Origin of the sequence: Pseudoxanthomonas yeongjuensis (genome assembly GCF_010093345.1) — a bacterium.
Classification (GTDB): Bacteria; Pseudomonadota; Gammaproteobacteria; order Xanthomonadales; family Xanthomonadaceae; genus Pseudoxanthomonas_A; species Pseudoxanthomonas_A yeongjuensis.
Genome location: NZ_PDWT01000012.1, coordinates 1 through 55892, shown reverse-complemented (window position 1 = coordinate 55892; position 55892 = coordinate 1). Strand labels below are relative to the sequence as shown.

Annotated in this window: 52 protein-coding genes and 1 pseudogene (1 of these 53 running past the window's edge); 29 read left to right on the top strand and 24 right to left on the bottom strand. The window is 65.6% G+C overall.

Translation table 11 applies throughout. The features are described 5' to 3' along the window. Nucleotides 1-139: the 3' portion of a sensor histidine kinase gene (locus CSC74_RS17235; protein WP_425501480.1), read on the top strand. It extends 1004 nt beyond the left edge of the window; 139 of the gene's 1143 nt are visible here — the last part of the coding sequence; its start codon lies off the left edge, out of view; it ends in the stop codon at nucleotides 137-139. Then, the gene (locus tag CSC74_RS17230; protein WP_162315738.1) at nucleotides 136-774 is read left to right on the top strand and encodes a response regulator transcription factor; all 639 of its coding nucleotides are present in this window, start codon (nucleotides 136-138) and stop codon (nucleotides 772-774) included. Before CSC74_RS17235 ends, CSC74_RS17230 begins: the two co-directional genes overlap by 4 nt. An 84-nt stretch (nucleotides 775-858) precedes the next feature. Here CSC74_RS17230 and CSC74_RS17225 read toward each other — a convergent pair whose 3' ends face one another. Then, nucleotides 859-2097 carry an MgtC/SapB family protein gene (locus CSC74_RS17225; RefSeq protein ID WP_162315737.1) on the bottom strand — a complete coding sequence of 413 codons (1239 nt, stop codon included), beginning with the start codon at nucleotides 2095-2097 and terminating at the stop codon, nucleotides 859-861. 96 nt (nucleotides 2098-2193) lie between these two features. Between CSC74_RS17225 and CSC74_RS17220 the strand changes: the two genes are divergently transcribed. The 3 genes from CSC74_RS17220 (at nucleotide 2194) to CSC74_RS17210 (ending at nucleotide 4817) form a co-directional block, all read left to right on the top strand. Next, the gene (locus CSC74_RS17220) at nucleotides 2194-3222 is read left to right on the top strand and encodes a class 1 fructose-bisphosphatase (protein WP_162315736.1); all 1029 of its coding nucleotides are present in this window, start codon (nucleotides 2194-2196) and stop codon (nucleotides 3220-3222) included. Further along, on the top strand, nucleotides 3222-3920 hold the full coding sequence (locus CSC74_RS17215; protein WP_162315735.1) for a 2OG-Fe(II) oxygenase: 699 nt from the start codon (nucleotides 3222-3224) through the stop codon (nucleotides 3918-3920). Before CSC74_RS17220 ends, CSC74_RS17215 begins: the two co-directional genes overlap by 1 nt. A 192-nt stretch (nucleotides 3921-4112) precedes the next feature. After that, a complete protein-coding gene (locus CSC74_RS17210) occupies nucleotides 4113-4817 on the top strand; it encodes a 2OG-Fe(II) oxygenase (protein ID WP_162315734.1) in 705 nt (234 codons plus the stop codon). 129 nt (nucleotides 4818-4946) lie between these two features. Here CSC74_RS17210 and CSC74_RS17205 read toward each other — a convergent pair whose 3' ends face one another. Further along, the gene (locus CSC74_RS17205) at nucleotides 4947-5465 is read right to left on the bottom strand and encodes a tetratricopeptide repeat protein (protein WP_162315733.1); all 519 of its coding nucleotides are present in this window, start codon (nucleotides 5463-5465) and stop codon (nucleotides 4947-4949) included. 173 nt (nucleotides 5466-5638) lie between these two features. Then, nucleotides 5639-6730, bottom strand: coding sequence for a PA0069 family radical SAM protein (locus CSC74_RS17200; RefSeq protein WP_162315732.1), 1092 nt, complete (start codon nucleotides 6728-6730; stop codon nucleotides 5639-5641). Nucleotides 6731-6787: 57 nt separating this feature from the next. Here CSC74_RS17200 and cls point away from each other — a divergent pair, with 57 nt between their 5' ends. From cls to CSC74_RS17185, 3 genes are all read left to right on the top strand, one after another. Beyond that, nucleotides 6788-8242 carry a cardiolipin synthase gene (cls, locus tag CSC74_RS17195; RefSeq protein WP_162315731.1) on the top strand — a complete coding sequence of 485 codons (1455 nt, stop codon included), beginning with the start codon at nucleotides 6788-6790 and terminating at the stop codon, nucleotides 8240-8242. Between the two features lie 74 nt (nucleotides 8243-8316). Further along, entirely contained in the window at nucleotides 8317-8583 is a 267-nt protein-coding gene (locus CSC74_RS17190) for a hypothetical protein (protein ID WP_162315730.1), read from the top strand. Nucleotides 8584-8614: 31 nt separating this feature from the next. Further along, on the top strand, nucleotides 8615-9370 hold the full coding sequence (locus tag CSC74_RS17185; protein WP_162315729.1) for a pyridoxine 5'-phosphate synthase: 756 nt from the start codon (nucleotides 8615-8617) through the stop codon (nucleotides 9368-9370). A 27-nt stretch (nucleotides 9371-9397) separates the two neighbouring features. Here CSC74_RS17185 and CSC74_RS17180 read toward each other — a convergent pair whose 3' ends face one another. The 12 genes from CSC74_RS17180 to dnaA all read right to left on the bottom strand — a co-directional run bounded on the left by CSC74_RS17180 (nucleotide 9398) and on the right by dnaA (nucleotide 21927). Then, nucleotides 9398-9796, bottom strand: a complete 399-nt coding sequence (locus tag CSC74_RS17180) for an ExbD/TolR family protein (protein WP_162315728.1) — start codon at nucleotides 9794-9796, stop codon at nucleotides 9398-9400. 146 nt (nucleotides 9797-9942) lie between these two features. After that, nucleotides 9943-10362, bottom strand: a complete 420-nt coding sequence (locus CSC74_RS17175; RefSeq protein ID WP_162315727.1) for an ExbD/TolR family protein — start codon at nucleotides 10360-10362, stop codon at nucleotides 9943-9945. Between the two features lie 3 nt (nucleotides 10363-10365). Continuing rightward, nucleotides 10366-10794: an ExbD/TolR family protein gene (locus CSC74_RS17170; protein WP_162315726.1), complete on the bottom strand. Its 429-nt coding sequence runs from the start codon at nucleotides 10792-10794 to the stop codon at nucleotides 10366-10368. A 44-nt stretch (nucleotides 10795-10838) separates the two neighbouring features. Continuing rightward, nucleotides 10839-11591, bottom strand: a complete 753-nt coding sequence (locus CSC74_RS17165; protein ID WP_162315725.1) for a MotA/TolQ/ExbB proton channel family protein — start codon at nucleotides 11589-11591, stop codon at nucleotides 10839-10841. Nucleotides 11592-11673: 82 nt separating this feature from the next. Next, the gene (locus CSC74_RS17160) at nucleotides 11674-12342 is read right to left on the bottom strand and encodes an energy transducer TonB (RefSeq protein WP_162315724.1); all 669 of its coding nucleotides are present in this window, start codon (nucleotides 12340-12342) and stop codon (nucleotides 11674-11676) included. Between the two features lie 157 nt (nucleotides 12343-12499). Then, nucleotides 12500-13687, bottom strand: a complete 1188-nt coding sequence (locus CSC74_RS17155) for a heme biosynthesis protein HemY (protein ID WP_162315723.1) — start codon at nucleotides 13685-13687, stop codon at nucleotides 12500-12502. Nucleotides 13688-13832: 145 nt separating this feature from the next. Beyond that, nucleotides 13833-14639, bottom strand: a complete 807-nt coding sequence (locus CSC74_RS17150; protein WP_162315722.1) for a M48 family metallopeptidase — start codon at nucleotides 14637-14639, stop codon at nucleotides 13833-13835. 68 nt (nucleotides 14640-14707) lie between these two features. After that, the gene (locus CSC74_RS17145; protein WP_246193367.1) at nucleotides 14708-15526 is read right to left on the bottom strand and encodes a CPBP family intramembrane glutamic endopeptidase; all 819 of its coding nucleotides are present in this window, start codon (nucleotides 15524-15526) and stop codon (nucleotides 14708-14710) included. A 16-nt stretch (nucleotides 15527-15542) separates the two neighbouring features. Next, nucleotides 15543-17984 carry a DNA topoisomerase (ATP-hydrolyzing) subunit B gene (gene gyrB / locus CSC74_RS17140; RefSeq protein ID WP_162315721.1) on the bottom strand — a complete coding sequence of 814 codons (2442 nt, stop codon included), beginning with the start codon at nucleotides 17982-17984 and terminating at the stop codon, nucleotides 15543-15545. 138 nt (nucleotides 17985-18122) lie between these two features. Next, nucleotides 18123-19208 carry a DNA replication/repair protein RecF gene (gene recF / locus CSC74_RS17135; RefSeq protein ID WP_162315720.1) on the bottom strand — a complete coding sequence of 362 codons (1086 nt, stop codon included), beginning with the start codon at nucleotides 19206-19208 and terminating at the stop codon, nucleotides 18123-18125. A 73-nt stretch (nucleotides 19209-19281) separates the two neighbouring features. Further along, complete coding sequence (gene dnaN, locus CSC74_RS17130; protein WP_162315719.1) at nucleotides 19282-20382, bottom strand: DNA polymerase III subunit beta; 1101 nt, start codon at nucleotides 20380-20382, stop codon at nucleotides 19282-19284. A 225-nt stretch (nucleotides 20383-20607) separates the two neighbouring features. Further along, nucleotides 20608-21927 carry a chromosomal replication initiator protein DnaA gene (gene dnaA, locus CSC74_RS17125; protein WP_162315718.1) on the bottom strand — a complete coding sequence of 440 codons (1320 nt, stop codon included), beginning with the start codon at nucleotides 21925-21927 and terminating at the stop codon, nucleotides 20608-20610. 263 nt (nucleotides 21928-22190) lie between these two features. Between dnaA and rpmH the strand changes: the two genes are divergently transcribed. The 5 genes from rpmH to CSC74_RS17100 all read left to right on the top strand — a co-directional run bounded on the left by rpmH (nucleotide 22191) and on the right by CSC74_RS17100 (nucleotide 27196). Continuing rightward, nucleotides 22191-22331, top strand: a complete 141-nt coding sequence (gene rpmH, locus CSC74_RS17120) for a 50S ribosomal protein L34 (RefSeq protein WP_162315717.1) — start codon at nucleotides 22191-22193, stop codon at nucleotides 22329-22331. Between the two features lie 100 nt (nucleotides 22332-22431). Further along, nucleotides 22432-22899 carry a ribonuclease P protein component gene (gene rnpA, locus CSC74_RS17115; RefSeq protein WP_246193365.1) on the top strand — a complete coding sequence of 156 codons (468 nt, stop codon included), beginning with the start codon at nucleotides 22432-22434 and terminating at the stop codon, nucleotides 22897-22899. 13 nt (nucleotides 22900-22912) lie between these two features. After that, nucleotides 22913-24661, top strand: a complete 1749-nt coding sequence (gene yidC / locus CSC74_RS17110; protein WP_162315716.1) for a membrane protein insertase YidC — start codon at nucleotides 22913-22915, stop codon at nucleotides 24659-24661. Between the two features lie 73 nt (nucleotides 24662-24734). Beyond that, nucleotides 24735-26111, top strand: a complete 1377-nt coding sequence (mnmE, locus tag CSC74_RS17105; protein ID WP_162315715.1) for a tRNA uridine-5-carboxymethylaminomethyl(34) synthesis GTPase MnmE — start codon at nucleotides 24735-24737, stop codon at nucleotides 26109-26111. A 95-nt stretch (nucleotides 26112-26206) separates the two neighbouring features. Beyond that, nucleotides 26207-27196, top strand: coding sequence for an energy transducer TonB (locus CSC74_RS17100; RefSeq protein ID WP_162315714.1), 990 nt, complete (start codon nucleotides 26207-26209; stop codon nucleotides 27194-27196). A 205-nt stretch (nucleotides 27197-27401) separates the two neighbouring features. Here the strand turns inward: CSC74_RS17100 and CSC74_RS17095 are convergent, their stop codons facing one another. The 4 genes and pseudogenes from CSC74_RS17095 to CSC74_RS17080 form a co-directional block, all read right to left on the bottom strand. Next, nucleotides 27402-28583, bottom strand: coding sequence for an ABC transporter permease (locus CSC74_RS17095; protein ID WP_162315713.1), 1182 nt, complete (start codon nucleotides 28581-28583; stop codon nucleotides 27402-27404). After that, nucleotides 28580-29326 (bottom strand): ABC transporter ATP-binding protein, encoded by a 747-nt coding sequence (locus CSC74_RS17090; RefSeq protein ID WP_162315712.1) that lies wholly within the window; start codon nucleotides 29324-29326, stop codon nucleotides 28580-28582. The genes CSC74_RS17095 and CSC74_RS17090 overlap by 4 nt, the downstream gene beginning before the upstream one ends. Before the next feature lie 138 nt (nucleotides 29327-29464). Continuing rightward, complete coding sequence (locus tag CSC74_RS17085; RefSeq protein ID WP_162315711.1) at nucleotides 29465-30925, bottom strand: alpha/beta hydrolase; 1461 nt, start codon at nucleotides 30923-30925, stop codon at nucleotides 29465-29467. 117 nt (nucleotides 30926-31042) lie between these two features. Continuing rightward, a pseudogene (locus tag CSC74_RS17080) lies at nucleotides 31043-31862 on the bottom strand (ferredoxin--NADP reductase). Nucleotides 31863-31897: 35 nt separating this feature from the next. Between CSC74_RS17080 and CSC74_RS17075 the strand changes: the two are divergent. The 4 genes from CSC74_RS17075 to CSC74_RS17060 all read left to right on the top strand — a co-directional run bounded on the left by CSC74_RS17075 (nucleotide 31898) and on the right by CSC74_RS17060 (nucleotide 35472). Then, a complete protein-coding gene (locus CSC74_RS17075; protein ID WP_162315709.1) occupies nucleotides 31898-32872 on the top strand; it encodes an ABC transporter ATP-binding protein in 975 nt (324 codons plus the stop codon). 173 nt (nucleotides 32873-33045) lie between these two features. Further along, nucleotides 33046-33840 (top strand): ABC transporter permease, encoded by a 795-nt coding sequence (locus tag CSC74_RS17070; protein WP_162315708.1) that lies wholly within the window; start codon nucleotides 33046-33048, stop codon nucleotides 33838-33840. Nucleotides 33841-33945: 105 nt separating this feature from the next. Beyond that, the gene (gene panE, locus CSC74_RS17065) at nucleotides 33946-34887 is read left to right on the top strand and encodes a 2-dehydropantoate 2-reductase (protein WP_162315707.1); all 942 of its coding nucleotides are present in this window, start codon (nucleotides 33946-33948) and stop codon (nucleotides 34885-34887) included. Between the two features lie 72 nt (nucleotides 34888-34959). Next, entirely contained in the window at nucleotides 34960-35472 is a 513-nt protein-coding gene (locus CSC74_RS17060; protein ID WP_162315706.1) for a hypothetical protein, read from the top strand. 36 nt (nucleotides 35473-35508) lie between these two features. Here the strand turns inward: CSC74_RS17060 and CSC74_RS17055 are convergent, their stop codons facing one another. Then, the gene (locus CSC74_RS17055) at nucleotides 35509-36306 is read right to left on the bottom strand and encodes a TatD family hydrolase (protein WP_162315751.1); all 798 of its coding nucleotides are present in this window, start codon (nucleotides 36304-36306) and stop codon (nucleotides 35509-35511) included. A gap of 127 nt (nucleotides 36307-36433) precedes the next feature. On the opposite strand from CSC74_RS17055, the gene hrpB reads away from it, so the two are divergent. After that, entirely contained in the window at nucleotides 36434-38929 is a 2496-nt protein-coding gene (gene hrpB, locus CSC74_RS17050) for an ATP-dependent helicase HrpB (RefSeq protein ID WP_162315705.1), read from the top strand. 259 nt (nucleotides 38930-39188) lie between these two features. Further along, entirely contained in the window at nucleotides 39189-39584 is a 396-nt protein-coding gene (locus tag CSC74_RS17045; protein ID WP_162315704.1) for a hypothetical protein, read from the top strand. A gap of 135 nt (nucleotides 39585-39719) precedes the next feature. Here CSC74_RS17045 and CSC74_RS17040 read toward each other — a convergent pair whose 3' ends face one another. Next, nucleotides 39720-40286 carry a pseudouridine synthase gene (locus CSC74_RS17040; RefSeq protein ID WP_162315703.1) on the bottom strand — a complete coding sequence of 189 codons (567 nt, stop codon included), beginning with the start codon at nucleotides 40284-40286 and terminating at the stop codon, nucleotides 39720-39722. 73 nt (nucleotides 40287-40359) lie between these two features. Next, complete coding sequence (locus CSC74_RS17035) at nucleotides 40360-41211, bottom strand: class I SAM-dependent methyltransferase (RefSeq protein WP_162315702.1); 852 nt, start codon at nucleotides 41209-41211, stop codon at nucleotides 40360-40362. 176 nt (nucleotides 41212-41387) lie between these two features. Here CSC74_RS17035 and CSC74_RS17030 point away from each other — a divergent pair, with 176 nt between their 5' ends. Beyond that, the gene (locus CSC74_RS17030; protein ID WP_162315701.1) at nucleotides 41388-42353 is read left to right on the top strand and encodes an aldo/keto reductase; all 966 of its coding nucleotides are present in this window, start codon (nucleotides 41388-41390) and stop codon (nucleotides 42351-42353) included. Nucleotides 42354-42360: 7 nt separating this feature from the next. Here the strand turns inward: CSC74_RS17030 and aceK are convergent, their stop codons facing one another. Further along, nucleotides 42361-44067 (bottom strand): bifunctional isocitrate dehydrogenase kinase/phosphatase, encoded by a 1707-nt coding sequence (gene aceK, locus CSC74_RS17025; RefSeq protein ID WP_162315700.1) that lies wholly within the window; start codon nucleotides 44065-44067, stop codon nucleotides 42361-42363. Between the two features lie 368 nt (nucleotides 44068-44435). Here aceK and CSC74_RS17020 point away from each other — a divergent pair, with 368 nt between their 5' ends. From CSC74_RS17020 to CSC74_RS16995, 6 genes are all read left to right on the top strand, one after another. Continuing rightward, nucleotides 44436-45077 carry an RNA polymerase sigma factor gene (locus CSC74_RS17020; RefSeq protein WP_211369683.1) on the top strand — a complete coding sequence of 214 codons (642 nt, stop codon included), beginning with the start codon at nucleotides 44436-44438 and terminating at the stop codon, nucleotides 45075-45077. After that, nucleotides 45046-46020 (top strand): FecR family protein, encoded by a 975-nt coding sequence (locus CSC74_RS17015; protein WP_162315699.1) that lies wholly within the window; start codon nucleotides 45046-45048, stop codon nucleotides 46018-46020. Before CSC74_RS17020 ends, CSC74_RS17015 begins: the two co-directional genes overlap by 32 nt. An 88-nt stretch (nucleotides 46021-46108) precedes the next feature. After that, nucleotides 46109-49489 carry a TonB-dependent receptor domain-containing protein gene (locus CSC74_RS17010; RefSeq protein ID WP_162315698.1) on the top strand — a complete coding sequence of 1127 codons (3381 nt, stop codon included), beginning with the start codon at nucleotides 46109-46111 and terminating at the stop codon, nucleotides 49487-49489. A 69-nt stretch (nucleotides 49490-49558) separates the two neighbouring features. Further along, nucleotides 49559-51148 carry an alkaline phosphatase D family protein gene (locus CSC74_RS17005; protein ID WP_162315697.1) on the top strand — a complete coding sequence of 530 codons (1590 nt, stop codon included), beginning with the start codon at nucleotides 49559-49561 and terminating at the stop codon, nucleotides 51146-51148. A gap of 2 nt (nucleotides 51149-51150) precedes the next feature. Further along, on the top strand, nucleotides 51151-52467 hold the full coding sequence (locus CSC74_RS17000; protein ID WP_162315696.1) for a metallophosphoesterase family protein: 1317 nt from the start codon (nucleotides 51151-51153) through the stop codon (nucleotides 52465-52467). A gap of 9 nt (nucleotides 52468-52476) precedes the next feature. Next, on the top strand, nucleotides 52477-53697 hold the full coding sequence (locus CSC74_RS16995; RefSeq protein WP_162315695.1) for a ComEC/Rec2 family competence protein: 1221 nt from the start codon (nucleotides 52477-52479) through the stop codon (nucleotides 53695-53697). 71 nt (nucleotides 53698-53768) lie between these two features. Here the strand turns inward: CSC74_RS16995 and CSC74_RS16990 are convergent, their stop codons facing one another. Further along, nucleotides 53769-54644, bottom strand: coding sequence for a LysR substrate-binding domain-containing protein (locus CSC74_RS16990; RefSeq protein WP_162315694.1), 876 nt, complete (start codon nucleotides 54642-54644; stop codon nucleotides 53769-53771). A 107-nt stretch (nucleotides 54645-54751) separates the two neighbouring features. Here CSC74_RS16990 and CSC74_RS16985 point away from each other — a divergent pair, with 107 nt between their 5' ends. From CSC74_RS16985 to CSC74_RS16975, 3 genes are read left to right on the top strand one after another with little or no spacing between them, the layout of a single operon-like run. Continuing rightward, on the top strand, nucleotides 54752-55123 hold the full coding sequence (locus tag CSC74_RS16985; protein ID WP_162315693.1) for a hypothetical protein: 372 nt from the start codon (nucleotides 54752-54754) through the stop codon (nucleotides 55121-55123). 43 nt (nucleotides 55124-55166) lie between these two features. Further along, entirely contained in the window at nucleotides 55167-55451 is a 285-nt protein-coding gene (locus CSC74_RS16980) for a hypothetical protein (RefSeq protein WP_162315692.1), read from the top strand. A gap of 13 nt (nucleotides 55452-55464) precedes the next feature. Further along, nucleotides 55465-55761 carry an antibiotic biosynthesis monooxygenase family protein gene (locus CSC74_RS16975; protein WP_162315691.1) on the top strand — a complete coding sequence of 99 codons (297 nt, stop codon included), beginning with the start codon at nucleotides 55465-55467 and terminating at the stop codon, nucleotides 55759-55761. Nucleotides 55762-55892 lie beyond the last annotated feature (131 nt).

The following is a 55892-nucleotide window of genomic DNA, read 5'->3' as shown; positions in this document are numbered from 1 at the left end:
CGGCCGCATCAAGGGCGCGATCCGCGAAGGCAACGGCATCGCCGGCATGCGCGAACGGATCGCGGCCTTGCGCGGCCGTCTCGACCTGGGCACCACCCCGCGCGGCGGACTGCGCATCGATGCGAGGCTGCCGGCATGAATCAGGCTGCGATCCGCGTGGCCCTGGCCGACGACCAGGCCCTGGTCCGCGCCGGACTGCGGGCGCTGCTGCAACAACAGGGCATCGAGGTCGCGCTGGAGGCGGAAGACGGCGCCGATCTGCTGGAGAAGTTGCAGGCGCATCCCGTAGACGTGGTCCTCAGCGACATCCGCATGCCCGGTACCGACGGCATCGAAGCCCTGCTGCAACTGCGCGAACGCGGCGACGCCACGCCGGTACTGCTGCTGACCACCTTCGACGACAGCGACCTGCTGCTGCGCGCGACCGATGCCGGCGCGCAGGGATTCCTGTTGAAGGACGCCGCGCCGGAAGACCTGCGCGAGGCGATCGCGCGCGTGGCCGCGGGCGAGACCTTGCTGCAACCGGTCAGCACCGATCCGGTGCGCGCGCGCTTCCGTTTCCGCGACGAATCGACGCCGACGGAGACTTTCAGCCCGCGCGAAGTGGCGATCCTGCGCCTGCTGGCCGGCGGTTATTCCAACAAGGAGATCGCACGCAGCCTGTTCCTGGCCGAAGGCACGGTGAAGAACTACGTGTCCACCATCCTCGACAAGCTCGGCACCCGCGATCGCACCCGCGCGGTGCTGAAAGCGATCACCTTGCGCATCATCTGATTCACGCCATCGTTGTGGGGGCGACGTCAGTCGCGACTGATGTTGCTCCCGCGAGGAAATCCGCTCCGGGCCGGGACGCGGATCTCAGCTCAACCACACCAGTAATGCACCCGCTGCCAGCGCTGCCAGCAGGCCGGCAGCGACCCGTATCCCATAGGCGCGCCCACCACTGACCCAGGCCATCACCGATTTCGCGCCGAGGCTGGCGGTCAGCAATCCCAGCATCAGCCAGCGCGCCTGCACCGCGTCCACGCTGCCTTGCGTCGACAGGTTGCCCAGAGTGGCCACGGCGGCATGCAGCTCGCCCGCCGCCGACAGGATCGCCGCCGCCATCGCACCCTGCGGCCCGATCCACGCCGACAGCGTCGCCGACAGCAGCAGCAGCGCCGCCACCAATGCGGCGAAGCCCAGGGCGTGGGCGAAGCGGAACATCCGGCTCTGCGCGGTGGGCGGCGGAACCCGCTCGCCGCTGCCGGCGCGCAACCCGAGCAAGCCGCCGGCGAGCAGCACCGCGCCGGTGGCCAGCAGTTCCGGCAACATCTGCATCACCAGCGGCGGCGACATCGCCCACAGGATCGGCACGCACAGGCTCAGCGAAGCCAGGTTGGCCAGCAGCGCCGCGGCCACCGCCGAACGCAGCAGGGCCGGGGTTTCGCGCGCACGCTGGCCGAAGCCGATCACCGCGGCGGTCGACGACACATAACCGGCGAAGAAGCCAGCCACCGCCAAGCCCCAACGGTTGCCGACAATACGCAGCACCACGTGGCCTAGTGCGCTCACCCCCATCACCAGCACCACCAGCTTCCACAACGTGGCCAGGTTGATCGCGCCGTAAGGGCCGAGGCTGCGGTCCGGCAGGACCGGCAACACCACCAGCGCCGCCGCCAGCAGCATCAAGCCATCCGACACCTCGCGCTCGCTCAGGAGATCGCGACTGAGTCGATGCAGCGACTCCTTCGCGTACAGCAGCACCGCGACCAGCACCGCCAGGCCGGTCGCCAATGCCGCCGAACGCATCGCCAGCCCGCCGAGCAGGAAAGTCAGCACCAGCGCGATCTCGCTGGTCAGGCCCGGATCGTCCGCGTGCGTGGCCCGGTAGGCCAGCGCCGCCAGCAGCCCGACCACGCCGAGCACGAGCAGGAACACCGGCGGCCCGAGCCATGCCGACACCGCCGCCGCCAGCGCCGCCAGCGCATGCGTGCGCAATCCGGCGATGGCGTGCGCGTTGACGCTATGACCGCGCTCGCGCACCAGCCCGATCAGCAGGCCCAGGCCCAGCGCCGAGGAGAACCCGAGCAACACGGTCGTGGTGATTTCAGGCACTGCTTAGCTCCGCTGGCATCTTCCGGATTCTGCCACGCGCTTGCATCCCCCGCCCAAGACCGGACAATGCCCGCGTCTTCTTCAAGCCCGGACGCCATGTCGAACCACCCTGCCGCTTCCATCTCCCTGACCCGCTACCTGATCGAGGAACAACGCGCCGGCCGCATCAATGCTGAATTGCGCCAGCTCATCGCCGTGGTGGCGCGTGCCTGCACCAGCATTTCCATCGCCGTCAGCAAGGGCGCGCTGGGCGGCGTGCTCGGCGATGCCGGCACCGGCAACGTGCAGGGCGAGGCGCAGAAGAAGCTCGACGTGCTCAGCAACGACATCCTGCTGGAGGCCAACGCCTGGGGCGGGCACCTGGCCGCGTGCGCGTCGGAGGAAATGGACCATTGCCAGCCGATTCCCGACGCCTACCCGCGCGGCAACTTCCTGTTGCTGTTCGATCCGCTGGACGGCAGCTCCAACATCGACGTCAACGTCTCGGTCGGCACCATCTTCTCGGTGCTGCGTTGCCCGGACGGCGTGACCACGCCCACCGACGAACACTTCCTGCAGCCCGGCACCGCGCAGGTCGCGGCGGGCTACTGCATCTACGGGCCGAGCACGATGCTGGTGCTGAGCGTCGGCCACGGCACCCACGCCTTCACCCTGGATCGCGAACAGGGCGCTTTCGTGCTGACCCAGGGCGACATGCGTATTCCCGATGAGACCGCGGAGTTCGCCATCAACGTCTCCAACCAGCGCCATTGGGAACCGGCGATGCAGCAGTACGTGGAAGACCTGCTGGCCGGCAAGCAAGGACCGCGCGGCAAGGACTTCAACATGCGCTGGATCGCCAGCATGGTCGCCGACGTGCACCGCATCCTCACCCGCGGCGGAATCTTCATCTATCCGTGGGACAGGAAGGATCCGTCCAAACCCGGCAAGCTGCGCCTGATGTACGAGGCCAACCCGATGGGCATGCTGGTGGAACAGGCCGGCGGCGCGGCCAGCACCGGGCGCGGACGCATCCTCGATATCGCCCCGACCCAGTTGCACCAGCGGGTGCCGGTGTTCCTGGGCTCGCGCAATGAAGTCGCCGCGGTCGAGCGCTATCACGCGACGGCGGTCGCCTCGGCCTGATGGAGCCGGCGATCGATTTCATCGAGGTCATCGAAGACGCGATCGATCGCGACACCTGCGCCGCGATCGTGACCCGGTTGCGTGGCAGCGACACGCTGCAACCCGGTCGCGTCGGTGGCGGTGTCCATCCGGAGCTCAAGCGCAGCCGTGACCTGCGCATCAGCGGCGATGCGAGCTGGGCGGACGTGGACCGGCGGCTGCAGGAAGCCGTGTTCGTCGGTGTCCTCGGCTACCTGCGCAAGTATCCGCAGGTGTTGATCTCGCCGTTGATGCTGCAACGACACGATGCCGGCGGCGGATTGCGAAGACTGCAGGCCGATGATTTCGCGACGATGGACGACCCTTCCCTGGCCGAACTCGCGCGTACCTGCCTGCGTCCGGGCGCGATCAACCTGCAATGGTATTCCGCAGGCGAAGGCGGTTATCCGTATTGGCATTGCGAGTTGTACCCGCGCGATCCGGGCGCCGAAACGTTGCACCGGCACCTGCTGTGGACGCTGTACCTCAACGAGGATTTCGCCGAGGGCGAAACCGAATTCCTGTTCCAGCAGCGCAAGATCAAGCCGCGCGCCGGCAGCCTGCTGATCGCGCCGACCGCGTTCACCCACACCCATCGCGGCAACCGTCCGCAGGGCGGCGACAAGTTCATCGCCACCAGCTGGATCCTGTTCCAGCCGGCGGACAAGCTCTACGGCTGAAGCCGGACGGAGGACGCAGCCGGGTCGGCAGAGGCGTTCGTTATCGGCTTGCCCGCCTTGCGCTGCCATGGCGTGGAATCGCGTCCGTGGCACGGAAAAAGATTGTACTCGGGGTTACTCTCCAGACCCGTTTTTTTATGCTGAAATTTTCCACGACAACCGCACTGGAACTTAGTGGCGTTGAGTCGCTGGATGAGCGTAAACGGGGATTTCATCGAGATCTATGATGGCGTGCTGGACCAGCAGGTCTGCCGTTCGCTGTTGCAGCGCTTCGAGGCCAGCGGCCAGGAGCGCCCCGGACTGGTGGGCGGAGGTTGCTACCCGGAACTGAAGCACAGCCGCGATATCTGCATCAGCGGACGGCCGGACTGGCGCGATGTGGAACAGACCTTGAACCAGGCGGTGTTCCTGCGCTTGCTGGATTATCTGCGCCGCTACAACCATGCCCTCATCGCTCCGCTGATGGTGCAACGGAATGCCGGCAACGGCGCATTCGAGCGCCTTGAACAGCGGCACATGACCACGATGGACGATGCCGAGCTGTCGCGCATCGCGTCCAGCGTATTCAGGCCCGGCCGCATCAATCTGCAGCACTATCGCGCGGATGAGGGCGGCTATCCTTACTGGCATTGCGAACTCTATCCGCGCGCGGCGAATGCGGAAACGCTGCACCGCCATCTGCTGTGGACGCTGTACCTCAACGACGATTTCGCCGAGGGTGAAACCGAATTCCTCTACCAGGCCCGGCGCGTCAAGCCGCGCACCGGCAGCCTGCTGATCGCGCCGACCGCGTTCACCCACACCCATCGCGGCAACCGTCCGCAGGGCGGCGACAAGTTCATCGCCACCAGCTGGATCCTGTTCCAGCCGGCGGAGAAGCTCTACGCAGGAAGCTGACGCCCCATAGAGCCGAGCTTGCTCGGCTGCTTGTCCGCATGAGCCTGCAAAGCAGCCGAGCAAGCTCGGCTCTACAGGACTCAACCGCGCGCGCTCCTGCCTGCGCCTGTGCGCGCTTTCCAAATCGCCCTATTCCTGCGGTGCCACACCAAGGTAGGCGCCTGCCGCCGCCACGGTCGACCATAGCTCGTCGTCGCGTTTGAACGAGCGGTCGAACCATGCTTCCGCGGAAGCGCGATCGCCGGCCAGTAGATAGTAAGCGCCGACCTCTGCCATTCCCTTGCTGTCCTTCAGGTTCTCGCGCAGGGAACGTTCGAACAGCGCCTTGGCCTGTTCCCAATCTCCCGCCTCCCGGTACACCCGCGCTATCCGGAAAAGATCGCTTGCTTCGGGATCATCCTTGAGCACGCTGTCGAAGATGGCCTGGCCCTCTGGCTTGGAACCGCCCAGGAAATAGATACGGCCGATCGCGATCCGCTCCCAGCTGCCGTCGCCGGCCTGGATCCTGGCCACTTCAAGCAAGGCGCGCGCCGCCTCCTGCTTGTCCTTGTCGCGGTACTGCGAGGGCACTGCCTTCTGCGCGACGTAGCCACCCGCGATACCGGTAGCGAACAGAACGGCCGTAGCCGCAATGGAACGGAGTTTCATTCGTTTCCCCTTCATGGATGAATCGGACGGGCACGCGTAACCGTGATCGGCCCGGCTGGATTGTCTTGCTTCCCCAAGCCAATGACACTGAAGCCTACGCTTGCACGCGCATTCCCCTGCTCCGTGCGCATTGGTTTCACCGAGCTTGGCGTTTCCAGCAATGTACGTCTCTTTCATCCCCGGAGGGGTCGGAACAGCTCGCCCTGCGGCGACGGTTTGCGCGGGGCGATGAAGCGGCTGCAATCCAGTCCGCGCGGATTCCTGGCTTTGAAGCCGATGCGCTTCATCGCCAGCGCGAACCGTCGTTGCAGCAGATCGGCATACACGCCTTCCCCGTGCATGCGCTTGCCGAAGGTCGAGTCGTAATCCTTGCCGCCGCGCAGTTGCTGGATGGTGCTCATCACGTGCGCGGCGCGATCGGGCACGTGGGTCTGCAGCCAGTCGCGGAACAACGGCGCGACTTCGTGCGGCAGGCGCAGCAATACATAGCCGGCCGATTCCGCACCTGCTTCGTGCACCGCTTCCAGCACGCCTTCGAGTTCGTGGTCGTTCACCCACGGAATGACCGGCGCGACCATCACCCCGACCGGGACGCCGGCCTCGCGCATTGCGCGGATCGCCCGCAAGCGCGAATGCGGCGCCGAGGCGCGCGGCTCGAGTACCGCGGACAGGCGGTTGTCCAGCGAAGTCACCGAGAAATGCACACGCACGAGGTTTTCGCGCGCCAGCGGCTGCAGCAGGTCGAGGTCGCGGGTGACCAGTGCGTTCTTGGTGATCAGCGAAAACGGATGTCTGGTTTCCGCCAGCACTTCGATGATGCGCCGGGTCAGTTGCAGCTTGCGTTCGATCGGCTGGTAGGCGTCGGTGTTGATACCCAGCGCGATCGGACTGACCTGGTAGCCGGGCTTGGCCAGCTCGCGGCGCAGCAGCTCCGGCGCATTGGTCTTGGCGAATATTCTGGTCTCGAAATCCAACCCGGGTGAGAGGCCGAGGTAGGCGTGCGACGGGCGCGCGAAGCAATACGAACAACCGTGTTCGCAACCGCGGTACGGATTGAGCGATTGCGAGAAGGGAATATCCGGCGACTGGTTGCGGGTGATGATGCTGCGCGCGATTTCCTCGCGGACCTGGGTCCGGGGCAGGACCGGGGCGAATTCAGCCTCTCCTTCGCCATGCCAACCGTCGTCGACGGCTTCGCTGACCGTCACTTCGAAGCGGCCCGGCAGGTAACCGGTGGAACCGCGGCCCTTGATCAACTCGCCCATGGCAAAAGCCTAGCTCCGCCGCGTCTCAAACCCGGCGACACCGGCTAGTATCGGCGCATGTCCGAAACCCTCCAGAACCTGTGGATCGCCTTGTGGGCGATCCCGCACCTGAAGTTGTACCTGACCCTGGCGTGGCTGCTCTACATCGTGCTGCTGTGCGGCTGGATCGTGCTGCAGAAGCGCGAACCGGTGGCCACGCTGAGCTGGGTGCTGTCGCTGGCCATGCTGCCGTACCTGGGCTACCTGATCTATTTCCTGCTGGGCCCGCAGAAGATCACCCGCCAGCGCCTGCGCCGTCATCACTCGCGCAAGGGACTGGATTCGCATGATGCGATCTGTCCGGTCGATGGCAACTGCTCGGAGCTGGCCTTGCTGGGCCAGGCGACGACCGGGTTGCCGCCCTCCTCCGCCACTTCGGTACGGCTGCTGGTTGATGGCGCCGCGACCTACGATGCCCTGATCGAAGCGGTGGCGGCGGCGACCAACCATATCCACCTCGAGTACTACATCTACATGCCCGACCGCACTGGCACGCGCCTGCGCGATGCGCTGGTCGAACGCGCGCGCGCCGGGGTCAAGGTGCGGTTGCTGATGGATGCGGTGGGTTCTTCGAAAGTCAGTCGGCGTTTCCTGCAGCCGTTGCTCGATGCCGGGGGCGAATTCGCCTGGTTCCACCCCACCAGGTTCCGCCCGTTCACCCGCCCCTGGCTCAACCTGCGCACCCATCGCAAGATCATGGTGGTGGATGGCCGCATCGCCTTCACCGGCGGCATCAACATCACCGACGAGGAGAACGAAAGACTGCGCGCCGATGCCTACCGCGACCTGCACCTGCGCCTGGAAGGCGACGTGGTGCGCAGCATGCAGGTGGTGTTCGTGGAAGACTGGGCTTACGCCACCGGGCAGCAGCGCAAAGATTTCGAGGGTACCTTGCTGTGGAATGCGACCGAGCCCGGGAGTGGCGGCACGATTTCTTCCCAGGTGCTGATCTCCGGGCCGGATTCCTCGTGGGAAGCGATCCATCGCCTGCACGTCGCCGCCATCCACGAGGCCAGGACGCGGGTCTGGCTGGTGACCCCCTACTTCGTCCCCGGCGAGGCCGCGCGCATGGCCCTGACCTCGGCCGCCCTCGGCGGGCTGGACGTGCGCCTGATGGTGCCGAAGCTGAGCGATTCGCGGCTGGTGACCTACGCCGCGCGGTCCTACTTCGACGAACTGCTGGCGGCCGGGATCAGGATCTACGAGTACGGCCCGCGCCTGCTGCACACCAAGGCCCTGCTCTGCGACGACGGCCTGGCGATCATCGGCAGCGCCAACTTCGACAACCGCAGCTTCCGCCTGAATTTCGAGATCTCCATGCTGTTCCGCGACCGTGGGATCGCCGCGGATCTGGCCCGGCTTTGCGAGGAGGAAATGGCCGCGTCGGAGCCGGTCCAGGACCTGCGCAGCCGCTCGTTCTGGCGCAACCGGCTGCCTGAAGCACTGGCCCGCCTGCTGTCGCCGTTGCTGTGAATGTTGTGAAAGGGTTGGCGTTTCGGCCGGATCAAAATAGTAAACTTCCGCCATCCATCGGAGGGGGATTGAACATGCACTGGTTATTCCTGCTGATAGCTATCGGCGCGTTGATCGGCGCCTTCGTGTCCGGCCCGACCTGGTTGATGGTGCTTTGCCTGCTGGTGTCGTTGGTGCTTTTCGTCGCTTGGGCGATGGGCCTGTATGCCGCCCGCATCGGCGACAGCAGCCGCGACGAAAGTCAGATGATCGACCCGGTGGAATTGCGCCGCCTGCGCGAGATAGCCGAGGCGCGCAAGGCCGGATTGCAGTCGCCGGCCGAACCTCCGCACGGCTCGTGAAACCAGCGCTGCCAGCGAGGGTTGCGATGCGATGACCGCGCTCAGCGTCAACGTCAACAAGATCGCGGTGTTGCGCAATTCGCGCGGCGGCGGCGAACCCGACGTGGTCCGCGCCGCACGCACCTGCCTGTACGCCGGCGCCCACGGCATCACCGTGCATCCGCGGCCGGACCAGCGCCACATCCGTCACGCCGATGTGCTGGCACTGGCCGGACTGACCCAGGAGCACGGGGTCGAGCTGAACGTGGAAGGCAATCCGTTCGCGCCCGCCCGCGCGGGCTATCCCGGGTTCCTGGCGCTCTGCCGACAGGTGCGGCCTGCCCAGGCCACCCTCGTGCCCGACAACGATGGGCAACTCACTTCCGATCACGGCTTCGATTTCGAGCAGGATGCCGAACGCCTGCGCCCATTGATCGCCGAGCTCAAGGCCTGCGGTTGCCGGGTCAGCCTGTTCGTCGATGCGGGAGGAGCCGGTCTGGACCGCGCCCGCGAAGTCGGCGCCGACCGGATCGAAATCTATACCGGTCCTTACGCCGAAGCACAGGCGTCGGGCGATGCCCGGGACGCATTGGATGCCTGCGTGGCAACCGCCCACCAGGCCCACACGCTGGGCTTGGGCGTCAATGCCGGCCACGACCTCAGCCAGGCCAACCTGGTGGATTTCCTCGAGGCCGTCCCGGACGTGCTGGAAGTATCCATCGGCCATGCCCTGATCAGCGAGGCCCTGTACGCCGGGCTGGAGCGCACGATCCACCGCTACCTCGATCTCCTTTCCGGGCAGCGTTGAAGCAACTTTCCGCCGTGGTGGGCCTCTCTAGGGTTGTTGCACGGCGATATCGGCGATCCCGCGCTGGCGCGCTTCAGCCAACGCGGTCACCACGCGCTGGTAGTCCGCATTGGAAGTGGCGCTGACCTGCAGCGTGGTCCGGGGATCGGAGAGCACCGCATCGTCAAGCCGCTGCCACAACTCCGTGGTCGTCAACATGCGGTCGTCCAGTCGATACGAGCCATCGTCGCCGACCGTCAACCGCAGGTTTTGCGGCCTGGTGGTGTCTATCGGAGGAGTCGATTGCGGCAGGCTTGCCTGGATAGGCTGCGAAACCAGCGGCGCGGACACCATGAAGATCACCAACAACACCAGCATCACGTCCACCAGCGGGGTGATGTTCATTTCGGCGACCATCGAATCACGGGCGGAAGCGGAGAAAGCCATGGCGGACTCCTGGCGTCGGTGGTGGCCCCACGCTACGCCCGCCATCGTCCTGCTGCAAGCGGGGCAGCGGTTGTCGGGCGGCTCTTCAAACAAACACGCCACCCGAAGGTGGCGTGGAGAAACGGCGGTCCCGCGCAGGCGACGATTTATTGCTGCTGCACGAATCCGATCTTCTGCATCCGCGCGTTCTTGGCGGCGGCCAGCACCTTGGCCATCACGTCGTACTGCGCGTCCGGGTTCGCGTCGATGCGCAGCTCCGGCTGGTTGGTCGGATCCCGCTGCACTTCGTTTTCCATCTTCGCCTGCAGCTCCGTGGTCGCGACCGGGCTGTTGTTCCAGTTCACCTGGCCGGAAGCGTCGATGCGCAGATCGATCGGCGGCGGCGGCTCCCTCAACTGCGGCGGCGGGTTGATCACGCGTTGCGGCAGATCGACTTCGATCGGATAGGTCACGATGGGCGCGGTGACGATGAAGATGATCAGCAGCACCAGCATCACGTCCACCAGGGGCGTGACGTTGATATCGGCCATCGGCTTGCCCTTGCCGGAACCGGTTGCGAATGCCATGGCTCAGTTACCCCTGTCTTTGGTGGCGACGAAGCCGATGTCCAGCATGCCCTGGTCCTGCGCGATCTTGGTCACCTCGTTGATCGTGCGCATCTTGGTGGTGCGGTCGCCACGCAGGTTCAGCGAAGGCTGCGGGGTCAGCTGCGCCGCGCTGGAAAGACGCGATTCCAAGATTTCCTTGGTCACCGGTTCGTCGTTCCAGTACAGCGATCCGTCTTCGGTGACCGCCAAGGTGATCGGCGGCGTCTTCGGACCGGAAGGATTTTCCTTCTGGTCCAGGTTGGCCTTGGGCAGCTCGACCTTCACTTTATGCTGCATCAGCGGCGCGGTGATGATGAAGATGATGAGCAATACCAACATCACGTCCACGAGGGGCGTGACGTTGATTTCGGCCATCGGGCCGCCGCTGTCGTTACCACTACTGAAGGCCATGCTTCGGCTCCGTTATTGATCTGTATGCGCTTGGACGTACCGGCTCAGCGAACGCGCGAGCCGGTGGCGAAGAAGTCGTGCAGATCATGCGCGAAGGTATCGAACCTGGCGTTGGTGGCGCTGTTGGTGCGGTTGAAGAAGTTGTACGCCAGCACCGCCGGGATGGCCACGAACAGGCCGAGCGCGGTCATGATCAGCGCCTCGCCGACCGGACCGGCCACGGCACCGATCGAGGCTTCGCCGGACTGGCCGATGCGGATCAGGGCGCCGTAGATGCCCCAGACCGTACCCAGCAGACCCACGAACGGAGCAGTCGCGCCGACCGTCGCCAGCACGGTCATGCCGGCCTGCAGCTTGGAGCTTTCACGGGTTACCGCCTGGCGCAGCGCGCGATCGACGAACTCGGAACGGTTCAGCGATTCGGCCAGGCCCGAAGCGCCTTCGCTGCGCTGGTGATGCGCGGCGGCCTGGGCGGCATCCAGCGCGATCTTGGAGAACGGCTCGTTGCGCGGCTGTTCTTCCATCAGGCGGATCGCGTCCTGCGCGTTGGACGTGTCCCAGAACGTCGCGGTGACGCGATCGGCATGGCTCTTCAGGCGCATGTTCCTGATGAAGTTGATCACCGTCCAGTACCAGGACAGCGCGGACATGACGACCAGGGTGATCAGCACGACCCAGGAAACAACGTAACCGCCCGGGGTGGAGGTCATTTCCTGAATCAGATGCTCGAAGCCCATGTTGTTCAGGGCCTGGGCGGCGTTGGTGCCTCCAGCAGCGGCGGTGGTTTCCTGCAGCATGACGCTTACCTTTTATTTGTGATGATGAGGGTGTGGCGGTTTGGGTTGAAGCTGTGTTTCCGGACCTAAGCTTGTCCGCGTTTTACATCTTGAAGTCAACCGGGACACGCACGCGCCCCGCCGACTTCTGGCCGTTGCTCTGGCCGGGATTGAAGCGCCACTTGCGCGCGGCATCCATCGCGGCACGATCCAGGTCGCGATTGCGGCTCGATTTCTCGACCGAGACATTGGTGACATTGCCGTTGGCGTCCACGTCGATGATCAGGATCACCGTGCCCTGGATACCGGCGCGCGCGGCGGCCGGCGGATACTTGGGCGGATTCATGTTCTTGGACGAGATGTCGACGCTGGCGCCGATGTCCGGCGTGGGCGCGGGCGGCGCGGGCGGCGACGGCGGAGTGTAGACGTCGGTCGGGCGCGGTTCGGCGACATCGATCGGCGGCGCTTCCGGCGGCGGCGGCAACGGCGTCTGCTTCGGCGGCGCCAGGTTCTTCACCGGCGGCGGCGGCGTGTCGGTCTTCGGCGGCGGCGGCGGCGGCGGCGGCGGCGGCGGCGGTGCGTCGACGATGGTGACGGTCGTCTTTACTTCCTGATCCTTGTCCGCCGGCGGAGCCACCGCCGGGATCAGCAGCAGCAGGAACGCGGCCGCATGCAGGGCGATGACGAAAGCCATGCCGATGATGCGCGGCCAGTTCAGCCCGGTTTGTGGCTCGTCTTCCCGATATCTGTTTATGACCAGTTGTTCAGCCATGCGCCTAATGAACTCACATTTCTTGGGCCGACGAGTCGGCGTCAGTAGAATTTGGGGACCGCTGACTTTCACGTCAGCGGATGAGCCAGCTTATACCAATCCCCCACGCCAGTACCATCTTTTCGGCGTGCGGAAACTCTAATTCCCGCTTGCCCGCTCAAGGCAGGGCGATGATCTTCTTTGCCTCTTCCGGCTTTTTGATGCCTTTTTCAAGCGCGGACTTCGCCGCCTGCTTGGCTTCGGGAATCCGGTCTTCCTGCCAGAGCACCTTGGCCAGGTTGAGGTAGGTCTCGCCATCCTTGGACAGGGGCGCGGCCTTGTTCCATGCCTCGATCGCCGGCGGGATCTGGTCCGAATAGTAATAGGACTGGGCCAGGGCCAGGTAGGTCTGCTGGTCGGGCTTGAGGATGCCTTTCTGCATGCCGTCGTTGATCACGGCGATGACTTCCTTTTCCTTGCCGTCCATGTTGGCGTAGGTGGTGTAGAGCTGGCGATAGTCTTTCTCGTCGGTCATCAGCCCAGCGGCGCGGAGTTTTTCCAGGACCGCGGCGGCCTGGTCGAACTTGTCGGCCTGCAGGTAGACCGTCGCCAGGTTCATCTGCGCCTTCTTGTCGGTGGGGGCCTTGGCCGCGATCTTTTCCGCCATCTGGATGGCGTCGCCGGACTGCCCGGTTTCCGCGTAGGAGGCCATCAGCAATTGCTGCCAGTTGTCCTTGGGCTCGGGCGAGGTCTCGATGGCCTGCTTGAGGGCCGGGATCGCCTCGGCATAGCGTTCGGCCTGGTACAGGCCCTGACCCTTCAGCGCCAGGTCTTCCGGCTTCTTGGACTTGGTCTCGGTGAGATAGCGATCGAGCGTGGCCAGACCTTCGGTGTACTGGTCTTCCTGCAGCTGCACCTGCGCCAGCATGTACATCAGCTGGTAGTGGTTGTTGTTGTCCAGCGCATTCAGCTGTACCGCCTGTTTCAGGTAGGCGATCGTGGCGGGGGTATCGTCGAGGTTGTAGGCGGCCTGCGACGCCAGCTGCGCGGCCACCGCCTTGTCGTAATCGTTAGCCGCGGGATTGGCCAGCAGTTCGTCGGCCTGGGTGCGGGTCGCGGCGAAATCGTCCTTGTTGTAAGCGCCCACCAATTTCTGCAGCTTGGCTTGCACCTTCGCCGCGCCCTTGGTCTTGGGCTCTTCGCGGGTGGCGTCGGGATACAGGACCTCCTGCTTCTCCGAGCCTTTCTTCTGGTTGCGCTCGGCGCGGTCGGAAGGACGCTCGACCGCGCTACTTGCCGCCGCGGCACCCAACACGCCGATGATGGTCAGGGAGAGCAAGGCATGTTTGAAATTGCGGAACTGCATGGGGATCACCTCGTTGGGACTGCAAGAGCCGGTGCGGTTGCCGACGACGCTTGCGCGGGGGCGGCAACGCTACCAGAAACAGACACGGGTCGGAAAGATGCGGGTTGCGAACCGGGTTGTGTGCTGCGAAGCAGCAAACCCGGGCTCATCCACACTTCGGCACGCGCCCTGCGGCGCGCGCCTGCTGGTAACTCGGCGCCAGGGTTCCCGCACGGCTGCGCAATTCCTGGATGCGGGACTGGGGATCGGGATGGGTGGACAGCCATTGCGGTGGACGACTGCCACCGGCGGCGATCATGTTCTGCCACAGGTTGACCGCCTGCGCGGGATCGAAGCCGGCCTGGGCCATCAACCGTTGGCCAACCACATCGGCTTCGCTTTCCTGAGTGCGCGAACCCGGCAACAGGAACAGCCCTTGCGCGGCCAAACCTCCGAACTGGCTGGTCGCATCGGCCGCGCCTTGGCCGTAACGGGCGCCGAGCACGGCGCCGGCAATGCCGAGGCCGGCCTGCGCGCCCATCTGCCGGGTGATGCGTTCGTCGTGGTGATGCTCGACCACGTGACCGATCTCGTGCGCCAGCACCGCCGCGAGCTGATCCTGGTTCCTGGCCACGGTGAAGATGCCGGTATTCACCCCGACCTTTCCACCCGGCAAGGCGAAGGCATTGGGTTCCTTGTCGGCGAAGATCGCGGTTTCCCACGCCACCGACCGGTTCTGCGCCGGCAACTGCCGGACCAGCGCATTGACCACGCAGCGCACGTAGGCGTTCTGCTTCGCATCGTTGCTCAGCGGGCCCTTGCTCTTGGCCTCGGTGAAAGCCTGCACGCCCAACTGGTTGAGTTGTTCCTGGGACACGCCACCGACGAGTTGCGTGCGACCCGTGGAAGAAGTGGTGGTGGCGCAACCCGCCAATGCGGCGATGATTGCGGCCGAAAGAAACCAACGTTTCATCTCGATACCCCTGATTCGGGCGGCAAGTGTGCTGGTTTCTGCCTTAACTTTTCGTCAAACCCACGGGTTCAGCCGCCGCCATACAACCTGACCAGGGCCAGGGCCACGGCGTTGTTCAGGGCATGCGCGGCGATCGAAGCCCACAGCGTGCGGGTTCGCCAGTACACCAGGGCGAAGGCCGCGCCCATGAATCCGTAGGTCAGCCACAGCACGCCCGTCGCCTGCCAGCTGTTGCCGGTGGTGCCCGGGATTTCATGCATCAGGGCGAAGGCAGCGCTGCTCAGCGCCACGCCCAGCCAGGGGCGTCCGGCGGCCCACAGGCGGCCGAACAGCACCCTGCGGAACAGCAGTTCCTCGTAGGCAGGCGCGATCAATACGCCGAACAGGGCAAGGAACACCGGGTTGGTGAGGAACGCCGCTTCGATGATCGCCAGGTTGGTCGGTTCCGGTTTCACGCCCAGCGACTGCGACAGGCTGGTGATCGCGGTGCTGAACAGGAACGTGGCCGCAGCGGTGGCGAGCACCCAGCCCCAGGTGGAGAGTTTCCGCGCTGCCTGGATCGAAGCCGTGCGTTCGGCGCGCGTGGCCCGGCGACGCCACAAATACACCACCAGGGCCGCGCCGCCGGTGCTGACCAGAGTCATCCAGATCATGGCGAGGGCGCCTGGCTGGCCAATCGAGCGCATGAGCGACGCCGGATCCGGTGCAGCACCGCCCTGCAGCGCGAACCGCACGCCTTCGAACATGGCCCAGGCCATTCCGCAGGCCACGGACAGGAACAGCATCGCGCCGATGGCGATCGCCAGGTCCAGAAAGAATCCCGCGAGCGGCCGAACCGGGCGCGGGACCGGCGCCGGAAGCGGCGGTGGCCCCCGCCCTTCGATCACTGCCGCTTCGCTGGATTCAGACGTCGAGATTGGAAACCTTCAGCGCGTTGGCGTCGATGAACTCGCGGCGCGGTTCGACCACGTCGCCCATCAGCGTGCTGAAGATCTGGTCGGCGGCGACCGCATCCTCGATGCGTACCTGCAGCAGGCGGCGCGTGTCCGGATTCACCGTGGTATCCCACAACTGTTCCGGGTTCATTTCGCCCAGGCCCTTGAAGCGCTGGATGCTGCGGCCCTTCTTGGCTTCCTCCAGCAACCAGGCCTGCGCTTCGGCGAAACTCGATATCGGCTGGGTCTTGTTGCCGCGTACGATCTGCGCGCCTTCGCGGATCAGGCCATGCAGCATCGACGCGGCTTCGCGCAGCGGTCGCAGTTCGCCGGATTCGAAGACCGTCACCGGCAGCACCTGGATCAGTTCCTCGCCCATATGCTTGCGCGTGGCGAGCAATGCCGCCGGACGCTGTTCGGTAGCGGACTGCAGCTTCAAGGCATAGCGCGCGCTGCCGATGCCGCCGCGGTTGAGCTTGGATTCCAGCGCATCGAGTTCGCGTCGCTCGTCGATGTTCCGGCTCAGGTGCTCCATGTCCAGCGGGGTGAAATCGATCAGCGATTCGAGCAGGACCGGATCGTAACGGTGCGCGTTGCGGGCGATCGCCTCGCGGGCGCCGACGAAGGACAGCAGCAATTTCTCCAGCGCTTCGCCACTGATCGGCGGCTCGCCCTCGGCGGGGATCAGGCCGGCGTTCTCGACCGCGCTGTTGGCCAGGTAGAGGTTGAGCGCCGCGTCGTCCTTCATGTACATCTCCTGCTTGCCCTGCTTCAGCTTGTACAGGGGCGGCAGGCCGATATAGATGTGGCCGCGCTCGATCAACTCCGGCATCTGCCGGTAGAAGAAGGTCAGCAACAGGGTGCGGATGTGCGAACCGTCGACGTCGGCGTCGGTCATGATGATGATGTGGTGGTAGCGCAGCTTGTCCGGGTTGTATTCGTCGCGGCCGATGCCGGTGCCCAGCGCGGTGATCAGGGTGCCGATCTCGGCCGAGGCCAGCATGCGGTCGAAGCGCGCGCGTTCGACATTGAGGATCTTGCCGCGCAACGGCAGCACCGCCTGGTTCTTGCGGTTGCGGCCCTGCTTGGCGGAACCGCCGGCGGAGTCGCCCTCGACGATGAACAGTTCCGACAGCGCCGGATCCTTCTCCTGGCAATCGGCCAGCTTGCCGGGCAGGCCTGCGATGTCCAGCGCGCCCTTGCGGCGGGTCAGGTCGCGGGCCTTGCGCGCGGCTTCGCGGGCGCGGGCGGCGTCGATGATCTTGCCGGTGATGGCGCGGGCCTCATTGGGGTGTTCCTGCAGGAACTCCTCCAAACGTGCACCGAACGTGTGCTCAACTACCGGCCTGACCTCGGAACTGACCAGCTTCTCCTTGGTCTGCGAGGAGAAGCTGGGATCCGGCACCTTGACCGACAATACCGCAATCATTCCTTCGCGCATGTCGTCGCCGGACAGGGTGATCTTGGCCTGCTTGGCGATGCCGCTCTGCTCGATGTAATTGGTCAGCGTGCGTGTCAGCGCGGCGCGGAAACCGATCAGGTGGGTACCGCCATCCTTCTGCGGGATGTTGTTGGTATAGCAGAACATCGTTTCCTGGTAGGAATCGGTCCACTGCAGCGCCACGTCGACAGTGATGCCGTTTTCTTCGCCGGTCACCGAGATGACATTGGGATGCAGCGGGGTCTTCAGCTTGGCCAGGTGTTCGACGAACGAGCGGATGCCGCCTTCGTACTGGAACAGGTCCTGGCGGCCTTCGCCGCGCTCGTCGCTCAGGGTGATCTTGACCCCGGAATTGAGGAACGACAGCTCACGCAGGCGCTTGGCCAGGATGTCGTAATGGAACTCGACGTCGCTGAAGATTTCGCTGGCCGGCTTGAACCGCAACAGGGTGCCGCGCTTGTCGGAAGCTTCGAGTTGCTTGAGCGGATACAGCGGCTCGCCCAGCGAATATTCCTGCTGGTAATGGAAACCGTCGCGCCAGACATCCAGCCAGAGGTGCTCGGACAAGGCGTTGACCACCGACACGCCGACACCATGCAGGCCACCGGATACCTTGTAGCTGTTGTCGTCGAACTTACCGCCGGCATGCAGCACGGTCATGATGACTTCCGCCGCCGAGACGCCCTCTTCCTTGTGGATGTCGACCGGGATGCCGCGACCGTTGTCGTAGACCGCGACCGAACCGTCACCCAGGATCTTCACCACCACGTCGTCGGCGTGGCCGGCCAGCGCCTCGTCGATGGCGTTGTCCACCACCTCGAACACCATGTGATGCAGACCGGTGCCGTCGTGCACGTCGCCGATGTACATGCCCGGTCGCTTGCGGACCGCTTCCAGTCCGCGCAGGACGGTGATCTTGCTGGAATCGTAATTGCCGTTGGGGACAGGTGTCGTCGTTTCTTCGGTCATTCGCTTCGGGGTCGGCTGCTGGCCTCTGTGCAGGCCGGATTCGCGGGTCGACGCGAAGGGAGGCGCTACACATTAGCTATAGGGAGTGAGGCAGGAATTATAGCATTTCGACTACCGGCCACTCCAGACACCCGCCACTCAGCGAAGCTGGATCAAGCCGTGTTCCACGTGAAACCAGGTGGGCGCCACTTCCAGCTCAGTCAAGGCTGAAGGCGACTCGGTGCCAGTAACGAAGACCTGGGCCCCGCTGCCCACGAGTCGTTGCAGGACCCGACGCTGGTGGTTGCGGTCCAGTTCGGAAGCCAGGTCATCCAGGGCCACGATCGGCCATTCGCCACGACGCTGGGCATAGTCCTCCGCCTGCGCCAGCAAGGCGGAGAGTGCGGAGAGCTTGGCTTGCCCGCGCGAAAGGGATTCCCGGTGGGGATGGCCTGCATAGTCGATCCGCCAATCCGCGCGGTGCGGACCGACAGTCGTATAGCCCACCCCACGGTCGCGGTCGCGCGCCAGCAGGAGCGCGTCGGCCAGGGACAATTCGCTGCTGCGCCAACCTGGTTGGAATTCGATACTGCTCGCGCCCAGGGCCGGCACCAGGTCCCCGGCGACCGCCAACAGGCGGGTCTGCAATTGCTCCAGGTAATGCTGGCGGTGGCGGGTCATCGGCTCGCCAGTCTCGACCAGTTCATGGTCCCAGGCATCCAGCTGCGGGCCGCCGGCGCCCGACTTCAGCAAGGCATTGCGCTGCTTGAGCGCACGGGCATAGCGACGCCATAACGGCAGGAACCCGGGTTCCACGTGGAACAAGCCCCAATCAACGAAGCGCCGGCGAGGTTCGCCGCCGCCGGTCACCAGTGCATGACTGCCTGGCTCGAAACTGACCACCGCAAGCGCCGCGCAGAGCTCGCCCAGCTGGCTTACGTTCTGGCCGTCCAGGCGCCCCACCCAGGTCTGACCGGTGTGACGCAATCCAGCGCGACGGTGCCGGGCCTCGGCTCCTTCCCGCCATTCGACGAAGACTTCCACGGCCTCGGCGCCCGTGCGCACCAGTCCGTCGCGCACCCGCCCACGAAAACTCCTGCCATAGGCCATCAGGTGCAGGGCCTCGAGCAGGCTGGTCTTGCCGGCGCCGTTATCGCCGGTGATCAGGTTCAGGCCAGGGGCAGGATCGATCGACGCCGAATCGAAACGACGCAGGCCGGAAGCGGTCAGCCGGATTACATGCATTGCGTGGCCCCAAAACGACTTCGCCCGGAGAATCCCGGGCGAGGCAGTGCGTGTTCCACGTGGAACAGCTCGATCACAGGCGCAGCGGCATCACCACGTGCCGCGATTTCTCGCTGCTGGCCTCGCGCACCAGAGCCGAGGAATTGGCATCGCGCAGCTGGATGATGATGTGTTCGTCGCGCAAGGCGGAGAGCGCATCCAGCAGGTAGTTGACGTTGAAGCCGATGGCCAGGTCGCTGACCTTGGTGTCGGCCTCGATCTCTTCCTGGGCTTCTTCCTGCTCCGGGTTGTGCGCGCTGATCTTGAGCTGGCCAGGCGACACTTCGACCCGGACGCCGCGGTACTTCTCGTTAGACAGGATCGCCGCGCGCTGCAGGGCCGCACGCAGGACTTCGCGATCCAGCTTGACCTCGCGGTCGGCGCCGATCGGGATCACCGCGGCATAGTCGGGGAAACGGCCGTCGATCAGTTTGGAAGTGAAGGTCACGTCGTCGCGCTTGACCCGGATGTGGTTGCGGCCGATCTCCAGCTCCAGTTCGCGGTCGCCGTTTTCCAGCAGTCGCTGCAGCTCGGTCACGCCCTTGCGCGGCACGATGATCTGGCGCTTGGCGCCGGCGGCGCCTTCCAGCGGGGTTTCGCACAGGGCCAGGCGATGGCCGTCGGTGGCCACGCAGCGGAGCAGCTTGTCGCCCAGGTCGAACAACAGGCCATTGAGGTAATAACGCACGTCCTGCTGGGCCATGGCGAAGGCGGTGCGCTCGATCAGTTCCTTGAGCGCGGCTTCCGGCACGTTGACCCGCTCGGTGGCTTCGACTTCATCGACCGAGGGGAAATCGTTGGCCGGCAGGGTCGCCAGGGTGAAGCGGCTGCGCCCGGCCGACACCGTGACCTTGTCGCCGGTCTGGCTCACGGTGATCCTGCTGCCGTCGGGCAGGGCCCGGATGATCTCGAACAGCTTGCGCGCCGGGATCGTGGTTTCACCGTCCTGGGCGTCATCGACCGCGCTGCGCGCGATCATCTCCACTTCCAGGTCGGTACCAGTCAGCGAGAGTTGCCCGCCTTGGACCTGGACCAGGAAGTTGGCGAGGACCGGCAAGGTCTGCCGACGTTCGACCACGTTGACGACTTGTGCCAACGGCTTCAGGAAGGCTTCTCGCTGCAGACTGAAACGCATGTGGTGCTGGCCCCTTATGCACTGGATCTTTAAAAGAGTAATAAATCAAAAACTGGTGGTGATGGTTGCGCCGAATTCAGTGGACAACCAGCATAACACCTTGAATCAACTATGTTTTTCGGTGAATTCAAACCCGGTACTATGGGCCGTTGGACGCCGGTACAACTTGTGGATAACTTTGCAGGCCGTTTCCATCCCCAACTTATCCACAGAGCCTGGGGCCTTTTATTCACTGAGCTTGCGGATCAACTTGTCCCAGTCCTCGTGCAGCTTGCCGTCGGTGGTCATCAGGTTGCGGATCTGCCGGCAGGCGTGCAGTACGGTGGTGTGGTCGCGACCGGCGAAGGCGTCGCCGATCTCGGGCAGGCTGTGTTCGGTCAGTTCCTTGGCCAGGGCCATCGCCACCTGTCGCGGTCGCGCCAGTGAGCGCGTGCGCCGCTTGGACAGCAAGTCCTTGACCTGCAGACCGTAATAGTCTGCCACGGTCTTCTGGATGTTGGGGATGCTGATTGCCTGCTGCTGGGCGCGGAGCAGGTCGCGCAGGGTTTCCTGGGCGAATTCGGGGGTGATCGCGCGGCCGGTGAAGTTGGCGCGCGCGGTCAGCGTGTTCAAGGCGCCCTCCAGGTCGCGCACGTTGGAGCGCATCTTCTTGGCCAGCAGGAAGGCCACGTCGTCGGGAATCTGCGCGCCGCGCTCGCGCGCCTTGGCCAGCACGATGGCCGCGCGGGTCTCGAAGTCGGGCGGCTCGATCGCGATCGACAAGCCCCAGGCCAGCCGCGATTTCAACCGCGGTTCCAGGCCTTCCACTTCGCGCGGGTAGCGGTCGCAGGTCAGGATGATCTGCTGGCGGCCGTCGAACAGCGCGTTGAAGGTGTGGAAGAACTCCTCCTGGGTGCGGTCCTTGCCGGCGAAGAACTGGATGTCGTCGATCAGCAGTGCGTCCACCTGCTGGAAGCGGCGCTTGAACTGGTCCATCGATTTCTCGATCAGGGCCTTGGTCATCGCGCTGAAGAACTGTTCCGAGCGCAGGTACAGCACGCGCGCATTCGGGTTCTGCCGGCGCAGTTCGTTGCCGGCGGCGAACATCAGGTGGGTCTTGCCCAAGCCGGTGCCGCCGTACAGCAGCAGCGGGTTATGGGCGCGGTCGCCCGGTTTCTGCGCGGCCTGCCAGGCGGCGGCGCGGCCGAGCTGGTTGCTGCGGCCTTCGACGAAATTGTCGAAGCTGTAATGCGAATCCAGATTGCCGGCATAAGGCTCGGCGGCGGCGAAGCTGGCGCTGGTCGAGGCCGAAGGCGCCGGTTCGGCGATGCGCGCGCGCGATCCGATTTCCACCGAAACATCGCGATGGCCGGCGAAATGGCCGAGCAGTTCCTGGATCCGCGACAGGTAGCGCTCGCGGACCTGTTCGACGATGAACGCGTTCGGCGCGTACAGCACCATGGCATCCAGGCGCTGTTCGGCCTGCAGCGGCTTGAGCCAGGTGTGGACATCCTCCGCCGGCAGTTCGGCTTCCAGGCGTTCGAGGCAGCGGGGCCAGGCATCCATCGAGGGCAGCAATCGGTTCTTCTGGAGGGCGTGCGCGGCAAGAGGAATCGCGCGGGACGCGGGTGAAATACAGTCGGTCACATTATCACGCGCCGCATCGCGGCATATTTCCAGCCATAGACATCGGGTAGCGGCATTCGCCGCCCGATCGATCCAGTGGCGCGTGCGCGCCCGGCAAAGGCAGGCTACGGCGGAGTTGACCCGGGCTTGGTCGGCCCTATAGAATTACCGGTTCTTTCCATTGCAACCCGCCCGAGGGCCCCATGGCCACCAAGCGCACTTACCAACCCAGCAACCTCAAGCGCAAGCGCGACCACGGTTTCCGTGCCCGCATGGCGACCGCCGATGGCCGCAAGATCCTGGCCCGTCGCCGTGCCAAGGGCCGCACGCGCCTGAGCGCCTGATGGCCCTGCCGCAGCTGCGGCCGAGTCCATCCATGCCCGTCCTTCGCAAGAGTCCGCGCAGTCCTGTGCGGACTTTTTCGTATCCGTGATCCCGTCTCGCGTGACTCCGTCCCGGGTGAAGAGCGCCACTTTCCCGCCCGCGGCGCGGGTGCGCACGGGTGCCGAATACGCTCGCGTGTTCGCTCAGGCGCGCCGCACTTCGGATCCGCTGCTGAGCCTGCATTGGCTGACGGGCGAAACGCCGGCGAAACTGGGCCTGGCGGTATCGCGCAAGGTCGATCCCAACGCGGTCGGCCGCAACCGGATCAAGCGCGTGTTCCGCGACCAGTTCCGCAAACTGCGCGGGCAATTGCCCGGCGGCGACTATGTGCTGGTCGCGCGCGTGGCGGCGCGCAAGGCCGACAACGCGCAGTTGCGCGAAACCTTCCTGCGCACGCTGGTGCGCGCCGGCGCATTGCCCGCATCGGCCGCGCCCGGCACAATGCCGCCGGTCAAGGAATCAACTTCCTCCACTTCGCTTCCTTCCCTTTCCAGCAACACGCCCAAACCGGACGTTTCCACCGGTTGAGAATGCCTGCCCGATGAACCAGACCCGTGTCTTCCTGATTTTCGCCTGGCTGATGGTGGCGACCCTGCTGTGGATGGAATGGGGCAAGTTCAACGCACCCAAGCCCGCGCCGGCGGCGGCGCCGAGCGCGCAGGTCGAGGCAGCGCCGTCTTCGTCCAGCAACGTTCCCAGCGCAACGGCGGCGGTCGAAACGACAGCCAGCGGTACGGCCATTCCCGCGACTGCCGCAGCCGCCACCGCTTCGAGTCCGCGCGTGGTGGTCAGCACCGATGTCCTGCGCCTGACCCTGGATGGCGGCAGCGTGCTCGAAGCCGACTTGTTGAAGTATCCGCAGAGCAAGGCCGCCGGCAGTCGGCCGGTCAACCTGTTCAGCCAGGATCCCGCGCACTTCTATGCGGCGCAAAGCGGTTGGGTCAGCCCGAACGGCGCGGCGCCCAACCATCTCACCGGTTTCGTGGCCGAGCATCCGGGATCCGACGTGGTGCTGGCCGCTGACGCGACCGAGGTTTCCGTGCCGTTCCTGTGGCAGGGCCCCGATGGCGTCAGCATCCGCCGCACTTACACCCTCAAGCGCGGCAGCTACGCGATAACGGTGAAGGACGAAGTGGCCAATGCCGGCAGCGCGCCGTGGCAGGGCGCGATCTATCGCCAGTTGATCCGCACGCCGCCGATCGTCAAGAGCGGCATGACCAATCCGGAATCCTTCAGCTTCACCGGCGCCACCTGGTACAGCGACCAGAAGGCCTATGAGCGCCGTCCGTTCAAGGATTACCTGGAGGACGATGCGGCGCTGAATTCGATGGGCGTGACCGGCGGCTGGATCGCGATGCTGCAGCATCACTTCTTCAGCGCCTGGATCCCGGAGGCGAAGGACAAGTCGGTGATGCAGCTGGAGCTCGACACCAGCAGCGGCACGCCGCGCAGCCTGATCCGCGACAAGTGGACCGGCAACCTGGTGGTGGCGCCGGGCCAGCAGGCCACGACCGAAGCCCGGCTCTATGTCGGTCCCAAGCTGGTCCAGCAGATCAAGGCGCAGAACGTGCCCGGCCTGGAACGCGCGGTCGACTACAGCCGCTTCTCGATCTTCGCGGTGATCGGCCAGGGATTGTTCTGGATCCTCAATCACCTGCATTCGCTGCTCGGCAACTGGGGCTGGTCGATCATCGGCCTGGTGGTGCTGGTCAAGCTGGCGTTGTGGCCGTTGTCCGCCGCGCAGTACCGCAGCGCCAACAAGATGCGCCAGTTCCAACCGCGCATCGCCCAGCTGAAGGAGCGCTACGGCGACGACCGCCAGAAGTTCCAGATGGCGCAGATGGAGCTGTACAAGAAGGAGAAGATCAACCCGATGGGCGGCTGCCTGCCGATCCTGGTGACCATGCCGATCTTCCTGGCCCTGTACTGGGTGATCAACGAATCGGTGGAACTGCGCCAGGCGCCGTGGTTCCTGTGGATCCACGACCTGACCGCGCGCGATCCGTACTTCATCCTGCCGGCGTTGAACATGCTGGTGATGTGGCGCACGCAGAAGATGACCCCGGCGGTGGGCATGGATCCGATGCAGCAGAAGATGATGCAGTTCATGCCGCTGGTGTTCGGCGGGATGATGGCGTTGTTCCCGTCCGGCCTGGTGCTGTACTGGGTCACCAACGGCAGCCTCGGTCTGTTGCAGCAGTGGTGGCTGGGCCGGCACCTGAAGATGCCGGGCGCGCCCGAAGAGAAGGATAAGGACAAGGGCAAGCCAAAGACGATCGCCGCGAAGTAGGCCCACGCAGGCATCCCCCGGGAAACCCGCCGCAAGGCGGGTTTTCTTTTGCGGATATGCAAGACTTCCGGCCATGACTTCATCCGCGCCTGTTGCCAGATCCGGTCCCGAGACCATCGTCGCCGTCGCCACCGCGGCGGGCGCGGGCGGCGTCGGCATCGTGCGGCTTTCCGGGCCGCGCTCGCTGGCGATCGCCGAAAACCTCTGCCGCCGCCGACTGCGTCCGCGCCATGCGCACCATGTGCGTTTCGATGACGGCAATGGCGAGACGATCGACGACGGGATCGCGCTGTCGTTCCCCGCGCCGCGCAGCTTCACTGGCGAGGACGTGGTCGAACTGCAGGCGCACGGCAGCCCGGTGGTGCTGCAGCAACTGGTCGCACGCGCCTGCGCGCTGGGTGCGCGCCCGGCGCGTCCGGGCGAATTCAGCGAGCGCGCCTTCCTCAACGACCGCCTCGACCTGGCCCAGGCCGAAGCCATCGCCGACCTGATCGCCGCTTCCGACGCGCGCGCGGCGCGCGCGGCGCGGCGCGCGCTCGACGGGGTGTTCTCGCAACGCGTGGATGCGCTGGCCGAGAGCCTGTCGGGCTTGCGCGTGCATGTGGAAGCGGCGATCGATTTCGCCGACGAATCGCTGGACACGCTCGGTGGCGAAGCGGTCAAGCTGCGGCTTGCGCAGGCCCAGGCCGATCTCGCGCAACTGCTGGTCGAGGCCGAGCGTGGCCGCAAGCTGCGCGACGGCCTGCACGCGGTGATCGTCGGCCCGCCGAACGCAGGCAAGAGTTCGCTGCTGAACGCGCTGTCCGGCAGCGATCGCGCCATCGTCACCGATGTCCCCGGCACCACCCGCGACGTGCTGCGCGAAAGCATGCGCCTGGATGGTCTGGAACTGACGCTGGTGGACACCGCCGGTTTGCGCGAGGGCGGCGATGCGATCGAGCGCGAGGGCATGCGCCGGGCCCGGGCCGAACTGCAAGCCGCCGACCTGGCGCTGGTGGTGGTGGATGCCCGCGACCCCGCCGTCGGCCTGGCCGCGGTCGAGGCGGACATCGCGGCGGTGCCGCTGCGCCTGCTGATCCACAACAAGAGCGACCTGTTGGCCCCGCCGGCGGGCGATATCGGCGATGGGGGCATAGGCGGTGCGGTACGGGTCTCGGCCGTCAGCGGCCAGGGTCTGGAAACCCTGCATCAGCGTCTGCGCGGGTTGGCCATGGGCAACACGGAAGAGGCCAGCGCCGGCGAGTTCTCCGCACGCGGCCGCCATGTCGAGGCCTTGCGTCGGGCCCAGGCCCATGCCGAAGCGGCAAACGGTGAACTACGTCACGAAATGCTGGAACTGGCCGCCGAAGAATTGCGTCTGGCCCATGAGGCCTTGGGCGAGATCACGGGGAAGATCTCGGCCGACGACATGCTTGGGCGCATTTTTTCCAGCTTCTGCATCGGCAAATAGGCTGGGAAGCCGACAAATGCGCTGGCATGCTTCATGCTTGAGTCGTCTGGGGTCAGTCGGGGGTTATCCAAATGGTTTGTCTGGGGAGTAAACGAATGTCTTTTGCCACGGTTTCCAAGAACTCGCGTTGGGTCGCGCTGTCGTTGCTGGTCGCGCTTGCGGCCTGTTCCAAGGACGAGCAGGCCGGCACCGAAGCCACCACTGCCGCCACGCCGGCTGCGGCCACGGTTGCGGCGCCACCGGCACCGGCCGTTTCCGCCCAGGTCCAGGCCATGGGCGCCGAGGACCTACGCGCCGCCGCCGCCAAGGCGCTGGGCGAGAACCGCATCTACGCGCCCGGTGGCGACAACGCCGTCGAGTACTACCTGGGATTGCGCGACAAGCTGCCCAACGACGCGGCCGTGACCAGTGCGCTGACGGACCTGATGCCGTACACGGTGATCGCCACCGAACAAAGCATCGCCCGCGAGGATTTCGTCGAGGCCCAGCGGCTTTCCGCGCTGATCGAGAAGGCCGATCCGAAGGCGCCGTCGCTGCCCCGCCTGAAGCAGAACATCGCCGCCGCCCAGCAGGCCGTCACCGCGCGCCTGGCCAACGAAAAGACCAAGGAAGTCACCGACGCGGAAGCCAAGGCGCTGGAAGAAAAGCGCCTGGCGCAGCAGGCCGTACAGCAGCAGCAGGCCGCCGCCGCGCTGGCCGCCCAGCAGCAACAGGATGCGGCCCGCGCCGCGGAAGCCGAACGTACCGCCGCCGCGCAACGCGAGGCCGCCGCCGCCGCCCAACGCCAAGCGGCCGCCGCCGCGCCGCCGCCCGCGCCGAAGCCGGCCGCCGCGCCGACACTGAAGGTCGTCAGCGCCCCGTCGCCGCGTTATCCGCCGGAAGCGTTGCGCGCCGGCACCAGCGGCGAAGTGCTGGTGGAACTGACCATCGGCACCGATGGCTCGGTGACCAACGCACGCGTGGTCCGCGCCACCCCGGCCCGGGTGTTCGACCGCGAGGCGTTGAACGCGGTGCGCCGCTGGAGGTTCGAGCCGATCGACGCGCCGACCACCACCCGCCGCACGCTGGCTTTCAATCCGGGCTGATCCGGATCGCCAAGGATGAAAAAGGCCGGCAATGCCGGCCTTTTTTTTTCGCTGAGCGCCGGGAAAACCATCGCCACTGTAGGAGCGGGCCTTGCCCGCGATGCTCTTGCGCAGTTGTGGGAAGAGCATCGCGGGCAAGGCCCGCTCCTACAACGAGAGACACGCGGGCAAGCCGGAAACGGGATGCCGTGCGTACCCGCTTCCGTTACCCCGAGATCGCCAGCTGTTCCTGCTGGTAGCGGCGCGTCGCCGCGAACCACAGGATCGCGGCCAGGCCGAAGCCGGCCGCGAGGTAGATCGCCCATTGCTGCAAGCCGATCGCTTCGCCGCGCACGACTTTCAGGATCAGCTGGTTCTGGGCCAGGAACGGCACCGCGAACTGCCACAGCTGGGTCTTCACCGGATTCACGATCAACACGATGGTCGGCAGCATCGGCAGCAGCATCAGCCAGGTCATGTGGCTTTGCGCTTCCTTCATGCTCTTGGCCGAGGCGGCGAGGTAGGTCAGCAAGGTGGTGCCGATGAACACCATCGGCACCAGGATCAGCAGCAACTGGGCGATCGCCATGAAGCTGACTTCCATCTGCCGACCCACGGTGGGCGACAGCAGGGCGCCGAGCTTGAACGCCAGCAGGGTCAACAACAGCGAGGCCAGGGCCAGCGCGCAAGCCGCCGCGATCTTGCCGCTGACGATGGCGCCGCGCGGCGCGGGTGTGGCCAGCAAAGGCTCGAGCGACTGGCGTTCGCGCTCACCGGCGGTGGCGTCCAGGATCAGCGCGGCGCCACCGAGGAAGGCGCTGATGATCAGGAAATAGGGGAGGATGAAGGACAGCATCCGTCCGCGCTGCGCCTCGGGCGTGGCCAGGTCGGTCTGCCGGATCTGGATCGCGGTGGCCGTGCCGGGACTCACGCCACGCGCCAGCAATCGCAGCGAACCGGTCTGTCCGCCATAGGTCGAGAGCAGGGCCTGCAGGCGTTTGGCCGGGATCTCCGCATCCTGGCGGGTGCTGTCCCGGATGATTTCCAGCGGCGCAGGCAGGCTCTTGCGCCATTGCCCGGGGAAATCGGCGCCGATGCGCAGGATCACGTCTTCCTCCTGGTTGGCGATGGCCGCGGCGATGTCCTTGGGCGGCGCCTTGATCACCACGTTCTGGCCTTCCAGCCAGGCGATCAGGTTGGGCGCGTGCTCGCGTCCGACCACCGGTAACTCCAGCGGCTTCTCGATCTGGCTGCGGGCCCGGCTTTCGCCCAGCGTGCCCAGACCGACCAACAGGATCGGCGCCAGCAAGGGGCTCATGCCCAGCGCGAGCAGCAGGGTGCGGCGATCACGGAAGATGTCGCGCAATTCCTTGCGCATCACGGTCAGCAGGGTACGAATGGATTTCATGCGTGCAGTCCTTCTTCCGAGCCGATCGCTTTCACGAAAGCGTCCTCGAGATTTTCCTCGCCGGTCTGCGCGCGCAGTTCGTCGGCGGTGCCGGAGGCCACCACCTGTCCGCGGGCGACGATCACGATGCGATCGCACAGCGCCGCGACCTCCTGCATGATGTGGCTGGAGAACACCACGCAGCGCCCTTCGGCGCGCAGCTGCTTGAGGAATTCGCGCAGGCCGCGGGTGGTCATCACGTCCAGGCCATTGGTCGGCTCGTCCAGGATCACGTTCTTCGGGTCGTGCACCAGCGCGCGCGCGATCGCGGTCTTGGTGCGCTGGCCCTGGGAGAAGCCCTCGGTGCGGCGGTCGATGAAATCCTGCATGTTCAAGGCCTGCACCAACCGCTCGGTGCGCTGCGCGATCGTCGCAGCATCCAGCCCGTGCAATTCGCCGAAATAGGTGATGTTCTCGCGTGCGGTCAGGCGCTTGTACACGCCGCGCGCGTCGGGCAACACGCCCAGTGCGCGGCGCACGGTTTCCGGATCAACGGCCACGTCCACGCCATCCACCAGCACCTTGCCGCTGTCCGGTTTCATCAGCGTGTAGAGCATGCGCAAGGTGGTGGTCTTACCGGCGCCATTGGGCCCGAGCAAGCCGGTGATCTCGCCATCGCGGGCTTCGAAGCCGACGCCGTCGACGGCCTTGACCGTCGACTTCTTGGTCTTGAAGGCTTTGTGCAAGTCTTGTACTTGGATCATGGGGATGCCGGGAGGAGTGAGTGGGGAGGAGTGAGGAGTGAGGAAAAGCAAATGCGGTTGTTACTTCCTTGTGCGGAGTGGCCAGGTTTCACGAATCGGGTTTTCCGACTCCCCTCTTCCTGCCTCTCCACTTCCGGATCATGGTTCCCATCCGTAAAAGTCGGTGAAAGGCGGCGTGTAGGGAAGTTTTTCCAGGCACTTCACATCGAGTTTCTTCGCGTCGGCGCCCTCGATGAACTGGGCCATCAGTTTCGGCATGCAGCCGATCCCGATCACGTTGTGGCCCTGGCCGCGCAGGATCAGGTGGCGTCCATTGGCCAGGGTCTTGGCTACCGCATCGCCGTAGCGGGGCGGAGTGACCGGATCGAATTCGCCGGACAGCAGCAGCGCCGGCACGTTGCCCTTCAATGGCGCGCGGAAACCGGCCGGGCGTACGCCCTTGGGCCAGACCGCGCATTGCGCGACCAGGTAGTTGGCGAAGTCGTTGCCGAGCAGGGTGCCTTCATCGGCGGGATTGGCCTTCAGCTCGTTGCCGTCCTCGGTGCAGATCACCGACAGTTGCATGCCCAGGGTGATGCTGTCGGACATCTGCTCGCCGAGCATCTTCGACAGCGACATCAAGGCGTCGTAGCGTCCATTGGCGGCCTCGTTCAACTGCAGCGGCAGCAATGAGGAAGCCAGCGGCATGTAGGCATACATGCGGACCAGGCCGGCGACCATCGCGGGGCTGAGCTTTTCCTGTTTCCCTTCGCCGGTGATGCCGTCGCGGTAGGTCACCAGCGGCGGGTCGGCTTCGAGTTTTGTCATCAGTGCGCGCAGTTTTTCCCGCGGATTGCCCAGGCGCTGCACGCAGGCCGGGGTCTTGGCGCAAAGCGCGAACTGCAGGTCGAGGGCGTCTTCCAGGTTGCGTGCGAACTCGTTGCCCAGGACCAGCGAGTTGGGCGCCACGCTGTCCAGCACGATCGTGCGCGTGCTTTGCGGGTACTTCGCCGCGTATTGCTGGGCCACGCGGGTGCCGTAGGAGATGCCGACCAGGTTGATTTGCGGCGCGCCGATCGCCTTGCGCACCGTCTCCAGGTCCTGGATCGCTTCGGTGGTGGTGTAGAAGCGGGGATCGGCGCGTTTCGACAACGTGGCCAGGCAGCGCGTGGTGTAGTCGCTGGCCGCCTGCGGGGTGGGCAATTCGGTTTCGTCGAACGGCTCCTTGCAGGTCAGCGCATTGGAACCGCCGGTGCCGCGCTGGTCGACCAGGATGATGTGGCGCTTCTTGCGGGTTTCGGCGAAGGCGTTGGCGGTCTGCGGATAGGACTCCAGCGCCGATTGCCCGGGTCCGCCGGCGAGCATGAACACCGGGTCCGGCTCGGCCGCATCGTCGCGGTCTGCGGTGATCCAGGCGATCTTCAACCCGATCTTGCGGCCGTTCGGATCGGCCGGGTTTTCCGGCACTTGCAGCGTCGTGCATTGCGCGGCGATGGCGTCGCCGGAGAAGGGCGTGCTCAGCGAGCATGCCTTGAAGTCCAGGGAGCCCAGCTTGCGCGCCTGCGCTTCGGGCGCGCAGGCGATGGCCAGCAGGGCAGCGGTGATCAGTATCCGACGCATGGCGTCTCCGGTGGGCGGCCTTTCAAGGCCCGTATGTTGGCATGACGGAGACGGGCGGCGGATGTGACTGAAGGCACGGCACTGGTTTTCCTTCTCCCGGAGGGAGAAGGGAGGCGGCTACTTCGACGAGACGTACTTCTCGCGCCGGATCTGCGGGATCGGCAGGCCATCGGCCTTCAGCGCCTCGAAGCAGGCATCGACCATGTTCGGGTTGCCGCACAGGTAGGCGATGTCGGTGTCCGGGTTCGGCGAGAACTCGGCCAGGAACTGCTGCACGTACCCACGGCGGACATCGGGGTGGGGATTTTCGGGCAGTTCGCGGGAGAAGCAGGGCACGAAGCGGAACTGCGGATGCTTCTCGGCGAAGGCGCGGAAATCGTCGCCGTACAGCAGTTCTTCCGGCGTGCGCGCGCCGTACAGCAACACCACTTCGATGCCGCGTTCGACGATCAGTTTTTCCACCAGCGGCAGCATCGCCCGGTACGGAGTGACGCCGGTGCCGGTGCCGATGAAGAGATAACGCCGGTTCGCGTCGCCCGGCATCAGGCAGAAGCGGCCGTAGGGCCCGCTGGCATCGATGCGGCCGCCGGCCTCGAGCCCTTCGAACAAGGCCGTGGCCGCTCCGCCGGCGACGTAGCTGACCGCGATCTCCACGGTTTCGCCCGCGCCGAGGGCATGGTCGTGGATGGTGGCCAGCGAGTAGCTGCGCTTGGCCGCGGTGCCGTCGGCGTAGCTGAAATGCACCTGGATGAACTGGCCGGGGATGAAGTCCAGCGGCTGGCCGTCGTCGCGGGCGAACACGTAATGACCGACCGAGGGCGCCAGCATGCGGCGTTCAACCAACTTGAGCGGGAAATGGACGATGGCCAAGAGTCGGAACCGGAACAGTCTGGTGCCGGGGCCGGCCCGACGGGACGCCTATAATAAGCGCTTGCATACTCCAGGCGCCGCGTCGGCGCCGCAAGGCCTCAAATGGTTGCTCCCCAAGCCGTCGTTCCCGCGGGTACGCCCGCACTCTCCATCACCGACCTGCGCAAGACCTACGACACCGGCGTGCAAGCGCTCAAGGGCGTGTCGCTGCAGGTCGCGCCCGGCGATTTCTTCGCCCTGCTCGGGCCCAACGGCGCCGGCAAGTCGACCCTGATCGGCATCGTCAGCTCGCTGGTCAACAAATCGGCCGGCGAAGTGGAGGTGTTCGGGGTCAACCTGGCGCAGGACCGCGACGGCGCCATGCGCCTGCTCGGCCTGGTGCCGCAGGAACTGAACTTCAACATGTTCGAGAAGCCGCTCGACATCCTGGTCAACTACGCCGGCTTCTACGGTCTGCCGCGCGCCGAAGCATTGGTGCGGGCCGAAGAGGAGCTCAAGCGCGCCCAGCTCTGGGACAAGGCCACCAGCATGTCGCGCACGCTGTCCGGCGGCATGAAGCGCCGGCTGATGATCGCCCGGGCGATGATGACCCGGCCGCGGCTGCTGATCCTGGACGAGCCCACCGCCGGCGTGGACATCGAGATCCGCCGCGGCATGTGGAAGACGCTGAAGGAAATCAACGCGGCGGGGACGACCATCATCCTGACCACGCATTACCTGGAGGAAGCGGAAAGCCTGTGCCGCAACGTGGCCATCATCGATCGCGGCACCATCGTCGAACAGGGACCGATGCGCGCCTTGCTGGCCAAGCTCGACGTGGAAGGCTTCGTGTTCGACATCGACGGCGAACTGCCGGCGCGGCTGCCCGCCATCGAGGGCACCACGCTGGTGGCGACCGACGACCATACCCTGGACCTCGACATGCCGCGGGCGATGGACCTCAACCGCGTGTTCGCCGCGCTCAACGAATCCGGCATCCGCGTGCGTTCGATGCGGACCAAGAGCAACCGGCTGGAAGAACTGTTCGTGCGCCTGACCGGCGATGAAGCGGCGGCGAAACGGGCACAGGTAGCATGACCAATCCCCTCCCCTGCGAAGCAGGGGAGGGCCAGGAAGGGCTGCTTTTGATCCTGCGGTTGACCTTGCATTGAGAAGAACGACGAGCAAGATCAAAAGCCAACCCCTCCCCAACCCTCCCCTGCTTCGCAAGGGAGGGGGCATGAGCAAACGCAAAAGATAATGAGAAGAGAATGACCCAGGCCGTTGCTACCACCTCCCTGCAGAAGAACTTCGTCGCCCTCGGCACCATCGTGCGCCGCGAGATCATGCGCATCCTGCGCATCTGGGGCCAGACCCTGGTGCCGCCGGCGATCACCATGACCCTGTACTTCCTGATCTTCGGCGGGCTGATCGGCTCGCGTATCGGCGACATGGGCGGCTACACCTACATGGAGTTCATCGTCCCCGGCCTGGTGATGATGAGCGTGATCCAGAACAGCTACGGCAACATCTCCTCCAGCTTCTTCGGCGCCAAGTTCGGCCGCCACATCGAGGAGTTGCTGGTCAGCCCGATGCCCAACTGGGTGATCCTGGGCGGCTACGTGGCCGGTGCGGTGCTGCGCGGGCTGATGGTCGGCGCCATCGTGCTGGTGATCGCGATGTTATTCACCAAGGTGCGCATCCCGCATCCTTTCATCACCTTCACCACGGTGCTGCTGGGCGCGACGATCTTCTCGCTGGCCGGCTTCATCAACGCGGTGTATGCGAAGAAGTTCGACGACGTGGCCATCGTGCCGACCTTCATCCTGACCCCGCTGACCTACCTGGGCGGCGTGTTCTATTCGGTCAAGCTGCTGCCGCCGTGGGCCGAGGCCATGACCCACGCCAACCCGATCTTCTACATGGTCAACGCCTTCCGCTACGGCCTGCTCGGCACCAGCGACGTGCCGGTATGGATCGCCTACACGCTGATGCTGGGTTTCGTGATCGGACTGGGCGCGCTGGGATTGTGGTTGCTGAAGCGCGGCGTCGGCCTGCGCAGTTGATAACCCGTAGAGCCGAGCTTGCTCGGCTGCTCTTCTGGATCTTCGCGTGGAACCGGACGGAGCAGCCGAGCAAGCTCGGCTCTACAAGAGCGAGGAGTGCATCGCGTGCGAATTCTAGTGTTAGGGGCCGGTGGCACCGGCGGCTACTTCGGCGGCCGGCTCGCCCAGTCCGGCGCCGACGTCACCTTCCTGGTGCGCCCGGCGCGATCATTGCAGCTTGAGCAACACGGCTTGCAGATCCGTAGCCCGCTCGGCGATGCCGACTTCCAGGTCGCGCATGTCGTCGCCGACAAGCTGGAAGCGCTCGCTACCGAAAAGCCATTCGACCTGGTCCTGCTCAGCTGCAAGGCCTACGACCTGGACAGCTCGCTCGATGCGATCGCGCCGGCGGTCGGCGAACGCACCACGGTCATGCCGATCCTCAACGGCCTGCTGCACTACGCAGAGCTGGATGCGCGCTTCGGCCGGGAGCGCGTACTCGGTGGCCTGTGCTTCATCAGCGCGACCAAGGGTCCGAATGGCGAGGTGATGCATCTCGGCAAACCCGCGTCGATCACTTTCGGCGAGCGCGACGGCGATCCCGACAGTGCGTGCGTGCGTGGGTTCGCGAATCTGTGCGCGCGGGCCAGCCTTGATCATCTGGCTGCTTCCGACATAAACCAGCAACTCTGGAACAAGTACACCTTCCTCACCACACTCGCGGCCGGCACCTGCCTGATGCGCGCCGACGTCGGCACGATCGTGGCGGGCGAGGGCGGCCGCGATTTCATGCAGGCCTTGTATCGCGAATGCCTGGCAGTCGCCGAAGCGGCCGGACAGCCGGTGTCCGCGCAAACGCAATCGATCGCACTGGGCACGCTTGTCCAGGCCGGATCGCCGGTCAAAGCCTCGATGCTGCGCGACCTCGAAGCCGGGCAGCGCGTGGAAGCGGCGCATATCGTCGGCGACATGCTGCATCGGGCGCGGAGCGCCGGGCAGGACGCAGCGCTGCTGGCGACGGCCTGGTGCCACCTGCAGGCCTACGAGGCCGGCCGCGCTTCCACCTGACCCGCGATCTTCGCATCGGCCTTACGCGCGGCAGGCGATGCTCGCCCGCAGACGCTGGCTGCGGATCCGGACATGAAGCAATTCGAGAAGATCTTCGTCGTGGGCCATTTGCTGGTGATCGCGCTGTTCTTCATTTGTGCGCTGGCATTGATCGTGCTGGCGGCCACGGATCTGTGGCACGGACTGTTCGCTGGAGAACGACGGGAAATTCGCCAGCGCTTCGACAGCGTCCTCGAGAGCATCGGCATGCTGACCATCGGCCTGGTCGCACTGGGGCTGTCGCAGACGATCTTCGAGGAAGAAATACTGCGCGACGTGAAAGTCAGCGGCCCTACCCGGGTACGCCGCCATCTGTCCCGCTTCCTGGTCGTGGTCGTAGTCGCGCTGGCGATCGAAACCCTCGTGGCGAGCTTCCAGATCATGCAGCGCGACCCGGCGCAGCTGCCCTATGTCGCAGCCATTGGCGGTTCGGCCGCGCTGTTGCTGGTGGCCTGGGGCGCATTCGTCCATCTGAACCGAAGCGCCGAGGAACTGGAGCCGGAGGCCATGGAGAAGGCCAAGCAGGAAGACCGCAAAGTCAGTTGAGCCAACGCTCGGCGCGGGCCGGTCGCACGCGGGGACTCAGCGGAGGACGGGAAGCCGGAAAAAATCGCGCGCCGTGGCGGTCGTGGCCTTGGCGACGGCCTTGATCTCCTGTCCGCGGTCGCGCGCCAGTTCTTCCACGATGTGCGCCAGGTACATCGGCTCGTTGCGGCGGTGCGAAGGTTGCGGCTTGACCGTGCGCGGCAGCAGGTAGGGCGCGTCGGTCTCGATCATCAGCCGGTCGGCGGGAATGTGCGGGACCAGTTCGCGCAGGTGCAGGCCACGGCGCTCATCGCACAGCCAGCCAGTGATGCCGATGCGCCAGTCGCGGTCCAGGCAGTCGAACAGCTCCCTGCGCGTGCCGGTGAAGCAGTGGACCACCGCCGGTGCGATGCGCCCCTCGAATTCCTTCATGATACCGACGAAGTCGTCGTGGGCCTCGCGCTGGTGCAGGAACAACGGCTTCCCCGTATCGGCCGCGATCTGCAGCTGGCGCTCGAACGCGCGCCGTTGCGCCGGGCGCGGCGAGAAGTCGCGGAAATAATCCAGTCCGCATTCGCCCACCGCCACCACTTCGGGATGCGCATGCAGGGCGCGTAGCTCGGCGTCGCACTCGTCGGTGTACTCCACCGCGTGGTGCGGATGCACGCCGGCGGTGGCGAACAGGAAGCCCGGATGCGCCCGGGCCAGTGCCAGTGCCTTTGGCGAATGTTCGCGGCTGGCGCCGGTCACGACCATCTGCACGATGCCGGCTTCACGGGCGCGTTGCAGGACCGCGTCGCGGTCGGGGTCGAAGCTGTCGTGGGTGAGGTTGGCGCCGATGTCGATCAATTCCATGCGCATAGTTTAATCGTTGTAGGAGCGCCCCTTGGGCGCGATGCCTTTCGGCCCGGATGCCCGATTCTCGACGAAGAGCATCGCGGGCAAGGCCCGCTCCTACAGGGGGAACCTTTATCCTTGGGGCATGCCGTCCGTCGAATTCCCCATCACTCCGCTGCTGCCGGAGATAAAGCGCAGCCTGCAGGAGCATCCGCGACTGGTGCTGGAAGCGCCTCCCGGCGCCGGCAAGACCACGCAGGTGCCGCTGGCGCTGCTGGACGAGCCGTGGCTGGCCGGTCGCAAGATCGTGATGCTGGAACCACGCCGGGTGGCCGCGCGTGCCGCGGCCGGGTTCATGGCCAAACAGCTTGGCGAGTCCATGGGCGATACCGTCGGCTACCGGATCCGTTTCGAGAACAAGGTCTCCGCGCGCACCCGGATAGAAGTAGTCACCGAGGGCATCCTGACCCGCATGCTGCAGGACGATCCGATGCTGGAGGGAGTGGGCGCGCTGCTGTTCGACGAATTCCACGAGCGCCACCTGGCCGGCGACCTTGGCCTGGCGTTGGCGCTGGACGTGCAGTCGCAGCTGCGCGAGGAGCTGCGCATCGTGGCGATGTCGGCCACGCTCGATGGCGAGAAGCTGGCGCGCTTCCTCGACGCGCCGCGGTTGGGCAGCGAGGGTCGAAGCTACTCGGTCACGATCTCCCACTTTCCCGGCCGTCGCGACGAATCGCTCGAATCGCAGGCGCGACGCGCGATTGAAGAGGCGCTGCAAAAATATTCTGGAGATGTTCTGGTATTCCTGCCGGGACAGCGCGAGATCGTCCGCGTCGAGCGCGTGCTCGGCGAAGTTGAATCAATCACCAAAAGCGATGTCCTCGTCCTGCCACTACACGGCGAACTCTCCATCGAACAACAATCCCTGGCCCTGCAACCCGATCCTCAGGACCGCCGCCGCGTGGTCCTGGCCACCAATGTCGCCGAATCCTCGGTCACCTTGCCCGGCGTGCGCGTGGTTATCGACAGCGGGCAGGCCCGCGAGCCGCGTTACGACCCCAACAGCGGTTTCGCGCGCCTGGAGACTGTCAACATCTCACAGGCCTCCGCCGACCAGCGCGCGGGCCGTGCCGGCCGCGTCGCCGAAGGCTGGGCGTACCGGCTGTGGCCGCAATCGCAACGACTGGAACCGCAGCGACGTGCGGAAATCGGCCAGGTCGAGCTCGCCTCCCTTGCGCTGGAACTCGCCGCCTGGGGCAGCGATGCGCTGCGTTTCGTCGATCCGCCGCCGCCGGGCGCGTTGTCGGCGGCGCGCGACCTGCTGCGCCGGCTGGGCGCGCTCGGCGATTCGAATTCGATCACCGCGCTTGGCAAGCGCATGCTGGCTCTTGGCACTCACCCGCGCCTGGCTTCCATGCTGCTTTCGGCACGAGGCGAAGAAGACCGCACGCTCGCCTGCGATCTTGCCGCGCTGGTCGAGGCGCGCGATCCGCTGCGCAGTGGCGGTGATGCCCTGGCGACGCGTTGGCGGGCGCTGGCGGCCTTCCGCCAGGGTCGTGTTCCAGGCGACGCGCATCGTTCCGGCCTCGCCGCGATCGATGCGGCGGCGAAGCAATGGCGCCGCCGCTTGCGCACCGATGCCGCGCCGCCACGCGAAATCGAAGCGCATCGCCTCGGCGACCTGCTCGCGCACGCCTTTCCCGACCGCATCGCCCGCCAGCACTCCACCGATCCGCGCCGCTACCAGCTCGCCAACGGACGCATGGCGCGGATCTTCGACGACAGCGCGGTGTTCGGCGAACCCTGGATCGTGGCGGCCGAATTGCGTTACGAAACCAAGGACGCCCTGATCCTGCGCGCCGCGCCGGTCGATGAAGCGCGCCTGCGCCAGGATTTCGCCGAGCGCTTCACCAGCGAAGACGCGGTGCGCTGGGATGCCGGGCGGCGCGCGCTGTCGGCGCAACGCGAAACCCGTTTCGACCAGATCGTGCTGGAAACGAAACCGGCCGGTCGCGTCGATCCCCAGCATGCGGCGGCCGCGCTGACCGAAGCGGTGCGCGAACTCGGCCTGGACCCGCTGCCGTGGAGCGATCCGCTGCGGCAATGGCGGGAACGCGTGCGCTGCTTGCGCGAATGGATGCCGGAACTGGAGTTGCCGGACCTCTCCGAGGAAGCGCTGCTCGCCTCGCTTGACGGCTGGCTGCAACCCGCCTTCGTCGGCAAGACCCGCCTCGATGCATTGGCCGAGGACGAGCTGGCGGAAGCACTCAAGTCGCGCATGGAATGGTCGCAACGCCAACGCATCGATCAGCTTGCGCCGGTACGCATCGCGGTGCCCTCGGGCATGGAACGGCGCATCGAATACGCGCACGGCCAGCCGCCGGTGCTGGCGGTGAAACTGCAAGAGCTGTTCGGCCTGGCCGATACGCCACGCGTCGCCGACGGCCGCATCGCCGTCGTCCTGCACCTGCTCTCGCCCGGGGGAAAACCTCTGCAAGTCACCCAGGATCTGCGTGGCTTCTGGGAACGGACTTACCCGGAAGTGAAGAAGGAAATGAAGGGAAGGTATCCGCGGCATCCGTGGCCGGACGATCCGTGGTCGGCCACCGCGACGCATCGCGCGAAGCCGCGAGGTACCTAAGACCGCACCGAACAAAGCGGATAGCCGGGCAGTGCGGTTTCTGCCACCAAGGCGACTTCCACCAAGATGTGGGAGGGGCTTCAGCCCCGACATGTGAGAAGAAGCAAAGCGTCGGGGCTGAAGCCCCTCCCACGAACCTGCACGTGATCGATCCGATACATTCAGCGCACGGTGGGGCAGAGGCGCCCGCGCTAACACGCCCTGAACATCCGTCGACGGAAACTGCAGCCCTAATCACGCATTCCATGGAGCAACCCGCATGAGCAAGCTCACCACCATCACCGACCGCGCCATGGACCTGGTCAGCCAGGCCGGCACCAGCCTCAAGCACGTCGGACCCAGTGCCACCAAGCTGCTGCAGACCGGCGCGGCCATGGGCGCGGTGAAGACCGGCGGACGCGTGGCGGTGAAATTCGTCCGCCGCAATCCGATCGTCGCCGTGGCCGCGGCGCTCGGCGTCGGCGTGCTGGCTTATGCGGCGCACCGCAAGCGCAAGCAGGAAGCATTGAACGCGCCGATCGAAGGCCGCTCCAGGCGCATCGAGGCCAAACGCGTCAACGGCACCGGCAAGGCACGCAAGACCACGACCGCGTCCACGCGCGCGCCGCGCGCGCCGCGCGCGCGCAAGACCACGGCGCCTTCCGCCGAAACCTGAGCCTCTGCCCCCCCAAGAGGACTTCCTTCGGAGCGTAGGAGCGGGCCTTGCCGCGATGCCTTTGGCTTCCATGAAACCAAGCCTGCCCGACTGATTTCGATTCGATACGGAGAGCATCGCGGGCAAGGCCCGCTCCTACGCGCGCGTGGAGGAAGTCTCCATGGGGGACAAAGGCTTCCATTGGCCGGGCAGCAGTCCGCCCAGCGCATGCTCGCCCACCGAAACCCGCACCAGGCGCAGCGTCGGCAATCCGACCGCCGCGGTCATGCGCCGCACCTGGCGGTTGCGGCCTTCGCTGATCGTCAGTTCGATCCACGCGTCCGGCACGGTCTTCCGGAAACGCACCGGCGGATCGCGCGGCCATAGCGCAGGGGCGGACTCCAATGCACGCGCCCGCGCCGGCAGGGTGATGCCGTCGTTCAACACCACGCCCTGGCGCAAGGCCGAGAGTTGCTCCGGCTTGGGTTCTCCTTCCACCTGCACCCAGTAGCTCTTGGCCTGCTTGTGGCGCGGATCGGTGATCCGGTTCGCCAACACCCCGTCATCGGTCAGCAGCAACAAACCTTCGCTGTCGTAATCCAGCCGGCCGGCGGCATAGACGTCCGCCGGCAATCCGAATTCCGCCAGCGTCCGCCGCGGGGGAATGCTGCGGTCGGTGAACTGGCAGAGGACGTTGAAGGGTTTGTTGAGGGCGATGAGCATGGTGGTCAGGTGAAAACGCCGCCGCGGCCCGTGGATTCATGGGCCGCGGCGGCGGCAATCCTGCAGGTGCGGGTCAGTCGCGGCGCGGTTTCACAAACCGCAAAGTCATCCGGTCGCTTTCACCGATCGCCTTGTACTTCGCGTCATCCACCGCATCGTGGTTGTTGGCGGGCGGCAGGGTCCACACGCCGTTGGGATGGTCCTTGGTGTCGCGCGGATTGGCGTTGACCTCGCTCTTTTCCGCCAGCTTGAAACCGGCGGCCTCGGCCATCGCGATCACCTGCGCCTCGCCGACATAACCGCTCTTGTCGTCGGCGGGAACGTCGGTCCTGGCGCGATGCTCGACCACGCCCAAAGTGGCGCCGGGCTTGAGCACGGCGAAGAAGCCCTTGAACATGCCCTCGGCCTGTCCCGACGAACGCCAGTTGTGCACGTTGCGGAAAGTCAGCACCAGGTCGGCCGAATCCGCAGGCCCGAACACCGGCGCCTTGGGGTCGTAGCCCACCACTTGCGCCTTGCCGTATTGCGCCGGCGAAGCGGCGAACTTCGATTCCAGCGTGGTCTTGCTCTTCTGCTGGTACTCGCGGCCCTTGCCCTCGGCAACGGCGGCCGGATCGACCACCGCGGCGACATAGCGGCCGTTGTCGCGCAGGTAGGGTGCCAGGATTTCCGCATACCAGCCGCCGCCCGGGGTGATCTCGATCACCGTCTGCGTCGGCGCGATGCCGAAGAACGCCAGTGTCTGCCGCGGATGGCGATGGGCATCGCGGGCCACGTTGGCCGGGTCGCGCCAACTGCCTTGCAGCGCGTTGTCGAGCGCCGACGATGCGCTGGCCGGCGAGGCATCGGCCGGTGCCTGCGCGAGCAACGGACAGGCGGCGGTCAGGGCGACCAGCACGGCCAGGCACAAGGAAAGACGTTTCATCGGCAACCCTCCACGATCAAAGTGCGGCGAGCCTATCACGTCGATTGAAAAGCGCGCTTTGTTCAAAAAAGGTTATCGCGCGGGTAGCGGTCGCGGAACACAGTATCCGCACGCCACGTCGTGGAAACGCGGTTCTTGGCGTCTATCCTGTCGAACTCCCAGCGCAGGAATCCCCCATGACCCTCGCCTCGCAGGCCCGTGAACTGGGCAGATCCGGATTGAAGGTGCAGCCACTCGCGTTCGGCGGCAACGTGTTCGGCTGGAGCGCCGACGAAGCGGTTTCATTTAAGCTGCTCGATGCCTTCGTCGGGGCCGGCTTCAACCTGGTCGATACCGCCGATGCCTATTCGGCGTGGGTGCCCGGCAACCATGGCGGCGACTCGGAAACCATCCTCGGGCGCTGGTTGCGCCGCAGCGGCAAGCGCAACGACCTGGTCATCGCCACCAAGGTCGGCAAGTGGAGCGAACACGCCGGGCTTTCGGCGCCCAACATCGCCGAAGCGGTGGAAGGATCGCTGCGGCGCCTGCAGGTCGAAACCATCGACCTGTACCAGGCGCACGAAGACGATCCTTCCGTTCCCCTCGAGGAAACCCTGGGCGCCTTCTCGCGCCTGATCGAACAGGGCAAGGTGCGCGCCATCGGCGCCTCCAACTACAGCGCCGCGCGCCTGGCCGAAGCGCTGCGGGTGTCGAAGCTGCACAACCTGCCGCGTTACGAAACCCTGCAGCCGCAATACAACCTCTACGACCGCGCGGGCTACGAGTCCGGACTCGAACCGCTGATCCGCGCCGAGGGCATCGGCGTGATCAGCTACTACTCGCTGGCCAGCGGTTTCCTCAGTGGCAAGTACCGCAAGGCCGCGGACGCCGGGAAAAGCGCCGCGCGCGGCGCCAGCGTGGTCGACCGATACCTGAACCCGCGCGGCCTACGCATCCTGCAGGCACTGGATGCGGTCGCGGCCGATCGCAACGCGAACCCGACACAGGTCGCGCTGGCCTGGCTGATCGCGCGCCCCGGCATCGTCGCGCCCATCGCCAGCGCCACCACCACTTCGCAACTCGCCGATCTGGTCGCGGCCACGCGGCTTGCCTTGTCGGCGACGGAAATCGCGGCGCTGGATGCCGCCAGCGCCGAGGACTGAGCTCGCCTCAGGCCAGCCGCGCCGCGTCCGGATACGGCGGCGTGTCCGGATAGTCGCCATCGCGCAGCCGCGCCTGCAGCTGGCGCCACCATTCCGGGTCGAAGATCTCGCCATGCGCGTGTTTCAGCGCCGCCATCAGCGGTGGCGACAGGCCGAGGAATTTCGGGAACTGCTCGGGGAAGATGTCGTTGGGTCCGGCGTAGAACCAGCCATCGTCCATTTCCTCTTCATGGTGGCGGGCCTGCGGGATCGCGCGGAAATTGCATTCGGTGATCAGGCACAGCTCATCGTAGTCGTAGAACACCGCGCGCCCGTGCCGGGACACGCCGAAATTCTTCAGCAGCAGGTCGCCGGGGAAGATGTTGTTGCGGGCCAGGTCCTTGATCGCCTGGCCGTAGTCGATCACCGCCAGGCGCGCGGCTTCCGGCGCCTGTTCGCGCAGGTAAAGGTTCAGCGGGCGCATGCGCCGTTCCACGTAGCACAGGTGCACGACGATGTCGTCGCCATCGACGGTGATGCCGTGGGCGCAGGTCTGCAGCAGTTCCTCAAGCAAACCTGTGGAGAAGCGCGAACGCGGGAAGCGCAGGAAGCGGTACGGCTGCGCATCGACCAGGCGGCCGACGCGGTCGTGCAGGAACACCAGCGCGTACTTGCCCTCGACCTGTGCGCGGTTCATTTCCTTGGGATAGGCGAAGCGGTCGCGGATCACCTTGAACACCAGCGGATAGCTGGGCAGGGTGAACACCGCCATGACCATGCCGCGCTCGCCCTCGGCCTGGGTCAACGGTTCCTGCGGCAGGGCGGCGAAGTGGCGGAAGAAGGTGCGGAAGCGCTCGGTCTTGCCCTGCTTGGCCCGACCGAGCACGGTGTAGATCTCGTCGATGGGCTTGACCGGCAACAAGGTGCGCAGGAACACCACCGCATCGCCGACCGTGCCCAGATCGGCGTGGAAATAGCTGCGCGAATAACTGAAGAGATGGGCGACGTCGGCGCGATGGGTCAGCACCGCGTCCACGCGCAGGCCGCGTTCGTCGTTGACCAGGGCGATGACGCACGGCGAGAAGCGGTGCTCGCCGAACACGCGCCCGACCAGATAGGCACGGCGCTCGCGGTAGAACACGGTTTCCAGCAGCTCCACCGAACGCACCGGGTTCGGTCCCCAGTGGGCCAGGTCGTCCTGCAGGCGAATGACTATCGCCGCGGCGCAACGCGTGCGGTGCGCGTACGGCACGTCGAAGCGGTAGTCGCCGAGCAGCCGGGTGAAGCTGTCCACCGGCCGCAGTTCCGACACCGCGTAGCTGTGGCGCCCGACCGGATGGGTGATGGCATCGGTGGGCTCGATGTCCATGGCGATGAATTCGATCGCCGCGTCCACGCCGCGGGTGCGGAAGAAGCGCCGGGTCAGGGTGTTGTAGAAGGTCTTGAACAGTTCGCGGTCGATCAGGCCCTCGATCAGGCGCCCGTAGCTGTCGCGGATCGCCGACCACAGTTCGCGGTCGTGGGCGCCCTGCTGCAGGTTCGCCTCCAGCCGCAGCATGCATTCGCCGACGCACTGGTCGTACAGCTCGATGCGCTCCACCGCGTCGATGCGCGCCGCCGCCCAGTCGCGGGTCTCGAACCGCCGCCGCGCGCGCCGGGTGATATCGGCGAAGCGCGCGTGATAGTCGGCGAAGGCGTCGCGGATGATGGTGGCGAAGGCGTCGGCGGGCTGCATGCCGGTATCGTAAGGCCAATTGCCGGCGAGCCGGCATGATGCGCGTATCACTGGAATCGGCAAGGCAGGCTGGAGCCAGGAGACCGGCAAGCCATGTGCCTTGATCGGGCTGGCGATGGTCGGTTCCGCCCCCGAAACGGCCGTTCGCAAGGATGGAATGTCGTTATTCGGCGTATTCCAGCAAACCAGTGAAGGCGCCAGCGATGGCGCACTGATGGAGTAGCGCTTGTCGTTGTCGGCGAACAAGGATGCCGGTATCCAATCGGCTCGCATATACGCCTGCACTTGTGGGCTCTATACACGCAACCGTCATGTTCAGCGTCTAGCTTCGGAGGTTTGTCGCCTGTACGTGCCCGGGGATTTGCGTGATGGAGCGGAATTCGCAACAAGGGCAACGGTCGATGGTCGCTGCCGATGCAGAGGAGCGGACGCGCTGGTTCCTGCACCATGTCCTGCCGCACGAGGCGGCACTGCGCGGCTGGTTGTCGTGTCGGCGCAGCATCGATGCGGCGGGAGTGGATGACATCATCCAGGAAAGCTACGCGGTGCTGGCAGAGCGCGAGCGGGTGGACGACATCCAGCATCCGCGTGCCTACCTGTTCCAGATAGCCCGTTCGCTGGTGGTGCGCAACATCCGTCGGTCGCGAATCGTGCCCATTCTGGCGGTCGAGGACCTCGAGCGGTTCGAATTCACCGACGAGGCCGCCACCCCGGAGCAAAGCGCCGCCAGCCGCGATGAGCTGCGCCGACTGGCAGAAATAATCGCGTCCATGCCGGGCCAGACCCGGGAAGCCTTCGTTTTGCGCCGCATCCATGAATTGTCCCAGCGCGAAATCGCCGTGCGCATGGACCTTTCCGAAAGCACCGTCGAGAAACACATCGCCCGTGGCATCCGCTGGCTGGGGGAATGGTTCGCCAGTGGCGGAAACCCACCTGTCAAAACCTCCAAGCAATTGGAGAGAGAAAAAGGGCGCGCCAATGGACGATCGCGAAACCAGCCGGGAGATTGAACGGACCGCCGCACAGTGGGTGGCGCGGTGGGACCGCGGGCGGCTGTCTTCCGCGGAGGCCGAGGAACTGAAGCGATGGCTGGCCGGCGATGCGCGGCGGCGAGGGGCTTACCTGCGCGCCAGGGCGCTATGGCTGCGCAGCGAATCCGCCAGCGCGCTTGGTCCGCGATACGATCCGGAGGAGTTCCGGACTGGAGCGGAGCCTTCTCGGCGGCCCGGCTCCACCCGCCGATGCCTGCTGGAATGGGGCGGTGCGATGGCGGCCTCGCTGCTGCTGGTGGTGTTGACGGCCGCGTTGCACATGCCGACCGCCTACGCCACGGTCAAGGGCGAGATGCGCCTGGTGCCGCTGGCCGGCGGCAATTCGATGACCCTCAACACCGACAGCCGGGTCGAGGTGCATGACGACGCTGGCCAGCAGCGCGTACGCGTCGTGCGCGGCGAAGTACTGTTCGTGGTCTCGGCGAATGCGAACGGGGCGGTGATGATCGAAGTGGACGGGCGCCGGGTCCGCGCCGCGGCGGCATCCTTCGTCGTGCGCAAGCTGCCGGCGCAGGCCACGCAAATGGTAGTGCTGCAAGGACACGCGGAATTGCCCGGCGCACGCACGCGGCTGGATGCCAATACCCGCGCCCTGCTGCCCGTGGGCGAAGATGCGGTCGTCGACGTCGAAACGGTGGCTGCAGACAGGCTGGCGCGCGAACTCGCGTGGCGCGAAGGCAAGATCGCCTTGCAAGGCGAAACCCTGGGCCAGGCCGTCGCCGAGTTCGCCCGTTATAGCGATACGCGCATTGTCATCGCCGATCCGCGACTGGCGAAGATGCAGGTGGCGGGCCTGTTCGCCACCAACAATCCGGTGGGTTTCAGCCTTGCCGTGGCCGAAGTATTCGATGCGCGCGTGCAGCAGGGGCGCGGGAGCATCGTCATCGGCAGCGCACATTAAATTTTTTTGACGGATAGCGGAAGCGGACGGGCCATACCTCTCAACTCCCATTGCCGCATCCCCACGCGGCCATCCAAGAGCCGAGACCATGATCCGTTACAAGAAATTCCTGCTAAGCAGCGCCATCGTCGTGGCGCTGTCTTCCGCTCCCGGCGCGATGGCGCAGCAACGCCGCTTCGACGTGCCGGCGCAACCGGCCGTCAGCGCCATTCCGGAGCTGGCGCGCCAGGGCGGCATCCAGATCGTCGCCCCCGCCGGTTCGCTCGAGGGCGTTGAAATCCCCGCGATCAGCGGCGAAATGGACGTGCGCGAAGCCTTGCGCAAGTTGCTGGATGCCGCCGGACTGGAGATAAAGTCGGAAGAGGGCGGGGTGGTCCTGCTGCAAAAAAAGTCGGAAAGCGCCTCAGTCCGCCAAACCGCTGGCAGTGGCGCCATCAGCGGCGTCATTCTCGATCCGGCGACGGGTGAATACCTGCGCAACGCGCGCATCAAATTGAACGGTCGCCAGGTCGCCACGTCCACCGATCGCGGCGAATTCCGCATCAACGACGTGCCGGCCGGAAGCCAGCAGTTGAGCGTGGAGTTCACCGGCTTCATCACCGCCAGCCGCAGCATCGACGTGCGCGCCGGCGAAACCGCTGCGCCGGTGGTCGAACTGTTCGTTTCCGGCGGCGAGTTGGCCAATGCCGATGCCGCCACGCTCGATACCGTGACCTCGATCGGCGCGCGCGAAGGCGATGCGCGGGCGATCATGGAGCAGCGCGCGTCGATGAACGTCACCAACACGCTGTCGGCCGAATCCTTCGGCGAAATCGGCGATGGCAACCCGGGCGAATTCCTGAAGTACATGCCGGGCGTGGATTTCGATGTGGTCGCCGACGATGCGCCGCGCAACATCAGCCTGCGCGGCCTGCCGGCCAAGTACACGGGCGTGACCCTCAACGGCGTGAGCCTGCCTGGCATCGACGCCAACTCGGCCAGCTCGCGCACCTTCAGCTTCGAGCAGTCGGCGCTGGCCGGCGTGGATTCGATCAGCATCAACAAGACCACCAGCGCCGACATGGACGCCAACGCGCCGGCCGGCACCATCGACATCCGCACCAGGAACGCCTTCGACGCCAAGGGCCGGAAAATCGTCGTTTCGCTCGGCGGCACCACGCATTCCGGCCTGTGGGACAGCAGGAAAACCGGCTGGATGGAAGGCGGCTACGACACCAAGTGGCTTCCGTCCAGCAGCATCAATTACTCGGACGTGTTCTTCGACAACCGCCTCGGCATCGCCGCCGGCATCAGCAGCATCACCAATCTGGTCGAGCAGGTGCAGATCAACTCCAGCCGCAACTACGTGGCTACCGCCACCAGCCCGGATCCGTATGCGGTGACGCAGATCGCCGCCACAGGCTATGACCGCGAGTACAACCGCCGCGTCGCTTCGCTCAGCGCGGACTTCAAGGCCACCGATGAATTGATCCTGTCGCTGACCGCCAGCGTCAGCCGCGGCGACATCGACCCGAGCCAGGTCATCCCGACCTTCACCAACGGGCGCGCCACCGCCGCCAATCCGCATGAAGGCGATCCCTCGAAGGATTGGGTCACGCATTACCCGGCCGGCACCGACACCCTGACCCAGGCCGCCAACTACACCTACAAGATCGGCTATTCGCGCAACTTCGTGCCGCGCTTCGTCTGGCAGAACGAGAACTTCAAGCTGGACGGAAACCTGTTTTCGGCCAGCTCCAACAGCCGCTACGCCTCCGGCAAGAAGGGCCAGGTTTCCAACTTGCTCAACACCATGAGCGCGAAGGGCAACTACAGCGCCTCGCGCAGCGACTGGATGCACCAGGACTGGGACATCCAACAGATCGACGGCGTCGACTGGGCGCTGCCGGAAGCGTGGACGCTGGCCAATTACAGCGGCGCACTGGGTTCTTCCAGCCGGCCGAGCATCCGTACCACCAGCGGCAGCGCCGCGGAGCTGGATTACCGCGGCGGCGCGCTCAACTTCGAGTTCTACCAGGACATCGGCGACGTGGCGGTGGCCTGGAAGACCGGCGCCAAATCCACTTTCGCCGATTACGAATACGCCAACACCTCCGACGCCAACATCTGGACCTACAACGGCCCGCTGACCAATGCCGAATTCCTGCGCGAAGTGCAGAGCGCCAACCAATGGCACAGCGGCGAATCCGGCATGACCGTCAACACCCTGGGCGGCGGCGACCTGTACGTCTACAGCCTGGCCAGGATCTACCAGATGATGCAGGCCAACCCGGAGCAATGGGTGCGCAGCGAAACCGCGGCGCAGTGGTACAACGCCAACATCGCCAACGCGAACAGGATCGACGAGAACATCAATTCCGTGTACTTCATGGGTACCGCGGACCTCACCGACAAGCTGAAGGCGCAGGCGGGCATCCGCTGGGAACAGACCAATGAAACCGGCCATGACTTCGATCCGCTCAGTGCCGACGACGTGCGCGCCGCCGGCTATGCGGTCAGCGCCAGCACCGGCCGCGCCACCACCGTCGACGGCCTGAAGTACCAGTACCTGAGCAATCCACGCAAGCAAACCAAGAGCAGCTACAGCGACTTCTTCCCGAGCGCTTCGGTCAAATACAGCGTCACCGACAGCCTCGACATCCACGCCGGCTACAGCAAGACCATCATGCGCCCGGAAGTGGGCGATCTGGCCGGCGTGTGGTCGGTCGACTACGGCACCGAGGACGGCAATGTGCTCACCGCGCCGAACATGAACCTGAGGCCGGAATACTCGGACAACTTCTCGATCCGCGCGACGCAGTACTTCGAGCCGGTGGGCCTGATCGCCTTCGGCCTGTTCCACAACAGGATCAAGGACCTGATCAGCACCGCCACAATGACTCCGGGGGACTTCGGCTACGACGGCGACGAGCCGATCGACCTGGTCGTCACCACGGCCAACAGCGACCGCGACATCAGCATCAACGGCTACGAGTTCGAGTTCAACCACGCCATGGATTACCTGCCCGGCGCATTGAGCGGGATGACCGTGCGCGGTTCCTACACCCACACCAATCCATCGGAAACCTTCGAGCGCGTGGCCAAGCAGGTCGCCAGCTTCGGCCTCGGCTGGAAGTACGGTCCGGCGCGCTTGAACCTCAACACCGTATGGAGCGATGAAAAGGATCGCGGCCCGACCGCCGCGGTCAAGGTCGACAACGGCAACGGCGCGTATACGTTGCCCTACCAGGAACAGCCGTTCGACGACTACCTCGAAGTGAACATGTCCGGCGGCTGGACCTTGGTCAAGAAGACCAAGGGCAACTGGTTCGGCCTGGAGGCGTACTTCAGCGTCAACAACCTCTTCAACCAGAACCGCAACACCGTGTACTCGAACGGCCCGGTCGGCCTGGGCGAAAAAGGCCACCACAGCCAGATCTACATCACCAGCGGCCGCCGCGCATCGGTCGGCATCCGCGTGCGCTTCTAAGCGGCCGCAACCGGCCGGACGCCTCGCAAGGCGCGCCCGGTCCCGGTTTCCAGAACCCGAGGAATCCACATGAAACCGATCCCCCTTGATCGTCGCAAGTTCCTGCTCGGCGCCGGCTCGCTGGTCCTGTTCGCCGGGCTGCAGCCGGGCAGGCTGTGGGCCGCGCCAGAGTTCTGCGGGTACCCGTTCGCGCTCGGCGTAGCGTCCGGTGAGCCGGCCGCCGACGGCTTTGTGATCTGGACGCGGCTCGCGCCGCGACCGCTGGAGGAAAACGGCGGCATGCCGATGCTCGGCGTGGCCGTGCAATGGGACGTGGCCGAGGACCCGGGTTTCAGGCGGATCGTGCGCAAGGGTGAAGCCATCGCACGCCCGGAGCTGGGCCACAGTGTGCACGTCGAAGTGGATGGCTTGAAGCCGTCGCGCCCGTACTGGTATCGCTTCAGTGCCGGAGGCCAGCCGCCCAGCCCGGTCGGCCGTGCGCGCACCACGCCGGCGATCGGCGAGAAGCCGAAGCAACTGCGCATCGGCGTGGCCGGGTGCCAGCACTACGAAGCCGGCTTGTACACCGCCTACAGGCACCTGAGCCAGGAACCGGAGCTCGATGCCGTTTTCCACTACGGCGACTACATTTACGAAGGCCGCGGCAAGGACGACAAGTTCGTGATCGACGCGGCCGGCAACAGGATGGCGCGCCAGCACGTGGGCGATGAAATCTACACCTTGAACGATTACCGCCGCCGCTATGCGCAGTACAAGTCCGATCTGGATTTGCAGACCGCGCACGCGGCCGCCGCATTCCTGATGACCTGGGACGACCACGAGTTCGACAACAACTGGGCTGGCGAAAACGACCAGGACGGCGCGCCGCCGGAAGTGTTCGCGCTGCGCCGCGCCGTGGCGATGCAGGCCTGGTACGAGAACATGCCGGTGCGCCGCGCGCAGTTTCCGACCGCGCAGGGCATCCGCATGTTCCGCCGCATCGACTACGGCCGGCTGCTGCGCGTGCACCTGATGGACACGCGCCAATACCGCAGCAAGCAGCGTTGCGACCCGAGCATGATCGGCAGGAAGCCGTGTCGTCCGCTGGACGAACAAGGCCCGGAGCAGATCATCGGCGACGCGCAGGAAGCCTGGCTCGGCGAGGGCCTGAAGGAGGACTTCGGCTGGCACCTGCTTGCGCAGCAAGTGATGATGATGCCGTACAGATATCCGGAAAATCGCGCCGCCGGCGCGATCAATACCGATTCGTGGAGCGGTTATCCGCAAGCGCGCGCGCGCGTGGTCGACCTGATCGAGCGGCGCGCCAAGGGCAACGTCATCGTCGCCACCGGCGACGTGCACAAGCACCACGCCGGGGTGATCCCGCGCGACCCCAACGATCTCACCAGCAAGCCGGTCGCGGCCGAATTCGTCGCTACTTCAATCGCCTCCGGCGGCGACGGCAGCGACATGCCAAAGGGCTGGGAGAACGTCCTGGCCGAGAACCCGCACAACGTACTGTTCAACGATCGCCGCGGCTACCAGGTGTTCGACATTGGCCGCGACGAATGGAAAACCAGCGTCATCGCCGTCGACAGGATCACCGAAGCCGGGGGCAAGAAGTCGGTCGTGGCCAAACTCGCCGTGGAACGCGGCAAACCGGAGATCGATAAAGCGTGAACATGAAAACGCAAGTCCTGTGCCTCACCATTGCCCTGCTTGCCACGCCGGTATTGGCGGACGAAGCGAAGCAACCATGGAAACCGCACCAATGGAAGCGCGGTGATTGCGGCGAGTTCACCATCGCGGCGATCCCGGACACGCAGAACTACGTGGACTACCGCCACCAGAAGGCGGAAGGCTATCCGTTCGACGCGGTCGAGCAGTATTACGAGCAGATGCGCTGGATCGCCGCAAACGCGAAAAGCAGCGGCGGCGAAATCGTGTTCGCCACCCATCTGGGCGATTTGTGGCAGCACTATTCGGAGTGGATGGATCCGGAGCACGAGGCGCGCGGCTTCAAGTGGATGCCGAATCCGAATGGCAGTGAAGTGGCGCATTCGCCGAAGAAGCAAAAGGTGCTCGAATGGGAAATCCCGAGCGTGGTGAAGGGCTTTCGGTCTCTCAAGGGGAAGCTGCCGTTCTCGGTGATTCCCGGCAACCACGATTACGACGCGCTGTGGACCAGCCCGGAGCATCCGCCGCAGCCGAACCCGGAGACCGGCAGGATGCGCGGCGGTATCCGCCATGTCGGCGGTTTCAGCGGCTACCGCTCCGCGTTCTCGCCGCAGTCGGAATTCTTCGATGGCCAACCGTGGTACGTCGCTTCCAACGACGGCGGCGCCGACAGCGCGCAGATCTTCGTTGCCGGCCAATGCCGCTTCCTGCATATCGGCTTGCAGTACTACGCGCCGGATGCCTCGCTGGCCTGGGCCGAACGCATTATCGAGAAGTACAAGGGTGTGCCGACCATCGTCACCACCCACGGCTACCTCGAGCGCAACGGCGATTTCATCCGCGCCTCGAATACGGACAACAGCATCCTCGACCATCGCGACAACAACCCGCAGATGATGTGGAACGAATTCCTCGGCCGCCACGACCAGATTTTCCTCGTGCTCAGCGGTCATGTCGGCGGCCAGGGCCACAGCATCGCCGAAAACCTGCACGGCCTCGAGGTGCATCAGGTGATGGCCGATTACCAGAGCCGATGGCAAACCGCGAAAGACGCCGGCCGCACCTCCGCCGACGACAACAACGCCGTCGGCGACGGTTGGCTGCGACTGATGAAATTCAAGGTCGACGGTGCGCAGCCGAGCATCGAGGTGCGCACCTATTCCACGCACTACAAGAAGTTCTCGTCCGAATTGAAGCAGTACGCCAGCTGGTACAAGCGGCAGGACGGGCAAGCCGGGATCGGCGATGCGGAATTCCTGCAGCGCGACGAATTCAGCTTGCCGCTGCGCGATTTCCACCAGCGCTTCGACACGCGCGACTGAGCGACGCCGATGCGTAAAACCATATCTTTCGCCGCGCTGCTGCTGGCCGCCAACGCGCACGCGCAGGACATCGGCCAGCCACTGCCCGCATGGCGGCAAGGCGAACTCGACATCCACCACATCAACACCGGCCGCGGCGAGTCCTCGCTGCTGATCCTGCCCGATGGCACCAGCCTGCTGGTGGACATGAGCGGCAAGACGGTGGAGAGGCCGCCGTTTTCGCTGCCAACCAAGCCCGACGCCTCGCGCGCACCGGGCGAGTGGGTGGCCCGTTACCTGCAGCGGGTGCTGCCGTTGCCGTCTGGAAAAGACACGGCCAGGCAAATCGACTACGCGATGATTTCGCACTTCCATGGCGACCACATGGGCGCGATCGTGGAGGATTCGCCGCGCTCGAAGAACGGCTACCGGCTCAGCGGCATCACCGAGGTCGCCGAGCACCTGCGCATCGGCACCGTGATCGATCGCGGCTGGCCGGATTACGCCTACCCGGCGCCGCTGAAGAACCCCACCATCGACAATTACCGCAGTTTCCTCGATTGGCAAGCGAAGCATCGCGGGTTGAAGGTCGAACAGTTCCAGCCTGGCCGCAACGACCAACTGAAGCTGCTGCACGAGCCGAACGCGTATCCGCAGTTCGCGATCCGCAACGTGTATGCCAATGGCCGGGTGTGGACGGGTGAAGGCACGCGAACGCGCCCCGTTTTCAGCCGTGAAGAGGCTCCGGGAGAGAACGCGTTGAGCATCGCCTTCAAGCTCAGTTACGGCGCGTTCGATTATTTCAGCGGTGGCGATCTGTCCGCGCAGGATATCGAGGTCGACCCGTCGCTCGACAATGTCGAGGCCGCGGTGGCTCAAGCCAACGGCAAGGTCGATGCGATGAAGGCGAACCACCATGGCAGTTGGGATGCGAACAGCGCCCCGTTCCTGCGCCTGCTGCAACCGCGCGTGATCGTGGTCGGCGCGCGCGCCGAGGGCCATCCGGCGGTCAACACGTATCAGCGCATGACGTCCGCAGCCACTTGGCCGGGACCGCGCGACATCTTCATCACCAACGTCTCCGCTGCCACGTTCAAGACCACCTACAACATCGAGAAGGCGGCGAGCACGCAAGGGCACGTGGTCATTCGCGTCGAGCGTGGCGGTGCGAGCTATCGCGTGTTCGTCCTCGATGATTCGGATGAAGCCATGCGGGTGAAATCGATATCCGGTCCGTATTCCAGCAATTGAGATAGGGGGAGCCGAAGCACGGAATGGTTTGAATTGGCCTTCGGAAAAGCAAGCAAGGCCACACCGGAAGCCTAAACAGGCTTGGCTTCCGCCTGCTCCAGCAACCAGCCGCGCAACGTCTGGAACCCCGGGTGCTGCCGGCTGCGCTCGGGATACACCAGGTAGTGGGCGAATTCCGCCTTCAGCCGCTTGCGGGTGAGCGGGACCAGGCGGCCGCTGGCGATCAACGGCTGGGCCAGGGTCTGCCGGGCCAGGGCGATGCCCAGTCCCTGGGCCGCGGCCTGGTGCAGGGTTTCGGTGTCGTCGAACACCGCGACATAACGCGTCGGCGCGGTGCCGCCGAACGCGGCGAACCAGTCGCGCCAGCGGTCGGCCGGATCGCCCAATAGCGGCAAGGTCGAAATCGCCGCCAGCGACGGCTTGCCGTGCCTGGCGATGAAGTCGGGGCTGGCCACCGGCGTGATCCATTCGTCGAACAGGAATTCCGAAGTGACTCCCGGCCACTGGCCGCCGCCGAGACGCAGCGCGGCATCGACCGGCTCGCGTTCGAAATCGACCACATGCGTGCTCGACTGCAGGCTCAGCCCCAGTTCCGGATGCCGCGACAGGAATCCCGACAATCGCGGCACCAGCCAGGCGGTGCCCATCGACGGGATCAGGCTCAGGGTCAGCGCGTTGCCTGTGCGCGTTCCGAGCCGGCGCAAGGCGTGTTCGATGGCATCGATCGGCTCGGCCACTGCATCGAACAGGCGTTGGCCCTGCGGGGTCAGCACCACCCCGCGTGGACCGCGCGCCAGCAATTGCTGGCCCACGCGTTCTTCCAGCAGGCGCATGCGATGGCTCAGGGCGCTGACCGTGAGGTGCATGGCCTCGGCGGCGCGGGTCAGGTTGCCCAGCCGCGCGGCGATCACGAAGGCGTCGATCTGGTCCAGCGGTGGTCGGCTCATCTTTAGATTCCCTCAAGTCTGGTTTGCGGAAGTTTCGCTTTTTCAGCCTCAAGGATGGGCCTAACTTGTCGGCCATTCAAGCCGGATGGGCCGGCGAGGAGCACACCATGAAGACCAGCACCTACAACTCCTGGTGGCGGGAAATGGGCGCCATCAGCCGCGGCATGATGTTCATCGAGGGCAATATCGCCACGCCGGCCAGCCTGGATCGCATCGGGCAGGACGGACGCGCAGATGCGCCGGCAGCGCGCCCTTCGTCGCAGTCCGACGTTCGCCCGGAGCCGTCTCCGGCGCGGAAGCGGAAGACCTTCAGCCTGTACGAGGACCTGTTGTTCCTCGGCGGCCGGCCGATGACATCGGGCCACAACGACGACCTCGACGAACCCTTCCCGCAGACCTTCGCCGAACCGAAGGACCGCACGCACCGGTTCGGCGCGCGCCGCCAGGCACCGCAACCGCAACACTGCGCGACCTGCTGACCGACAGGCAGGCCACGTGGTTCCAACCCGTGGAGCAGACACCATGAACAGCAAGCGCCTTCTTTTCCCGGTCGCCGCCGTGCTGCTGGCGGCGACGATTGTTCTTCCCTTGCGCGTGGAAAAACCTTCCCCCTCCGTTGCCGCGGCTTTGCCCCGCGTCGTCGACCTGGCCGCGATCAGCGTGCGTCCAGCCGCCGCGGATGCCGCGTACTACCGATCGAACCGGATCGTCGACTTGCCGGCCGTCACCGTGCGTCCAGCCGCCGCCGACCAGTCGTTGTTCCTGGCGGGACTCGCACTGCAGGCCTCGTTGGCTTGCCGCTGCTGAGAAGGAGAGGATCGTGATCGCGAGGCTCTGGCGTGGCGTCACCCTTGCCGAGAAATCGGAAGCGTACCTCGCCTTCCTGCAGGCGCGTGCGGTGCCGGACTATCGCGCGATCCCGGGCAATCTGTCGGTGGACATCCTGCATCGCACCGTGGGCGCGATCACCCATTACCTGATCGTCACCCGTTGGGAATCGCGCGAGGCGATCGCGGCCTTCGCCGGAAACGACATCGCGCAGGCGAAGTACTACCGGGAGGACGTGGACTTCCTGCTGGAATTCGAGCCGACCGTCGAGCATTACGAAGTCTCGTAGGGCATTCGTGGGAACAACCTTGGCTTTTTCCGATTGCTGGCGGGGTGTACGCTGGGGCGAGCGCGTCGGTCGACGCGCCTGTCCCGACTTTCCCACCTACCCGGAGGATCCATGTCCCGCACCCTGATCTG

What these genes read in the sequence shown, in the direction of transcription:
- CSC74_RS17230 (WP_162315738.1), top strand. Translation starts at nt 136, where the DNA reads ATGAATCAGGCTGCGATCCGCGTGGCCCTGGCCGACGACCAGGCCCTG.
- CSC74_RS17220 (WP_162315736.1), top strand. Translation starts at nt 2,194, where the DNA reads ATGTCGAACCACCCTGCCGCTTCCATCTCCCTGACCCGCTACCTGATC.
- CSC74_RS17215 (WP_162315735.1), top strand. Translation starts at nt 3,222, where the DNA reads ATGGAGCCGGCGATCGATTTCATCGAGGTCATCGAAGACGCGATCGAT.
- CSC74_RS17210 (WP_162315734.1), top strand. Translation starts at nt 4,113, where the DNA reads ATGAGCGTAAACGGGGATTTCATCGAGATCTATGATGGCGTGCTGGAC.
- CSC74_RS17205 (WP_162315733.1), bottom strand. Translation starts at nt 5,465, where the DNA reads ATGAAACTCCGTTCCATTGCGGCTACGGCCGTTCTGTTCGCTACCGGT.
- CSC74_RS17200 (WP_162315732.1), bottom strand. Translation starts at nt 6,730, where the DNA reads ATGGGCGAGTTGATCAAGGGCCGCGGTTCCACCGGTTACCTGCCGGGC.
- cls (WP_162315731.1), top strand. Translation starts at nt 6,788, where the DNA reads ATGTCCGAAACCCTCCAGAACCTGTGGATCGCCTTGTGGGCGATCCCG.
- CSC74_RS17190 (WP_162315730.1), top strand. Translation starts at nt 8,317, where the DNA reads ATGCACTGGTTATTCCTGCTGATAGCTATCGGCGCGTTGATCGGCGCC.
- CSC74_RS17185 (WP_162315729.1), top strand. Translation starts at nt 8,615, where the DNA reads ATGACCGCGCTCAGCGTCAACGTCAACAAGATCGCGGTGTTGCGCAAT.
- CSC74_RS17180 (WP_162315728.1), bottom strand. Translation starts at nt 9,796, where the DNA reads ATGGCTTTCTCCGCTTCCGCCCGTGATTCGATGGTCGCCGAAATGAAC.
- CSC74_RS17175 (WP_162315727.1), bottom strand. Translation starts at nt 10,362, where the DNA reads ATGGCATTCGCAACCGGTTCCGGCAAGGGCAAGCCGATGGCCGATATC.
- CSC74_RS17170 (WP_162315726.1), bottom strand. Translation starts at nt 10,794, where the DNA reads ATGGCCTTCAGTAGTGGTAACGACAGCGGCGGCCCGATGGCCGAAATC.
- CSC74_RS17165 (WP_162315725.1), bottom strand. Translation starts at nt 11,591, where the DNA reads ATGCTGCAGGAAACCACCGCCGCTGCTGGAGGCACCAACGCCGCCCAG.
- CSC74_RS17160 (WP_162315724.1), bottom strand. Translation starts at nt 12,342, where the DNA reads ATGGCTGAACAACTGGTCATAAACAGATATCGGGAAGACGAGCCACAA.
- CSC74_RS17155 (WP_162315723.1), bottom strand. Translation starts at nt 13,687, where the DNA reads ATGCAGTTCCGCAATTTCAAACATGCCTTGCTCTCCCTGACCATCATC.
- CSC74_RS17150 (WP_162315722.1), bottom strand. Translation starts at nt 14,639, where the DNA reads ATGAAACGTTGGTTTCTTTCGGCCGCAATCATCGCCGCATTGGCGGGT.
- gyrB (WP_162315721.1), bottom strand. Translation starts at nt 17,984, where the DNA reads ATGACCGAAGAAACGACGACACCTGTCCCCAACGGCAATTACGATTCC.
- recF (WP_162315720.1), bottom strand. Translation starts at nt 19,208, where the DNA reads ATGCATGTAATCCGGCTGACCGCTTCCGGCCTGCGTCGTTTCGATTCG.
- dnaN (WP_162315719.1), bottom strand. Translation starts at nt 20,382, where the DNA reads ATGCGTTTCAGTCTGCAGCGAGAAGCCTTCCTGAAGCCGTTGGCACAA.
- dnaA (WP_162315718.1), bottom strand. Translation starts at nt 21,927, where the DNA reads ATGGATGCCTGGCCCCGCTGCCTCGAACGCCTGGAAGCCGAACTGCCG.
- rpmH (WP_162315717.1), top strand. Translation starts at nt 22,191, where the DNA reads ATGGCCACCAAGCGCACTTACCAACCCAGCAACCTCAAGCGCAAGCGC.
- yidC (WP_162315716.1), top strand. Translation starts at nt 22,913, where the DNA reads ATGAACCAGACCCGTGTCTTCCTGATTTTCGCCTGGCTGATGGTGGCG.
- mnmE (WP_162315715.1), top strand. Translation starts at nt 24,735, where the DNA reads ATGACTTCATCCGCGCCTGTTGCCAGATCCGGTCCCGAGACCATCGTC.
- CSC74_RS17100 (WP_162315714.1), top strand. Translation starts at nt 26,207, where the DNA reads ATGTCTTTTGCCACGGTTTCCAAGAACTCGCGTTGGGTCGCGCTGTCG.
- CSC74_RS17095 (WP_162315713.1), bottom strand. Translation starts at nt 28,583, where the DNA reads ATGAAATCCATTCGTACCCTGCTGACCGTGATGCGCAAGGAATTGCGC.
- CSC74_RS17090 (WP_162315712.1), bottom strand. Translation starts at nt 29,326, where the DNA reads ATGATCCAAGTACAAGACTTGCACAAAGCCTTCAAGACCAAGAAGTCG.
- CSC74_RS17085 (WP_162315711.1), bottom strand. Translation starts at nt 30,925, where the DNA reads ATGCGTCGGATACTGATCACCGCTGCCCTGCTGGCCATCGCCTGCGCG.
- CSC74_RS17075 (WP_162315709.1), top strand. Translation starts at nt 31,898, where the DNA reads ATGGTTGCTCCCCAAGCCGTCGTTCCCGCGGGTACGCCCGCACTCTCC.
- CSC74_RS17070 (WP_162315708.1), top strand. Translation starts at nt 33,046, where the DNA reads ATGACCCAGGCCGTTGCTACCACCTCCCTGCAGAAGAACTTCGTCGCC.
- CSC74_RS17060 (WP_162315706.1), top strand. Translation starts at nt 34,960, where the DNA reads ATGAAGCAATTCGAGAAGATCTTCGTCGTGGGCCATTTGCTGGTGATC.
- CSC74_RS17055 (WP_162315751.1), bottom strand. Translation starts at nt 36,306, where the DNA reads ATGGAATTGATCGACATCGGCGCCAACCTCACCCACGACAGCTTCGAC.
- hrpB (WP_162315705.1), top strand. Translation starts at nt 36,434, where the DNA reads ATGCCGTCCGTCGAATTCCCCATCACTCCGCTGCTGCCGGAGATAAAG.
- CSC74_RS17045 (WP_162315704.1), top strand. Translation starts at nt 39,189, where the DNA reads ATGAGCAAGCTCACCACCATCACCGACCGCGCCATGGACCTGGTCAGC.
- CSC74_RS17040 (WP_162315703.1), bottom strand. Translation starts at nt 40,286, where the DNA reads ATGCTCATCGCCCTCAACAAACCCTTCAACGTCCTCTGCCAGTTCACC.
- CSC74_RS17035 (WP_162315702.1), bottom strand. Translation starts at nt 41,211, where the DNA reads ATGAAACGTCTTTCCTTGTGCCTGGCCGTGCTGGTCGCCCTGACCGCC.
- CSC74_RS17030 (WP_162315701.1), top strand. Translation starts at nt 41,388, where the DNA reads ATGACCCTCGCCTCGCAGGCCCGTGAACTGGGCAGATCCGGATTGAAG.
- aceK (WP_162315700.1), bottom strand. Translation starts at nt 44,067, where the DNA reads ATGCAGCCCGCCGACGCCTTCGCCACCATCATCCGCGACGCCTTCGCC.
- CSC74_RS17020 (WP_211369683.1), top strand. Translation starts at nt 44,436, where the DNA reads ATGGAGCGGAATTCGCAACAAGGGCAACGGTCGATGGTCGCTGCCGAT.
- CSC74_RS17015 (WP_162315699.1), top strand. Translation starts at nt 45,046, where the DNA reads ATGGACGATCGCGAAACCAGCCGGGAGATTGAACGGACCGCCGCACAG.
- CSC74_RS17010 (WP_162315698.1), top strand. Translation starts at nt 46,109, where the DNA reads ATGATCCGTTACAAGAAATTCCTGCTAAGCAGCGCCATCGTCGTGGCG.
- CSC74_RS17005 (WP_162315697.1), top strand. Translation starts at nt 49,559, where the DNA reads ATGAAACCGATCCCCCTTGATCGTCGCAAGTTCCTGCTCGGCGCCGGC.
- CSC74_RS17000 (WP_162315696.1), top strand. Translation starts at nt 51,151, where the DNA reads ATGAAAACGCAAGTCCTGTGCCTCACCATTGCCCTGCTTGCCACGCCG.
- CSC74_RS16995 (WP_162315695.1), top strand. Translation starts at nt 52,477, where the DNA reads ATGCGTAAAACCATATCTTTCGCCGCGCTGCTGCTGGCCGCCAACGCG.
- CSC74_RS16990 (WP_162315694.1), bottom strand. Translation starts at nt 54,644, where the DNA reads ATGAGCCGACCACCGCTGGACCAGATCGACGCCTTCGTGATCGCCGCG.
- CSC74_RS16985 (WP_162315693.1), top strand. Translation starts at nt 54,752, where the DNA reads ATGAAGACCAGCACCTACAACTCCTGGTGGCGGGAAATGGGCGCCATC.
- CSC74_RS16980 (WP_162315692.1), top strand. Translation starts at nt 55,167, where the DNA reads ATGAACAGCAAGCGCCTTCTTTTCCCGGTCGCCGCCGTGCTGCTGGCG.